The sequence below is a fragment of the Paenarthrobacter sp. NPDC089322 genome, assembly GCF_040684895.1.
Lineage (GTDB): Bacteria > Actinomycetota > Actinomycetes > Actinomycetales > Micrococcaceae > Arthrobacter.
This window is the reverse complement of record NZ_JBFBGW010000005.1, coordinates 56,788-113,740: the sequence shown is the minus strand read 5'-3', so window position 1 is coordinate 113,740 and position 56,953 is coordinate 56,788. Positions and strand designations below refer to the sequence as shown.

The following is a 56,953-nucleotide window of genomic DNA, read 5'->3' as shown; positions in this document are numbered from 1 at the left end:
GGCAGCACCTGGGAGTATCCGCCGCCGGTAGCTCCTCCCTTCATTCCGAGAATTGGTCCAAGGGACGGCTCCCGGAGCGCGATCATCACTTTGTGTCCGGCACGGGCAAGGGAGTCGGCGAGCCCCACTGTGGTGGTGGACTTCCCTTCGCCCGCCGGCGTGGGAGACATTGCTGAAACCAGGACCACCTTGCCTGCAGGCTTGCCCTGTTGCAGGACCAACTTGGCCGGATTGATCTTCGCCTTGTAAGGACCGTAGAGCTCCAGCGACTCCACCGCGATGCCGGCACGTTCTGCGATCTCCGTGATCGGCAGCATTGTTGCTCTGTGGGCAATCTCAAGATCGCTCAGGACCTTGTTCTCAGACATCCTCGTCCTTCGGCTCGGTGACGCTGTGCGCGACGTTACGCTGTGCGCGACAATCTACCAGCCGCGAAGCACGTTCCCTCGGAGGCTGCCGTGGTCCCAGGCAGGAGCCTCAGCGCCCGGGAACAAGCAGACCCCCGACGGCTTCCCTGTAGCTTTCCACGGTGATGGCGGCCGTCCGTTGCCAGCCGAAGGATTCGGCATGCGTGGCGGCCAGGCGGCCCATGTCCTCCCTTGTCCTGACGTCGTCGTACAGGTCTTCCAAAGCATCGGCCCAGTCGGAAGGATCGTGCCCTTCCACGAGCAGGCCTGTCCTGCCGTCGGAAATAGCACGCGTCAGTCCTCCGACCTTGGTGGCAACCACGGGGGTCCCGCACGCTTGTGCTTCCAAGGCCACAAGCCCAAACGATTCGCTGAAAGAGGGCATCACCACGACGTCCGCCGAACGGAACCAGCCCGCGAGTTCCGGGGCCACCACGGGAGGACGGTGCGTTACGACGTCGCTGAGTCCTGCGTCTTCGATGATGTGTTGGAGGTTGAAGTCCTTTGCCCCGCTGAGGGATCCGAGGATGGTCATCTCCAAATCGATGTCCGGACGCCGCTGCCGAAGGATCCCGGCGGCTTTCACGAACACCTGCGGACCCTTGAGCCGTTGAATACGGCCGGCAAACAAAATATGGAAACTGTCCGGACGCACATCGCGTTCCTTGCGGGACTTTCGCCGGAACGAGGGTGTGAAGACATTGAGGTCCACGCCCGGAGGTGCAACATCGATCCGGTCGATGTCCGCCCCGTAGTGCGAAACAAGTTCTTCCGCCTCGGCGGGTGTGTTGGCGATGAGGCGCGCGGCGCCATCAACGATCCTCTGCTCGCCTTCTTCGCGTCGCCGCGGTTCAGGGCGCTCGCCGGACTGGAGCACGAGGTTCTTGACCTTGGCCATGGTGTGCATGGTGTGTATGAGCGGCACACCCCAGAGGTCGGACAACTCCAGGCCGGCAACTCCGGAAACCCAATAATGCGAGTGGATGACGTCGTAGCGGCCGTGGGGCTGGCGTTGCCGGATGCGCTCGATCTCTTCCACCATGAGGTGCAGCAGCGCCGGCAGTTCTTCCTTGGGTACTTTCCGCCGCGGGCCGGCCATGACGTTGTGGACGCAAACGCCGGGGGCGGGATGTTCGACGGCGGCCTGGCTGGCTTTGGTGGACCGCGTGAAAATCTCCACTTCCACGCCTGATTCCGCCAACGCTACGGCCAACGCGCGAACGTAGACGTTCATGCCGCCGGCATCGCCGGCTCCGGGCTGCTCCATGGGAGAGGTATGCAAGGAGAAGAACGCAACCCGCCGGATCAGCGCCACGTACCGACCTCCCTCCCTGTGAACCCAAAAGCAATTTGCCCTGCAGAAAACACTACTCCTGCCACCGGCACAGTGAGGGGTCCCGCCGCCGGGGATAAGGCTGCTAGCGTGTCCGCTGTGAGCCAAGAAAACACCATCCACATCCGCCCCGCCACTGCCGAGGACTGGCCAGGTATCTGGTCCATCATGGAACCCGTTATCCGGGAAGGCGAAACTTTCACGTGGGACCGCGACACCAGCGAGGACGCGGCCAAGGCCAAATGGATGAAGGAAGCTCCCGGGCAGACATTCGTGGCCGTAGCCAACGACGGGGACAGGATTCTAGGCACCGGCGAATTCCATCCAAACCAGGCCGGCGGCGGCAGCCATGTGGCGAACGCCGGGTACATGGTGGGTGCCAAGCATTCGGGTCAGGGCATTGCCCGAGCGCTGTGTGCCTATTCCCTCAAAGAAGCGAAGGCGGCCGGCTTCCGGGCCATGCAGTTCAACGCCGTGGTGGAGAGTAACGTCCGCGCCGTGTGGCTGTGGCAGTCAATGGGCTTCCGGATCCTCGCGACGGTCCCCGAGGCATTCGAGCACCCGGAGATCGGCTACGTGGGCCTCCACGTGATGTACCAGGAGCTCTAAGGGAGCGCCCGACTACTTCCACAGCCCTTTCAACTCCGGGAAGGCGTGCTCGTATCCCTCCAGGAGTTGCCGACCCAATGCCGCGGACCCCACCAGCGGATGCATCGCGAATGCCTGCAGAGCCGCATCCCTGTCGCCGTCGCGTACCGCCCGGATCGTTAGCCGCTCCACCTCCTTGACGTGCTGCATCAGGGTGAGGAACTGCCCGCCGGGCCGTTCCTGCGCAAGCGGCATGGCGCCGTCGGGGGTCACCTCGCAGGGAACCTCGACGACGGCGTCAGCCGGCAGCCCGGGCACGGCGACTTTCGCTTCGCCCTCCAGAGTGACGGCCTCGGCCGGCCGGCCGGCGGAGACGACCGGAGCATTGGGCACGTTGAGGATCAACCGGGTGGGCGCGCTCCCAAGCTGCGTTCCGTCTCTCCCCTGCGAACTGCCACCGGCCAGCGCCCGCATGACGGCCAAGGCAACCCGCTCGTACCCGCCTCCCGCAAGGTCTTCCTCGTCCCGGCGTCCGCCCTGGGTACGGGCCTCGGCCATGTATCCTTCCTCCCGGGACAAACGGGCCGCTTCCCAGCGCTCGTAGGGGTTCGGGGAGCCGGGCAGTGCAGGGTAGAGCGAGTCCTGCTGCTGATGGATGGAGGTCCCGCGCGTCCGGCTTTGCTGAAGGATGGCGCGGGTGGCGTGTTCGGTCTCGTAGTAGTAGTAAAGGTACTCGTTGGGCAGGCAGCCGAGTTTTTCCAGAACGCGGGGATCGAAAAGCCGTCCCTCTTCGAACGAGGCCAGCGCGGCGTGGTCAGTCAACAGCCCTGGCAGCAGGTCCCTCCCAGCGGGAGCCAGCCGGTATAGCCAGCCGAGATGGTTCAACCCGAAGTAGCCCACGCCGTCGAGCGTTCCGTCCTGAAGCGGTGCCCCCGCAGCCGCCGCTGCCCGGTGCACCAACGCCCCGGCGGAATCGCAGATCCCGATGACGCGATGGCCCAGCGCAGGAACCAGGGCCTCGGTGACCATCCCCGCCGGATTGGTGAAGTTGATGAGCCAGGCGTCCGGACAGTGTTGCCGCATGGCCTCGGCAAGTTCCAGCATCCTTGGAATGGAACGGAGCGCATACGAAATACCTCCGGCGCCGGTCGTTTCCTGGCCCAACAGACCGAGATCCAGCGCAACGCGTTCGTCGATCACCCGTCCTGCTGTCCCGCCCGGACGGATGGCGGCGAACACCACCTGGGTGCCGGTCAGCGACTCCTGCAGCTCAGTGGAAACCCGGACCCGGGGCCGGACGCCCTCAGCCAGGGGCATGTTGCGGAGAACTGCCTCGATCCCGGCCAGGCGGGCAGCGTCGACGTCGTAGAGCACCAGTTCGCTGACCAAACCCGCGTAGGGGCCCGTGCACAAAGCACGGTAGACAAGGGGAACCCGGAATCCGCCGCCGCCGGCGATCATGAGCCGCATGCTCCGAGTCTATGCAGCCCAAAAGGTGCAGCGTAGTCTGCCGTGCATGGATGCAATGCCCGAGCGACGCTTCGATCCCTTGGCTGCCGTGCGCGACGGCGGCGATCAGCAGTGCGACCTTCTCCTCACGGGAACGGTCTTCCAGGACATCATCTTCACGGGGCTGCCGCACTCACCGGAACCGGGAACCGAGGTGTGGAGCGAAGGAATGGGAAGTTGCCCCGGGGGAGTCGCAAACCAGGCCATCGCAGCAGCCCGCCTTGGACTACGCACCAACCTGGCTGCAACTTTCGGGGACGACGGGTACGGCGACTACAACTGGCAGATCCTGGAAACCCAGGAACACGTGGATCTGTCGTTGTCCCGCCGGGTCCCGGGATGGCACTCGCCGGTAACTGTCTCTCTATGTGTGAACCAGGACCGCTCCATGGTCACGCACGGGCACCCTGCACCGATCAACGCTTCGGACTTGATCGGGGAGCCTCCCAAGGCGCTCGCAGCCGTCGCGGACCTCGGCGAAGAACTCGAGCCGTGGATGAAGGCTGCGAAGTCCGGAGGCACCAAGCTCTTTGGCGTGGTTGGTTGGGATCCCAGCGGCGAATGGTCCCAGCGCAGGCTCGAGCAACTCGAACACTTTTATGCGTTCATACCCAACGCCCCCGAGGCAATGGCCTTCACGGACAAAAGCGATCCGTGGGCCGCCCTGTATTCGTTGGCCGATCGCGTCCCGGTGGCTGTGGTGACACTCGGAGCGCAGGGCGCCATGGCAGTGGATTCGGAAACGGGGGAGGAGGAGTGGGTACCTTCCCTCCCGGTATCGGCCTACGATGCGACCGGTGCCGGGGACTGCTTCGATGCAGCCTTTATTGTGGGAAGCCTCGCGGGGTGGCGGCTGGGCGACCGGTTGAGGTTCGCGAACCTGTGTGCCTCCTTGGCCGTCCAACAGGTAGGCGGTTCCCTTGCCGCCCCTGGATGGGGCGACATCGCGGACTGGTGGCAGCGGGCCCACGCCCGCAAGGAGCGGCAGTCGAGCCAATGGCTGCGACGATTCGCTTTCCTTGAACCGATCGTGAAGGACATTCCGGCAGAGGCCCAACGCCGTGCCCGGGCTACGATCGCGCACTTGTCCGACGCCCAGTAGCGCCCCCGGCAGTTAACCGGACTTCACCCACGCCACTAGAATCTCTAGGGTGACTTACGAAGCAGCAGCAGATATCGGGATCGGGTCCAAGGCCTCCATAGCAAAATCAGCGGTGCTGGAGCGTTCCGCCGTGATCGACCTCGAAGCCGTGCGGCACAACGTTCGTCAGTTCGTCGCCATCGCGTCCCCGGCGTCCGTGATGGCCGTCGTTAAGGCTGATGCCTACGGCCACGGCGCCGTTCAAGTCGCCCGCGCTGCCCTTGAGGCCGGGGCATCATGGTTGGGCGTTGCCCACATTTCCGAGGCGCTCGCTTTGCGCGCCGCCGGCATCGACGCGCCCCTGTTGGCCTGGCTGCACACCCGCGAGAGCAACTTCCAAGCGGCAGTCGCCGCCGGCATCGACGTCGGAATTTCCGGTTGGGAACTGGACGCTGTGGTCGCGGCAGCCCGCGAGCAGGAACGCCCCGCCCGTGTTCATCTGAAAGTGGACACGGGGCTTGGCCGCAACGGCTGCACCATCGCCGACTGGGACCAACTGGTGGGCCAGGCCATGGAATACCAGGACGAGGGCCTGCTCCGCGTAGTGGGCATCTTCTCGCACCTCGCCGTGGCGGACGAGCCGCGTAGGCCGGAAACGGACCAGCAACTCGCCGTCTTCCGCGAGGCCCTCGCCATCGCCGAGGATGCCGGCGTCGACACGGAAGTGCGGCACATCGCCAACACTCCCGCCGCGCTGTCCCGCCCGGACTCGCACTTCGACCTCATTCGCGTAGGCCTCGGCATCTACGGTTTGTCGCCTTTCGACGGCGCCTCGTCAGCTGAGCTTGGCCTGCATCCCGCCATGACCGTCCGCACCCTCCTCTCCAACTGCAAGAAGGTCCCGGAGGGGCAGGGCGTCTCCTACGGCCTCAAGTACCACACCAGCACTGAGAGCACGCTGGGCCTTGTGCCTTTGGGTTACGCCGATGGCGTCCCGCGCATTGCCACGGGCGGTCCGGTTCGCGTGAACGGGGTCAACTATCCGGTGGTGGGCCAGATCGCCATGGACCAGATGGTGATCGACCTTGGACCCCTCACCCCCGAAGAGGGGAGCCACCTCAAGGGCAGCGAAGCCGTCCTGTTCGGTGATGGGACCGATGGCGGGCCCACAGCGGATGATTGGGCCGTCGCAGCGGGAACCATTAACTACGAAATCGTGACGCGTATCAGTCCGCGCGTGCCCCGGAGCTACGTCAATGAGGTACCTGCGCACGCCGATGTGCACGCCGCGCCGGAAACGGCGTCGCTGTGAACGGACCGCTGTGGGAACGCAGCCTGAGGGTCACGACGGCGGAACAGACCCACGCTCTCGCCTCGGCTCTCGGTGAGGTGCTTGAGGCCGGGGACCTGCTGGTGCTGACCGGTGAGTTGGGAGCGGGCAAAACGACTTTCACCCAGGGCCTCGGCGAGGGCCTGGGCGTACGCGCCGGCATTATTTCTCCGACGTTCGTGCTGGTCCGGATCCATCCCAACCTTCCGGACGGCCCGCGTCCCGGAGGCCCGGATCTGGTCCATGTGGACGCGTACAGGTTGGAATCGTCCGCTGAAATCGACGACATCGACCTTGAGAACACCATGGATTCCGCAGTGACCGTGGTGGAGTGGGGGCGGGGCCGCGTGGAGCATTTGTCGGAAAGCCGCTTGGAAGTGGAACTGCACAGGTCCGTGGGCGGGGATGCCGGATCGCAGCCTTCACATGATTCCGCTGACACGGTTGATACCGTGCTCGACTTCGATACCGATGACGATGATGAGCCCCGCACCATCGTCTTCCGGGGCTTCGGCCCAAGATGGGCAGAGGCCCCCGATCTTTTGGACACCGCCGGGAAAGGAGCCCGCTGATGTTGATCCTGGCAATCGACACGTCCGCAGTGGCCAGCGCTGCCTTGATCTCGGACGTCGCCATGGAGGGCGTAGTGGATTCCTTCGCCACCGAGGACACCCGGAGCCACGCCGAGGTTCTGGCACCAGGCATCGAGAAACTGCTGGCCGGGGCCGGCGTCACGGGCGCGGACATCGACGCCATCGTGACCGGGGTCGGCCCGGGCCCTTTCACCGGCCTCCGCTCGGGCATCGCGACTGCCCGCACGCTGGCCTTCGTGTGGAACAAGCCGCTGTATGGGCTGATGAGCCTTGACGCGATTGCCCTCGAGGTGGCCGAGTCAACCGCTGCCGCACCGGAGTTCCTGGTTGCCACGGATGCCCGCCGCAAAGAGGTCTACTGGGCCCGCTACACCTTGGCGGAAGGCCAGCTGCCCGAGCTCGTGGATGGGCCCCACGTGGGCTTCGCATCCGACTTGCCGGACCTCCCGGTGTTCGGCGCGGGCGCCGGACTCTACGCCGAAGTGCTGCGCGCGGACGAGGATTTCGCGGAAACCCAACCGGACGCAGCATCCTTGGGCCAGTTCGCCTTGGCCCGGCTCACGGCAGGGCAACAACTCCTCGACTCCACGCCCCTGTACCTCAGGGAGTCGGACGCGCAGGTGCCCGGCCCCAGGAAACGTGCCCTGTGATGAAGGTTGAACTGTGAAACTCCCGCCCAAGTTGGAACTCGCCGGCGTTTCCCTGCGCGACATGACCGAAGCCGACGTCCCCGCCGTCGAAGCGCTGGAGCGCAGATTGTTCCCCGTGGACGCCTGGCCCTTGCAGATGTTCTTCGATGAACTGTCCCAGCTCGAAACACGACGCTACGTGGTGGCCGAGGTTGCAGGGGAGATCGTTGCCTACGCCGGATTGATGTGCATTGAGCCCATTGCGGACGTCCAGACGATCGCCGTCGTTCCTGAATTCGAAGGCAAGGGCATTGGCTCTGCCGTCCTTACGGAACTGATCGACGAGGCGCGGCGCCGTCGCGCCGCGGACGTGCTGTTGGAGGTCCGCGCCGACAACCCCCGTGCCCAGCAGTTGTACTTGCGCTTCGGGTTCGAACAGATCCACGTCAGGCCGCGGTACTACCGGGACGGCACGGATGCCTTGATCATGAGGCTCCCCCTGAATGATCCGCACTCCCCGGAAGGAGCCACAGCGTGAACGGAGCTTTTCCTGTGCAGACACAGCAGCCTTTGGTGCTGGGCATCGAGTCATCCTGCGACGAAACCGGCGTGGGGATCGTACGGGGCACCACACTGCTGACCAATACGGTGTCCTCATCCATGGACGAGCACGTGCGTTTTGGGGGTGTCATCCCGGAGATAGCTTCCCGCGCCCACCTGGACGCGTTCGTGCCCACCCTGCAGGAGTCGTTGCATGAAGCGGGAGTAACCCTGGACGACATCGACGCCATTGCCGTCACCTCGGGTCCTGGCCTGGCCGGCGCCCTCATGGTGGGCGTGTGCGCTGCGAAGGCGCTGGCTGTCGCCACCGGAAAACCCCTGTATGCGATCAACCACTTGGTGGCCCATGTTGGCGTGGGGCTGCTGGATGGAACGCCCGACGCCGGTGCTGCCGCCGGCTTGGGTGCAGGAAAGTTGCCCGAGAACCTCGGTGCGCTCCTGGTATCCGGAGGGCACACGGAAATGCTCCGCATCCGGAGCATCACCGATGACGTAGAACTCCTGGGGTCAACCATTGACGACGCCGCGGGTGAAGCCTACGACAAGGTAGCCCGCATCCTGGGCCTCGGCTATCCGGGTGGCCCGGCCATCGACAAGCTGGCGCGCCAAGGCAACCCGAAGTCCATCCGGTTCCCGAGGGGTCTCACCCAGCCCAAGTACATGGGCACGGCCGAGGAACGCGGCCCGCACCGCTACGACTGGTCGTTCAGCGGCTTGAAAACCGCCGTTGCACGTTGCGTCGAGCAGTTCGAGGCCCGCGGCGAGGAAGTGCCGGTGGCGGACATCGCTGCTGCATTCCAGGAGGCGGTGGTGGACGTCATCAGTTCGAAGGCGGTCCTCGCGTGCAAGGAACACGGCATCACGGATGTATTGCTGGGTGGCGGGGTTGCCGCGAACTCGCGCCTCAGGGAGTTGACCGCCCAACGGTGTGCGTCAGCCGGCATCAAGCTGCATGTGCCGCCATTGAGCTTGTGCACGGACAACGGGGCGATGGTTGCTGCCCTTGGATCCCAGCTCATCATGGCAGGGGTAGGACCCAGCGGCGTGGGTTTCGCCCCGGACTCCTCCATGCCGGTAACCACGGTGTCAATGCCGGCGTAGCTTAAGCGTCCGGGCCTTTGCGCATTTGCTGCACGAGGTCCATGACCACTGCCTGCAGGTCGCCGTTGTGCTCGGCGGCCACGCGGCGCTGGCGCTGGTAGCTCGCTCCGCGTTCGATGATTTTGGTGACATCCGCGAGTTCCTCGGAGCAGCCCAGCTTGGCAGCTACGGGCTCCAACCGTGCGATGGTTTCCGCGAGGTGCTCGGTGACGAGCTTCTCATTGCCTTCCGCGTCGAGGATGATGATGGCTTCCATGCCGTAGCGCGCCGCACGCCACTTGTTCTCCTGCACGTGCCACGGCGGCATGGTGGGAATGGTGCCGCCGGCGTCCAGGATGGAGGAGAATTCGTCCACGAGGCATTGGGTCAGCGCAGCGATCGCACCCACCTCTTCGAGCGTTGCCAAGCCGTCGCAGATACGCATTTCGATGGTGCCCAAGGCAGCAACAGGACGGATGTCCCACCGGATTTCCGAGATCGCGTCGATCACTCCCGTGGTGAACATGTCCTGCACATAGGACTCGTAGGCCTCCCAGGTTTCGAACTGGAACGGCAAGCCTGCAGTGGGGAGCTGCTGGAACATGAGGGCGCGCTGGGATGCGTAGCCGGTTTCCTCTCCGGCCCAGAAGGGGCTGGAGGCAGACAAGGCCTGGAAGTGCGGGAAGTAGTTCACCAGTCCGTCGAGGATGGGAAGTACTTTGTCGCGGCGATCGATGCCGACGTGGACGTGGACGCCGTAGATCACCATTTGCCGACCCCACCATTGGGTACGTTCGATCAGCTTGGCGTAGCGTTCCTTGTCCGTGACGGGCTGGAGCAGGGGCGGGCTGAAGGGGTGGCTTCCGGCGCAGAATACTTCGACCCCCATGGAGTCGGTGACTCCGCGGACAGCGGCCAGGGACCGGTTGAGATCTTCCTTGGCTTCCTTGACGGTGTCACAGATTCCCGTCACGAGCTCCACCGTATTCAGGAGCAGTTCGCGCTTGATGTGGGGGTGTTCGTCGTCCTCGTTGAGGTCCGGGTGGTTTGCCGCCACGCCTTTGAGGACATCGTTCGCGACTGAGACGAGCTCTCCGGTGCGTGCATTGACGAGCGCCAACTCCCATTCCACACCCAGTGTTGATTGCCTGGATGGCGCAAACTCAATCTGCACGTCGTCCCCTCGGTATATATTTCCGGCCTGCTGTATGGCCGGGGCTTCCCCGCTGCGGGGCCGCCAGCGGTCTGCTCAAGTGTAGTGCAGCTTGGCGTGTCCATATGGAGGGGAAACAGGGACGTTACGCCCAAAAGTTGCTATTGAGAATGATTGTCAATTAGAGTCTTTGCCATGCACCTCACCGTCGTCAGTTCCCTCGACAGCCAATGCCGCGAAGCGGCAACCAGCAGGCTCGGCCGCACGCACAGCAACTCTGTGGTGGTTCTTCACGACCTGTTGGACGGTTCCCAGGTCCTGCGGCGCGTCTACAGGAACGGCCAGCTCTTCGAGCGGGAAACCACCATGCTGGAGCATGGTTGCCTGAGTTGCACCGTCAGGTTGGATGTTGTCCCGACGGCGGAACGGCTCGCCGCGTGCGGCTTCGACCACGTGGTACTTGGCCTGCCGCCGGGGGTCGCCGCAGGAATGGCGGTGGCCGAATTGCATCTCGGCCTTTCCCGGCCCGCTGTTATGGACAACGCAGTGCTTGCCCTGGACCCGGTTGACCTGGACGACCATATCTGGGACCGGCACACGCTGTTTGAATCCGGCTTCACCTCCATGCCCCAGGACGACCGCACCAGCGGGGAGTTCCTCATTGGTGAATTCGGGCAAGTGGACACGGTCATGCTCCACCCCGGCCTGGGGGCCGTTTTGTCGGGCAACCCGCGCGTAGGTTCGGAGGAGTGGGCTACGGGTGTGGAACTGCTGGGACAGTTGGCGCCGCACGCCGACGCCGTGGCGGCACAGGACGGCTTCCGCCCGGGATGCTTCGATGGTGCCGAAGCGGCCGCCCGGACCAAGCCGGGAACGGTCCGTGTCCCCGTGAGCGATTCACCGGGTTCCTTCCGCACTGTGCTGCACAAGGCCGGTCGTCCCCTGCACCCGGGACGCTTCCGTGAGGCGCTTCCCCGGCTGGCTGCGGGAAGCCACTGGCTACGCGGCCGCCTGTGGATCGCATCCGCTGCCAAAACCAGGATCGCTGTTCAGGGGATCGGGCCGCGCGTCTGGCTCGAGAGCACCGGTACCTGGATGGCCGATGCCGCGGCCGGTGCAACCTCATTGGGACAGTCCGGTACAACCTCGGTAAGCCGTGACGTCAAGGCGGGGACCGACGTCGACGCCGTCCTGGACTGGCACCCCAGCTACGGTGACCGCGGCACGGTTCTCGCGGTGACCGGGCGGGCCGATGACATCGACCCCCAGGAGATCCGCAGCCTGCTGGAAGGCTGCCAACTCAGCGAAGCCGAGATGGAACTGGACTTCGGAGTTTGGGACGATCCCTTGGAGTTAAGCGACGCCCTCTGAACCACTTCACACCACAATAAAAAGGAGCAACACCATGAAAGTCAGGAACTCAGTGCGGGCCCTCAAGAAGGTCCCCGGAGCACAAGTCGTCCGCCGACGTGGACGCACATTCGTCATCAACAAAAAGAACCCGCGAATGAAGGCGCGGCAGGGCTGACACCCTCCCAGGGGGCTGTTTAATGGGTGGATGCCCATCCTGAACAAAGACATGTCCCTGTGCATTTCGCTCGCGGCCCGCCCCAGCAACATCGGGACCCGGTTCCACAACTACCTCTACGATCTGCTCGGCTTGAACTTTGTCTACAAGGCCTTCGCGCCGGCCGACATCACCTTGGCGGTCGCGGGCATCCGCGGCCTCCCGATCCGTGGCGCTGCGGTCTCCATGCCATACAAAGAAGCAGTCATCCCGCTGGTCGATGTCATGGATCCCTCCGCGAAAGCCATTGACTCGGTCAACACGATCGTCAATAACGACGGTGTCCTGACCGCCTACAACACGGACTACATAGCCATCGCCAGGCTCCTGAAGGACCATCAGGTGCCAAACACCCACTCTGTGCTCTTGCGGGGAGCCGGCGGAATGGCCAAGGCTGTCGCTGCCGCCCTGCGCGACGCCGGGTTCACTGCCGTCACCATCGTGGCGCGCAATGAAACTGCCGGCCGGGCGCTGGCGGACCTCTACGGATTCGCCTGGCAGGACGACGTCAACGGCTCAACCGCCGATCTCATTATCAACGTCACCCCGCTGGGCATGGCCGGCGCCGATGAAAGGGCCCAGTCCTTCGAGGATGCAACCATTGCAGCTGCCCGGGTGGTGTTCGACGTCGTCGCGCTTCCCTCCGAGACTCCGTTGATCGAGGCCGCACGCGCCGCCGGCAAGCCCGTTATTACGGGCGCGGAGGTAATCGCCATCCAGGCCGAGGAACAGTTCGTCCTGTACACGGGCGTCCGGCCGTCTGCGGAGCAGGTACGCGAAGCTTCGGAGTTTTCACGCCGCCAGGCCGGGCACTAGGCGTCAGGACACAGGCTCCACAACAACGGCCACTCTTTCCTCGCCGATCCGGGTGAGGACCAGGGTGGCCGTTATGGCATCCTTCGATTTGCCGGCCGACTTGGCCGGCAGGAGCTGTTTCCTGAGCTCTTCCGGCGTAACGGCCGTGCCCCGCTTCTTGATGTCCAGCACGCTGATGCCGTTGGCCTTGACCCAGGCCTTGAGCGCTTTCACGTTGTAAGGCATGACCTCGAGCACCTTGTACGCGCGTGCGAACGGGGTGTCATGCAGTTCCGGCGCGCAGATATACGCGATGTGCTCGTCCACGAGGTGCCCGCCCAGCCGTTCAGCGATGTCGGCCACCAGCCCGGCTCGGATGACCGCACCGTCGGGTTCATACAGGTAGCCTTCAACGGGCCCGACGGCGGCTACCGGACCGCCGTCGAAATCCTCGCCGCTCGTGATTTCGGCAGCGCCCCGGGCGCCGATGACGAGTGCCGCGCGGCGCACGCCGGGGCGGGCAACGGCGTTGAACCACAAAGTGACTTCAGTGACGTCACCGCCCACGGACACCCACTGGGCTTCGCAATTGGCGGGCACCGAGTCGTGGGGCATGCCGGGGCCCATCTTGACGCCCACGGCCAGGCCGGTGGCGGCCAGCCCCTCAACGAACGACAAGGGCGGAGAGAAGGCTTCCGGGTCCCAGATCCTCGTGGTCCCCGACGTCGAGGTGGTGCGTCGTGCAGGATCCAGCCATACGCCGTCGATCCCGTCCAGGTCCACGGAGGTGGCGTCTGAGTGCACCACGGTGGCGTGCGGGAACGGCATGAGGTTGATCGTGGCGCAAGCGGCCGTGGTTTCATCCATCTCCACGGCCGTCACGGCGATGTCCATCGAGGCCATAGCCATGGAGTCCGCGCCCAGTCCGCAGCCCAGATCGGCTACATGGGCGATTCCGGCTTGGGCGAAGCGCTCAGCGTGCCGTGCCGCAACGTTCAGGCGGGTCGCCTGCTCCAGCCCTGTCTGGGTGAACAGCATCTGCCGCGCAAACTCGCCGAACTTGGCTTCGGCCCGGGTCCGGAGCCGGGACTGCGTGAGGACGGCGGCCACAACCTCGGGGGAGTGCCCTGCCTTGCGGAGGTCCGCATTTACGCTGAACGCGTCTGCTTCCCGGTAGGGGCCAAGCGAGGCAAGAAGTTCCCACCCTTCAGTGGTGAGCAAGGGTGCAATCTGTTCCTGTGGTGCTTGGGGCATGGGAACCAGCCTAACGTCGCCGGCGCACGTGATGGGACGGGTGAAGCAGGCCGATAGGGTTGTTCGTATGGAAGACAACGCAACTCCGCAGCCCTCCGAACCGAACAACCAGAACGGAAGAATTCCAGCCGCTGCAGGAGCTGCAGAGCACTCAGCTGGCCGTTCCCTTGCCACCTACGCCCGCCCGGCCCTGATCGCCGGTGTCGTCATCGCGGTGGTTTGCGTTGCGTTGCTGATCATTATTTTCGCGCTGGATTCCTTCAATGCGGCCGCCTATTCCGTGACGGGCAAGAGCATCGGTGACGCCACGGACGAGGCCCGCGACATCCGCGAGCTTTACACCGGTGCCCGGATCGGCGGGATGACCGCCCTGGTGATATCCGGCGTCGTGGCGGTTGCTGCCGGGATAGTGCTCTACCTCAACCGCGGGTCTGCTGCGCCGGAGGACGGCGAAGAATATGACCTTGATGACCTCACGGGTCGCTGAACCGATCAGCTCCGACCGTTCACCGATGACGAAATGCTGGCACTCACCTTGACCGAGTGCTAACCGCTTACATAGAGTCTTGTTAGCACTCTCCCTGTGAGGGTGCTAACCACCCCGCCAGGCAGCTACCGGCACCGCGACGACGGTTGCGCGCCTCGGCACCCTTGTTCTTAGTCCATGAATCAGCTCATGAAAAGGAGAGATCCGAGTGTCGGTCTCGATTAAGCCTCTTGAGGATCGTATTGTTGTTCGCCCGCTCGAAGCAGAGCAGACCACGGCTTCCGGCCTGGTTATTCCGGACTCCGCGCAGGAGAAGCCGCAGGAAGGCGAAGTTGTTGCAATCGGCCCCGGCCGCTTCGATGACAACGGCAACCGCGTACCGGTTGACGTAGCTGTTGGCGACGTCGTCATCTACTCCAAGTACGGTGGAACCGAAGTCAAGACCGGTGGCAGCGAGTACCTCGTTCTGTCCGCCCGCGACGTCCTCGCGATCGTCGTAAAGTAACTTCCTGGATCCCCGCACCGCAGCAGCCTTGGATATCGTTCCGAGCCGCAGCGGTGCGGGTTTTCCGTCTTGAAAGGACACAACCATGGCAAAGCAGCTTGCTTTTAACGATGCTGCCCGCCGGTCTCTCGAGGCCGGTATCGACAAGCTCGCCAACACTGTCAAGGTGACGCTTGGTCCGCGCGGCCGCAACGTCGTGCTGGACAAGAAGTGGGGAGCTCCCACCATCACCAACGACGGCGTGACCATCGCCCGTGAAGTCGAGTTGGACGACCCCTATGAGAACCTTGGCGCCCAGTTGGCCAAGGAAGTCGCCACGAAGACCAACGATGTTGCCGGTGACGGCACCACCACCGCCACCGTCCTCGCCCAGGCCCTCGTCAAGGAAGGCCTGCGCAACGTTGCCGCCGGCGCTGCTCCCGGGGAGATCAAGCGCGGCATCGAGGTTTCCGTCGAAGCCATCGCAGCCCGCCTCCTGGAGAACGCCCGCGAGGTCGAAGGTACCCAGGTTGCCAACGTGGCAGCCATCTCCGCACAGAGCGACGAAGTCGGTGAGCTGCTGGCCGAGGCCTTCGGCAAGGTCGGCAAGGATGGTGTCATCACCATCGAAGAGTCCTCCACCACCCAGACCGAGCTGGTCCTTACCGAGGGCATGCAGTTCGACAAGGGTTACCTGTCCCCGTACTTCGTCACCGATGCAGAGCGCCAGGAAGCCGTCCTTGAAGACGCACTGATCCTGATCAACCAGGGCAAGATTTCCTCGCTGCAGGAATTCCTGCCGCTGCTGGAGAAGGCCCTGCAGGCTTCCAAGCCGCTCTTCATCATTGCCGAAGACATTGAAGGCGAGGCACTGTCCACGCTGATCGTCAACCGCATCCGCGGCACGCTCAACGTTGTAGCCGTCAAGGCTCCGGGCTTCGGCGACCGCCGCAAGGCCATGCTCCAGGACATCGCCACCCTCACGGGCGCCCAGGTTGTCTCGCCGGACCTCGGTCTTTCGCTGGATACCGTTGGCCTCGAGGTACTGGGTACCGCCCGCCGCATCACGGTTACCAAGGACAACACCACCATCGTGGACGGTGCCGGCACAGAGCAGGACGTCGCAGACCGCGTTGCCCAGCTCCGCGCTGAGCTGTCCCGCACGGACTCCGACTGGGACCGCGAGAAGCTGCAGGAACGCCTGGCCAAGCTGGCAGGCGGCATCGGCGTGATCAAGGTTGGCGCTGCCACCGAGGTTGAGCTGAAGGAAAAGAAGCACCGCATCGAGGACGCTGTTTCCTCCACGCGTGCAGCCCTGGAGGAAGGCATCGTTTCCGGCGGCGGCTCCGCCCTCATCCACGCCCTCAAGGCACTGGACGAGGATCCGGCCGTCAAGGCTCTCGAAGGTGACGCAGCTGCCGCTGTTGGCATCGTTCGCCGCGCCCTGACCCAGCCGCTGCGTTGGATTGCCCAGAACGCCGGCTTCGATGGCTACGTGGTGGTTTCCAAGGTTTCCGAACTCGAAGCAAACCACGGCTTCAACGCCAAGTCCGGTGAGTACGAGGACCTGATCGCCGCCGGCGTGATCGACCCCGTCAAGGTCACCCGTTCGGCTCTCCGCAACGCCGCTTCCATCGCTGCCCTGGTTCTCACCACCGAGACCTTGGTTGCCGAGAAGCCGGCTGAGGAAGAAGACGCACACGCAGGCCACCAGCACTAAGCAGGTTGCTTGCAGGAACCCCGGTCACGCTTTGTGGCCGGGGTTCTTTGCTGTCTCCAGCAGGGTGCGGGGCTGCTATTGTCGGCGTACGACGGCGGCGGTACCCTGACGCTATTACGGCGGCATGGGTGCGCCAACCGGGCTGCTCCCGGCCGCGAGGTGAGTCATGACCATGCCGGCAACAGCCTTGGACCTCGGACGTTCAGCGTTCTCGGAGCATCGGTGGAGCGATGCTTTGGAGTCCCTTGCGCGGGCGGATGCCGAGGGGGGCCTGCCTCCGGAAGACCTTGAAGTGGTGGCCTCGGTCGCCATGCTTCTTGGCAAGGACTCGGAGGGTGTTGCCTACCTGACCCGGGCCCATGACGAATATGTGGTGCTGGGCGACATGGCGGGTGCTGCCCGGTGTGCTGCGTGGCTCGTGTTGTACATGATGGACATGGGCGAACCTGCCCGGAGCTCCGGATGGATGGCCCGTGCCAGGCACTTGGTGGAGGGGCTGGACCAGCCGGGCACAGCCGAGGGTTATCTCATGATCCCGGCCGCGCTTGGAGCTCTGTACGGAGGGCAGCCCGAGGCCAGCAAAGAGCTCTTCGGCCAGGCTTTGGCGGTGGGTAGGAAGTTCCGGGACCGGGACTTGACGGCCTTGGGCCAGTTGGGCTTGGGGACTGCAGGGATCACCTTGGGATTCACCGATGAGGGTTTGGAACTGCTCGACGAAGTGATGGTGTCCGTGACCGCCGGGGAGGTGTCGCCCATTCCGTCCGGGATCATCTACTGCGCAGTTATTGGGAGTTGCCGCCTGGCCCTGGACGTCCAGCGCGCCCATGAATGGACGGCCGCCCTCCAACGCTGGTGCGGCGACCGGCCGGACATGGTGATGTTCAGCGGCCAGTGCCAGTCGCACAGGGCGGAACTGTTCATCCTCCACGGGGCGTGGGACGATGCCATGGCAGCCGCCCGCATCGCCCAGGACCGTTCACGCCGCGGCGATCCGGAAGCCAGATGGGGCGCATGGTACCTCGAGGGCGAGATACTTCGCATGCGGGGCCAATTTGATGAGGCATGCGTTGCGTATGCCAAGGCTGCCGAGACGGGCTTCGAGGCCTTGCCCGGTTTGGCCCTGGCCATGGTTGCGCAGCATAAAGTGGCCCAGGCCCAAGCCATGCTCCGCCGTGCATTGTCAGGCTCGGACCCCGCCAACCGACGACGGCTGCTGCCCGCCGTCGTCGAGGTTGAACTGGCGGCAGGCGACACGCCGGCGGCCCGGGCGGCGGCCGATGAGTTCGCGGCTCCGGTCGGTGACGCCGGCAGGCCACTGGAACGTGCGATTGCAGCCCAGGCCGAAGCGCAGGTCCTGATCGCAGAAAGCAAGGCGGCCGACGGGCTGTTGGCCTCGAGGAAGGCCTGGCGTCTGTGGTACAGCCTCGAAGCGCCTTACGGTGCCGCAACCTGCAGGGTGCTCGCGGGGCGTGCCTGCTCCGTGTTGGGCGACCAGGCGTCGGCGGCCATGGAGTTCGAGGCCGCTCAAGGGGAGTTCGCTGATCTGGGGGCGGCGCCGGCCGTCGCCGATGTCCTCAGGCTCAGCGGGGAACGAGCGGGGGACGGGGCCTCAACGCTGACTGTCCGCGAGCTTCAGGTCTTGAGGTTGGTGGCCGAGGGGAAAGCCAACAAATCCATCGCCAGGGACTTGTACCTCAGCGAAAAGACCGTTGCCCGCCATGTCAGCAACATCCTGTGCAAGCTGGATGTCCCTTCCAGGGTTGCCGCCACCAAGTACGCGTTCGAACACCATATGGTGAGCTGACATTCTCCCCGTGTGCGCATAAATACCCATCTGTGTTCCGCCTGAATGGGTGATTCGGCCGACGCGGCACCGGATACCGGACCCATAGCTTGGCCTTATGAACATTCCACTGCTCGCCGGCACCGTATCTACCGTGCTCTTTGCAGCCAGCATGTTTCCCATGCTGATGAAGGCGGTCCGGACCAAGGATCTGGCCTCTTACAGCCTGGGCAACATTGCGCTGACCAACATCGCCAATGCCGTCCACTCCGTGTATGTCTTCGACCTCCCGGCAGGACCGGTGTGGCTGCTGCACAGCTTCTACGTGGTGGCGTCGGCCCTGATGCTGGTCTGGTGCGTGCGATACCGCAAGGCTCCTGCTGCCGGCCCCGTGGAAAAACTGGAGACTCCTCCGGCGCTTGTTCATTAAAAGGAAATTGTTGGCCTTTGATTCGAAGAAGGAGAACGGTCATGGGAAGAAACAACGAGGCATCAGCGGACACAATCATCGTGGGAGGTGGGCAGTCGGGATTGGCGCTGGGCTATTGGCTGTCCAAACAAAACCACGATTTCCTGATTCTCGACGAGAACGTCAGGCCAGGGGAGTCCTGGCGTCAGCGCTGGGATTCCCTCCGCCTGTTCACACCAGCCAAGTTTGACGGACTACCCGGGGCACCGTTCCCGGGAGACCGGTTGGCGTTCCCCACCAAGGACGAACTCGCGGACTACCTCGAAGGCTATGCCCGGCGATTCCAGTTGCCGCTTGTCCATGGAGTCCGCGTTGATGAGGTGACCCGGCGGGACCACCGATTCCTGGTGCGCTCCGGGACCAGGACCTGGGACGCCGGGAACGTCGTCGTAGCCACCGGAGGTTACCGGATGCCCAAGCGCCCGGCGTTCGCCACTGAGTTGGATTCCGGCACGTTCCAGCTGCACTCCCGGGACTACAGGAATCCCGGACAACTCCAAGCCGGCCCGGTCCTTGTGGTGGGCCTCGGGAACTCGGGAGCGGAAATTGCCTTGGAGGTCAGCAGGACTCACACCACGCTGCTTGCGGGCAAAGCCAGTGGTGAAATTCCTGTCCGGCACGGTCGGTTGGCAGCCAGGTTCGTCCTGCCCGTCATCCGATTCGCCGGCTTGCATGTCCTGACCCTCAATACCCCTGTCGGCCGGAAGGCAGCACAATCGTTCAAAACAATGGCGACCCCGTTGATCCGGACGAGGACCAAGGAACTGGGGGCCGCGGGAGTGGAACTGGTCCCTCGGGTAGCCGGTGTCAGTGATGGCCAGCCGATGTTGGACGATGGACGGACCCTCACGGTCGCCAACGTCATCTGGTGCACCGGCTACCGCGACGACTACTCGTGGCTGAAGCTGCCGTACGCCAACTCCGGTGGTGAATTGGAGCAACAACGGGGAGTGTCGGCATCGGTTCCCGGGCTGTACTTCATTGGCCAGGAATTCCTGTTCGCGGCAGCCTCGGCAACCCTTCCCGGGGTCGGTCGGGATGCCCGCTACGTGGCTCGCCACCTGACGGCTCAGCGCCCAACCGCCGAGCCAGTTGTTGCCCACGCTATCCACCTTTGAGAACGGAAAAGCGACGGAATCGGAGTCAGGTGGCGTGTTGGATGCGTCACAGTCCCTGTGCCGTCCGGGAGGTCTGCGCAACACAGCCCATGCACAGCTTCACCTGCGGAAATACATAGTGAATACTGCGCTAATTGACTGGGGGAACACGGTTTCACAGGGCTGCCGCACTCGGGTGGAGCTGTAAAACCCCGTATGATGGATGCTTTGTGTAACAGCCTTTGAGGAACCGCCTAACGTGACTACGCCAACGATCCAACCGCCCGCCCGTCCCAACAGGCGGGCTACCGGACCCGTTGCAAAGTCAAAGTTCCGCCCGGAAATCCAAGGGCTTCGTTCCTTGGCCGTCCTCATGGTGGTGGGTTACCACATCTGGATCGGGCGCGTGTCCGGCGGTGTGGACGTCTTCCTCCTGATCTCTGCCTTCCTGATGACACTGCAGTTCACGGGGCGTTTCAAGCAACGGCGCCCCATGGACTTGTTGCGGCATTGGCTGCACCTTTTCAGGCGCCTGCTTCCCGCCGTCGTGGTGGTCCTGCTGGGCACGCTGGCGGCCACCTTTGTCTTCCTGCCGCCCACTCGCTGGGTGGAAGTGGTCCACCAGGCATGGGCCTCCCTGTTCTATTACGAGAACTGGCTCCTGCAGAACCTTGCGGTCAACTACTACGCAACGGATCACAGCCTGGCCAGTCCGGTTCAGCATTTCTGGTCGCTGTCCATCCAGGGCCAGGTGTTTATCCTCTGGCCAGTGATCTTCGCGGTCATGGCAGCCATTTGCCGTAAGTACGACCTCCGGTATCGGGCGTCATTGGCCTACATTTTCGCGTTGATCTTCGTGGCTTCACTGACGTACTCCATCATCTTCACCGCCAACAACCAGGCCGTGGCATACTTCGACACGTTCGCCCGGCTGTGGGAATTCGCCTTGGGGACACTCGTGGCCCTGATCCTCCCCGCACTGGACTTTTCCAGGCCTGTCCGCGTGGTGATGGGGTGGGTGGGTGTGGCCGCCATGTTGAGTTGCGGCATCCTGCTGCAGGTACAAACAGCGTTTCCGGGCTTCGTGGCTTTGTGGCCTACGTTGGCCGCCGTTGCAGTCATTGCGGCGGGACAGACCGGCAGCCGCTTCGGTGTGGACCGGATCCTGAGTTCGAAGTTCCTGGTCCGGCTGGGTGACAACTCCTATGCCCTCTACCTCTGGCACTGGCCCGTCCTGGTGATTGCCCTTGCTTGGAGCGGCAAGGACCATGCAGGGTGGTTGTCCGGAACGGCGATCGTGGCGTTGTCGCTCGTCCTTGCCTTCTTGACCACAAAGTACGTGGAGAAGCCCTTCCGTGAATGGCGCTGGCCGGAGGTGAAGCGTCGGCGCGCCGCCATCTCCATCGCCGCCTGCCTCGCTGTGGCGTGCACGCCCCTCTTTGGCTTCCAGTACAAGCAGTATCTCGACCAGCAGGCTGCTGCCACGCAGGCCTTCAACGACAATCCGGGAGCCCACGCGTTGCTTCCCGGGTACGTGGACCTTGTCAGTGACGGTGCCAAGACACTGCCTACAGCCGAACAGCTCCCGGAAGACTGGGCACGCCTGTCCGGCCCTTGCGAAGGCGATGCGCAACCCGATGACCGGACCTTGCAGTCCAACTGCCAGCAGAACAGCGTGGCCGCTGAGGATGCCACCAAGACCATCGTGGTGCTGGGGGACTCACACTCGCAGCAGTGGCTGGCCGCCCTGGGCCCGCTCGCGGAGGCCCAGCACTGGAAGGTGACCGCTCTCCTGTTGGGCGGATGCCACTTCATGCCGGAGAACCCCGACGCGGATGAGGCTTGCAACGACTTCAACTCGGAGGCGTCCAAGTATGTGGAAGAGCAGTCGCCGGACGCCGTGTTCATGGTGGGAACCATGGCTTCGCCGTCGTCACCTGACGAGCAGTTGGTATACGGCTTTGAACAGACGGTCACCAACTTCAATGACCTGGGCATCCAGGTAGTTGCCATCCGCGACAACCCCCGGTATGACTACAACGTTACGGAATGTGCGCTGGCCAAAGGCGTGGAAAGTTCCGACTGCAAATCCGACCAGCCCGACGTCCTGGCGGCGCAGAGCCCGTTCGCAGCCGTCCAGGGAATGTTCGGTAATGCCGCCTTCCTTGATATGACGGACCTCTTGTGTGACGGCATCCATTGCCCAAGCGTCGTGGGAAACACTTTTGTCTACCTGGATGACAACCACCTGTCCAGGACGTACGTCAGCAGCATGGCGGACATGTTCACGGAGAGGTGGTTTGCCGCGACGGGGTGGGCCCGTTGAGCAAACAGCACAACGTTGCCGCACCTGGAGCGGCCGGCACACCCGCCGTTGCGGAACGCACGACGGCGGCACCCGGCTTCCGTCCGGAGGTTCAAGGCCTGCGCGCCTTGGCTGTGTTGATGGTGGCGACTTACCACATCTGGTTGGGCAAAGTATCGGGCGGCGTGGATGTCTTCCTGCTCATTTCCGCCTTCCTGCTGACCCTCTCCTTCACGCGCAAGCTCGAGAACCGCAAGCCACTGAAACTGTTGCGGCACTGGCTGCACGTGTTCAAGCGGCTGCTGCCCGCCGTCGTCGTTGTCCTGCTGGCGGTGCTGACCGCCACGTGGATTTTCGTCCCCCAAAGCCGGTGGCCGGATGTCCTGGCCGAGGCGTGGGCGTCCTTGCTGTACCGGCAGAACTGGCAGCTCGCGGACTCCGCCGTGGATTACTACGCCCAGGACCACTCCGGAGCAAGCCCGCTCCAGCACTTCTGGTCGCTCTCCGTCCAAGGCCAGGTCTTCATTCTCTGGCCGCTGATATTTGCTGCGGTGGCGCTGCTGCAGCCGCAGCTTGCCAAGCTGTTCCCGCAGCGCACGGCGGCAACCCCCAGGGCGTTGCTGTTCATGGCTTTTGGCGTGGTCTTCGCGGTGTCACTCCTGTACTCCATCGAGCAAACGGCGCATAACCAGGAGTACGCCTATTTTGATACCCGGACACGGCTCTGGGAGTTCGCGCTGGGATCGCTGCTGGCATTGGCCCTTCCTTATCTGAAGCCGGGCCGAGTGCTGCGGGTCATCCTCGGCTGGGCGGGGTTGGCCGCCATGCTCGCTTGCGGTTTGGTCCTGACCGTTGAACGTTCCTTCCCGGGCTTCGTTGCGCTTTGGCCCACCCTCGCCGCGGCAGCCGTGATCATCGCAGGCCAAAGCAACAGCCGCTTTGGAGCCGATCGTCTGTTGAGCTCCCGGCCGTTGGTTCTCGTCGGTGACAATTCCTATGCCCTCTACCTGTGGCATTGGCCCGCCTTGGTGTTTTTCCTGCTCGTCACGGACACCGGTACGCCAAGCCTTCTGCAGGGCCTGGGCATCATGGCGGTGTCGATGCTGCTGGCTGTTGCAACCACGCGCTACATCGAGCTGCCGCTGCGCCGCTGGGAGTGGCCGGACGTACGGTCCTGGCGCGCCGCCGTCGTGATTGCCTGCTGTGGTGCGTTGCTGGCGGTACCGGTCACTGCCTGGCAAGGCGCAATTGCTGCCGAAGGCGCAGCCATTGCTGACCAACCCAAGGAACTGACTCCCGGAGCAGCGGCCCTTTCGCCCGAGTTCGCCGGCCAACCAACCCCCGAAGCGATGATCATCCCGGCTCCCGCGGCCATGAAGGACGAGTGGGCGGACATCGATGGCCTGTGCACCGGTGACAACGTTCCTTCGGATCCGCTCCTGCAGGGGTGCCTCCAGAACGACGAGCCGGACGTGGTCACCAAGGAAATCGTGGTGCTCGGCGATTCGCATGCCCAGCAGTACATGGCCGCCCTCGGACCGATTGCCAAGCAGCACGGCTGGGAAGTCGTGACCCTGCTCAAGGGAAGCTGCCGGTTTGGTGCCGAATCACCGGAACGCACTGATGAGTGCAACGACTTCAACAAGGCAAGTGCCGCCTACGTCATGGAGCATCAGCCCGATGCTGTCTTCACAGTTGCGTCGCTGACCCATGCCACGGCTCCTTTTGAGACCGAAGTTCCCGGCTACCTCGAGGGTATTAAGCCGTTCACGGATGCTGGGATCGACGTCGTCGGCGTGCGCGACAATCCAAGGTTCAGCATCAACATGCCTGAATGCGTGCAGAAGAAGGGGCCGGATTCGCCCGACTGCAACGCGCCGCTTGAGGAGTCGCTTGCCGCTTCATCACCCCTTGACGATTACGTTGGCAAGGTGGAGCGGCTGTACCTGATGGACATGAGCGACTTCATCTGCGAGCAAGGCACCTGCCCGGCGGTGGTCGGGAACGTGTACGTCTACAAAGATGACAACCACCTCACCAAAACCTACGTGCAGAGCATGATCCCCATGTTCGAAGAGCGGCTCCTGGCGGCAACCGGTTGGGCGGAACGCTAGTTCCGCCGGACGCTACGGAACGCTGCAGCGGGTGTTGGAGAGGTGTTGGGACGTACGACGGCGGCCTGCCGCCAGTGCTGTTGCTCACACTCAGGGGTCGCGGAATATGGCGATCGCCGCTGAGGTTCTAGTATTTATCCAACACCTTATGCACAGGCCAGTCCCGTAATGACGGGCTGGTCATCAGTTGCAACCCCTACCAGTTAAGCCCCCAAGAACCCAGGTAAGAGGCGCACACTCATGACCCAGCCCGAACACGATCCCTTTGGCTTTGTAGGCCTGACCTACGACGACGTCCTGCTGCTTCCCGGCCACACCGATGTCATCCCGTCGGACGCCGACACGTCGTCCAGGATTTCCAAGCGCATCACAGTGCAGACCCCGCTGCTTTCGGCGGCCATGGACACCGTCACGGAGTCCCGCATGGCCATCGCCATGGCTCGCCAGGGTGGCCTGGGCGTGGTGCACCGCAACCTGTCCATCGATGACCAGGCCGAGCATGTGGACCGAGTCAAGCGCAGTGAATCCGGCATGATCACCAACCCGCTGACCATCAATCCGGAAGCCACGTTGCAGGAGCTCGACGAGCTGTGTTCCCGATACCGTGTCTCCGGCCTCCCCGTCGTGGACCCCGAAGGCCGCCTTCTGGGCATTGTCACCAATCGCGACACCCGTTTCATTCCGGAGTCCGAGTTCCCCACCCGCCGTGTCAGCGACGCCATGACCAAGATGCCGCTCGTCACCGGCCACGTGGGCATCAGCCGCGAAGAAGCCTCGCACAAGCTCGCCACCAACAAGATTGAAAAGCTGCCGCTGGTCGATGAGCAGGGCCGCCTGAAAGGCCTTATCACCACCAAGGACTTCACCAAGGCAGAGCAGTACCCGCTGGCCACCAAGGATGACGAAGGCCGCCTGCGCGTAGGCGCGGCCATCGGCTTCTTCGGTGACGGCTGGGAACGCGCCATGAAGCTTATCGACGCCGGCGTGGATGCCCTGTTCGTGGACACCGCCAACGGCCACTCCCAGGGTGTCCTGGACATGATCTCCCGCCTGAAGTCAGACCCCGTTGCCGCCCACGTGGACATCATCGGTGGCCAGGCTGCAACCCGCGAAGGTGCGCAGGCACTCATTGATGCCGGTGCGGACGGCATCAAGGTCGGTGTCGGCCCGGGTTCCATCTGCACCACCCGTGTTGTCGCCGGTGTTGGTGTTCCCCAGATCACCGCCATCTACGAGTCCGCAAAGGCCGCCATTCCGGCCGGGGTTCCGTTGATCGCCGATGGTGGCCTGCAGTACTCGGGCGACATCGGAAAGGCGCTCGTCGCCGGTGCCGATACCGTCATGCTCGGCTCTCTGTTGGCCGGTTGCGAAGAGTCTCCCGGTGAGCTCATCTTCGTCAACGGCAAGCAGTTCAAGAGCTACCGCGGCATGGGCTCACTCGGGGCCATGCAGTCCCGCGGCAAGAACACGTCCTACTCCAAGGACCGTTACTTCCAGGCCGACGTCTCCGGCGATGACAAGCTCATTCCCGAGGGCATCGAGGGTCGCGTAGCCTTCCGTGGTCCGCTCGCGTCCGTGGCATACCAGCTGGTCGGCGGCCTTCGCCAGACCATGTTCTACACGGGCGCGCCCACCATCGCGGAGCTTAAGGCACGCGGCAAGTTTGTCCGGATCACCCCGGCAGGCCTGAAGGAATCGCACCCGCACGATATCCAGATGACGGTCGAGGCACCGAACTACGGTTCCCGCTGATGATCCCTGATCCCCGTGGCCACGGCCGCGGGGATCAGCCATTTAAGGGTCGTGCTTTCAAGGCACGCGGCAGCAATGTCTGCCCGCAGGAATAGGCTGGGTGCATGTCTGAAAAGCCCGCACAACCGCGGCACCCGGAGTCGGTCCGGCTCAACCCGGTCCAACCCGGCAAAGCACCGCCCCGCAAGCTCGCGCTCCGCCCGTACGCACGCGCCGTCGGGCAGGTCCTGAAGGTGAGCTTCAAAGCGTCACCTGCGGCCGTCATCATGAAGGTGGCCGGTTCGTTGATTTCGGCCATGCTGCCGCTTGTGACAACCTACTTCGCAGCTCTGACCACCACCGCGCTGGCCGCCGGCTACGCAGGAGACCCCGACGCCGGTCCACAGGCGATCCTGTACGTCATCATCACCGCTGCCCTGGGGCTGTTTTGGGGTGCGTTCAGCAGTGTGGACCGCTACATCCAGCAGCTGATGAGCTTTAAAGTGGGCGCAATCGTGGGCGACATGATGTATGAGCGCTTTCTGGCCTTGGAGTTCTGGCGCTACGACGACAAGGAAACGGTAGACCTCTACGACCGCGCCAAACGGTTCTCCGATTCCTACGCGCGGGTTTTGGACCGCATCGCCGCCATCTTCACGCAGCTTGTCTCGGTGGTCCTGGCCGTGGGCGCGTTGCTGCTGGTCAGTTGGTGGATCGCGGTCATCGTCCTGGTCGCGATCGTCCCCAGCGTCTACCTGCAGTTCAAACTGTCGCGGGAACAAATAGCCCACTGGAACACGCAGGTTGACTCGCGGCGGCAACGCCGGATGATCGAGACCAACCTCCTGCGCCCGCAGCACATCGCGGAGATGCGGCTCTACGGGATTGTGGGCTACCTGATGGACCTGCGTTCCCGGCTCAGAGATGCCGATGAGCGGCGGCGCCTCGATTACCAGAAGCGCTACATCCCCAAGCAACTTGCCGCCGACGCCCTCCAGTACGGCGCCGAGGTCGTCTCCCTGATCTGGGTGGTGGGGCAGATCATCGCCAGGGCGCAGCCGGTAGGCCAATTCCTCTATGTGCAGCAGATCGTCAGCCGGGCGCTGTCCACGGCCAACAACCTGGTGTCGTCGCTGAGCTCCATCGACGAGGACCTTGCCAACCTCAAGGACTACGAGCTGTTCATGGCGCTTCCTGTCCCGAGCGGCAACGAACCGCCCCTCGTGAAGTCGCCCTCAACGGTGGAAATGCGCGACATTCGCTTCAGTTACACAGGCAGTGACATCGAGGTGATCAAGGGCATTTCCCTGACCATCAAGGCGGGCCAGCACATCGCGATTGTCGGTGAAAACGGTGCGGGAAAGTCCACGCTGATCCGGATCCTTGCCGGCTTGTACCGTCCCGATTCCGGGCAGGTACTGCTCGACGGTGTGGACCTGGCCGGGATCGATGTGACCAGTTGGCACCGTCACCTCGCCGTCCTGAGCCAGGAGTTCCTGAAGTACGAGTTCGCCACGGCAGCGGAGAACATCTATCTCGGCGACGTGAAGCAACCACGGGACGACCACCGCATCAAGCGCGCAGCATCCGATGCCGAAGCCATGGACTTCATCAGCAAACTCCCCAACGGCTTGGAAAACCACGTGAGCAACTGGATGGAGGATCCCCGCGGCAGGAAGGGGAGCGGGCTCTCCGGTGGGCAATGGCAGCGGCTCGCGATGGCCCGCAACTTCTACCGGGATGCCTCGTTCATGGTCATGGACGAACCCACCTCCGCCATTGACGCCCTGGCTGAGCACAGGATTTTCTCGAGGCTTTTCGCGGACAGAAGCAGCACCATCATCGCCATTAGCCATCGCCTGGCCACCATAGAGAAAGCGGACGTGGTCTACATGCTGGAAGACGGCCGGATCGCCGAGCAGGGAACACACAAGGAACTGGTTGCCCTCCGGGGACGCTACTTCCGGATGTTCGAATCCCAGCTCACTGTGGAGGAAACCACACGGCCCGCACCTTAGGCAGCAGCTTCCACCAATCCCGCGGAGCGACACGGCGCCCGGGTACCAGTGGGATAAACTCAAGCAGTGACTTATGAGATTGAGATTGGCCGTGGCAAGCGTGGGCGTCGTGCCTACTCCCTGGATGACATCGCGATCGTTCCGAATCGCCGGACGCGTGACCCGAAGGACGTCTCTGTCTCCTGGCAGATCGACGCCTACAAGTTCGACATGCCCGTAATCGCTGCTCCCATGGACTCCGTGATGTCGCCGGAAACAGCCATCGCCCTGGGCCGTTTGGGCGGCCTCGGTGTCCTGGACCTCGAAGGCCTGTGGACCCGGTATGAGAACCCGCAGAAGGTCCTCGACGAGATCGCCGACCTTGCCGACGAAACGGGCAGCCCGGCCGTCACGCGACGCATGCAGGACCTTTACCAGGCACCCGTCCAGCCTGAACTCATCAGCTCCCGGCTTGCCGAGATCCGCGCCGCAGGCGTCACGGTGGCAGGTTCCCTCACGCCGCAGCGTACCCAGGAACACTACAAGACCGTGGTGGCCGCCGGCGTCGACATCTTTGTCATCCGCGGCACCACCGTCTCAGCGGAGCACGTTTCCAAAAACCACGAACCCCTGAACCTCAAGCAGTTCATTTACGAACTCGATGTTCCCGTGATTGTCGGCGGTGCTGCCGGCTACACTCCCGCACTGCACCTCATGCGCACGGGTGCGGCAGGTGTCCTGGTCGGCTTCGGTGGCGGTGCAACCACTACCACCCGCCGGGCATTGGGCATCCACTCGCCCATGGCCTCAGCCATCTCGGACGTCGCAGCTGCACGGCGCGACTACATGGACGAGTCCGGTGGACGCTACGTCCACGTCATCGCCGATGGCGGCATGGGCAGCTCGGGCGACATCGTCAAGGCCATCGCCATGGGTGCCGACGCCGTCATGCTGGGCAGTGCCCTTGCCCGCGCCGAGGAAGCTCCCGGCCGCGGCTGGCATTGGGGTCCGGAAGCCCACCACCTGGAATCGCCCAGGGGAGACCGCGTCAACGTGGGCACCGTGGGTCCGCTCGAGGAGGTCCTGTACGGACCGGGCCACCACACCGATGGTACGTCCAACCTGATCGGAGCATTGCGCCGTTCCATGGCTACCACAGGTTACTCGGACCTGAAGGAATTCCAGCGCGTGGACGTCGTGGTTTCTCCCTACGCAGGGAACTAGTACTCCTGCCAATCGGGCCAGGCAACAAGTAGGGTAGGGAACTATCAGCTGTTGCGTTTGAGGAGGGGTCCGATGAGCAATGCCACAGGTAGTCCGCACGTCCAAGCTTCCGGGGCGCTGAGCCCGGAATCACGTGCCGCTTCCATCGAGGTCCTCAAAGCCACTGCCGAGGCCGGCAAGGAGCTTGACATCCTGATCGTCGGCGGCGGCGTTGTAGGGGCTGGAGCTGCCCTGGACGCCGTTACGCGCGGCCTGACCGTAGGCATCGTGGAAGCCAGGGACTGGGCGTCCGGTACCTCATCCAGGTCGTCCAAGCTGATCCATGGCGGGCTGCGCTACCTTGAGATGCTGGATTTCGGCCTCGTCCAGGAAGCACTCCAGGAGCGGGGCCTGCTGATCCAGCAGATCGCTCCGCACCTGGTGCGCCCTGTGCCGTTCCTGTACCCGCTGACGCGCAGGTTTTGGGAGCGGCCCTACGTGGGCGCAGGCATCATGCTCTACGACACTTTGGGCATCACGTCCGGCCACAGCCGCGGCGTTCCCATGCACAAACATCTCTTCAGGCGAGGAACTTTGCGGGCGGCTCCCAGCCTGAAGGACGACGCCTTCGTTGGGTCCATCCGTTACTACGACGCCCAGGTTGACGACGCCCGATTGGTGGTCAATGTGGTCCGGACCGCTGCGCACTACGGTGCGCACGCAGTGAACCGTGTCCGTGTGGTGGACTTCCTCCGTGAAGGTGAGCGCGTCGTCGGGGCCAAGCTGGAAAACCAGGAAGACGGCAGCGTGTTCGAAGTACGCGCCAAGCAAGTAGTAAACGCGACGGGCGTGTGGACCGACGAAACGCAGGCCATGGTCACTGATCGTGGCCAGCTCAAAGTCCGGGCGTCCAAGGGAATCCACTTGGTGGTGCCGCGCGACCGCTTCCAGTCCACGGTGGGGCTGATCCTGCGCACGGAAAAGTCGGTGCTCTTCGTCATCCCCTGGGGCCGCCACTGGATCATCGGCACGACCGACACCGACTGGAAGCTGGACAAGGCGCATCCAGCAGCGTCCAGCAAGGACATTGACTACGTTCTTGAGCACGTCAACCGCGTACTCAAGCGCCCCTTGACCCGCGAAGACGTAGAAGGCGTCTACGCCGGGCTCCGTCCGCTCCTGGCCGGCGATAACGACTCCACAGCCAAGCTGTCCCGCGAGCACGTGGTGGCGCACCCCGTTCCCGGGCTCGTCGTGGTTGCCGGCGGCAAATACACAACGTACCGGGTCATGGCCAAGGACGCAGTGGACGAAGCCACCCGAGCCATGGATGAACGCGTCCCGCCGAGCTGCACCGAGACGATTCCGTTGCTCGGTGCTGAGGGCTTCAAAGCCGCCTGGAACCGTCGCGCGCGGTCAGCGGAGGAAGCCGGCGTTCACGTGGCACGCGTGGAGCACCTCCTCAACCGCTTCGGATCGATGGCCTCGGAGGTGCTGGACCTCATCAAAGCCCAGCCCGAGCTTGCCCAACCGTTGCCGGGAGCAGACGACTACCTGGCCGCAGAAGTGGTCTACGCAACCACCCACGAAGGTGCCCGCCATGTCCATGACGTTCTGACGCGACGAACACGCATTTCGATCGAAGCATGGGACCGCGGTGTGTCAGCGGTGCCCGTTGTCGCTAAGCTGATGGGTGAAATCCTTGGCTGGAGCGAGGCCCAGCGGGAAAGCGAAGTACGGCATTATCTGGCGAGGGTGGAAGCCGAGCGTCTCAGCCAGCAGCAACCCGATGACGAATCGGCCGACGCCGCGCGTATGGGAGTCGATGACATCGTTCCCCTTCGCTGAGCATCACCTTCGCTGAGCATCACAGGACCTTGGGCCGGGAGGCCGCACTGGAGGGAACACGACGTGGCTGAACCACTTGACCGGTATGACGCGGAACTGACCACGCCGGAAACGGTCATCCTGGAGCTCGTTGCCGAAGACAAGATCGATGCTGCCGCACAGTTGGCCGAACGCCTGCACAAGGTTGGACGCATCTCCAACCTCGAAGGCTTCCTCGAGCAGGTCCATTCACGGGAACACCAACTGGCCACCGGGCTTCCAGGTGGCATCGGCCTTCCCCATGCCCGCAGCGAGTACGTGGACAGGATCTCCATCGCGGTAGGCGTCACAAAATTCGGGCACGCCCTGGACTTTGGCGCGAGTGATGGGCCCGCCACGCTGGTACTGCTCATAGCAACCCCGGCAAGTTCCTTCTCTGACCATTTGGAGGTCCTGGCGACCCTGGCCCGTTCGCTGTCCAAGGAATCCTTCCGCGAGTCGCTGCGGCGGGCGCACGACCCCGAGGTGATCTCAGAACTTATCAACTCCAGCCTGGTGTTCTTCGATCACTAAAACGTGAGGCCGCTTGCCAGGTTCGTTGTTCTACAGTCCGGTTCGTTGTTCTACAGCCGGACGAAGTACGGTTAATAGGTGTTGAAAACCGCGCTGAAACCCCGCTGGATCGCAGGACTTGTCTTTGCGCTTCTCCTGTCCGGGGTGTTTGTGCTGCTCAGCCAATGGCAGCTCAGCCGGTCCACGCAACAAGAGGCCCCGGCGCCGTCCAGCATTGAGGAAGTGAGGCCCCTGGTGGACGTCCTGCAGCCCGGGCAGTTCTTCCCCGGCTCGGTTTCAGATCAAATGGTCAGCGCCACGGGAAGCTACGACGCCGGCAAACAGGTCCTTGTGGAAGGCCGACTCCGGGACGGACAAAAGGGCTACTGGATCGTGTCCGCCTTCGCCGTGGACAACGCACCGAAGCTCAGCGGCGTAGCCGCGTCCCCGCAAACGTGGGTTCCGGTGGCGCGCGGATGGGTGGCCGATGCCTCCCAAGCCAGCGCCCCGCCGTCGGGCACCCTCACGGTGACCGGCCGCTTGCTGCCCTCTGAAGCGCCGCTGCCAAACGTCGACGCCGGTCCCGGCCGCGCGTCGGCAGTGGCCGTTGCGGAACTCATCAACAAATGGGAAATTTCCAGCTACTCCGGGTTCATTGCCGCTACTTCCGAAGTTGTCGGCGGCGTGCCCGTGGTTTCGGACGATGCCCTCAAGCCCCTCAACATCCCCGCCCAGCCTCCGGCCCAACAGGTCAACTGGCTGAATCTCTTCTACTCGGTGGAGTGGGTGGTCTTCGCAGGCTTCGCCCTCTATATCTGGTGGCGGATGGTGGCCGACGACTACCGCCGGGACCAAGAGGATGAGCTTGAGGATGACGACTTCGACGCCGAGCCGGAACACGCCCCACAGCCTCCAGAACACCCCGCCAGCCCTGAACCAGAACAAAAGGTGCAGCAATGATCGAACCCAAGCCGGCCATCCAGCCCGAGCAGTCAGGACCCAAGCCCAAGAAGCGGAGGTTCGGCGGAACGGAAGCCCAAATCCGTTCGGCACTGAAGTTCTACAAGATCATGGCGTACCTGACAGGCGCCATGCTCCTGCTGCTGTGCGCTGAACTGATCGCGCGATACGGCTTCGGCGTCTCCCTCTTCGCCGGTGGCACGAACGCGGTGACAGGGCAGCCTTTCGTGTTCGGCTTCGCCTCCTCGGAACCCAAGGGCGTGATCGGCGGCTTCAACATCTCAACCACGGTCCTGATCGTTCACGGCTGGATGTACGTGGTCTACCTGATCTCCAACTTCCGGCTTTGGTCGCTGTTGCGCTGGCCTTTCTCCAAGCTGGTCCTGTTGGCGCTGGGTGGCGTTGTGCCGCTCATGTCCTTCATCGTGGAGAAGAAATTCCACGCGCAGGTGGAAGCCGAGTTGGCCGCCCACCCGCAGGCTTCAAAGCGCTACTGAGTTACTGCTGGCCGGTGTTCGGCTCCTGCCGATGTGAGATGCCTTACGCGGGGCCCGGTTTTGGCCCCTGATGCCCGCTGTGGACGTGCACCGGGGTGGCCCGGCAAAGTAGTCTTGTTTGGTGACTACTCCCACCGCACCCCAAACTTCCCAGAAGCCGGTGCTGGTTGTTGACTACGGTGCCCAGTACGCGCAGCTGATTGCCCGCCGCGTCCGCGAAGCAAATGTGTATTCGGAAATTGTTCCGCACACCTTCACCACCGAGCAGCTTCTGGCCAAGAACCCGGCAGCCATTATCCTCTCCGGCGGACCTTCCAGCGTGTACGCCGAAGGTGCTCCGCGCGTAGGAGCAGACCTCTTCGAAGCCGGCGTGCCCGTTTTTGGCATCTGCTACGGCTTCCAGGCCATGGCCAACGCTCTGGGCGGAAAGGTGGCCCAGACCGGCCTCCGGGAATATGGTGCCACCGAAGCACTGGTGGTCGGCGATGCCCGCTCCATCCTTGACGGAGTGCCTTCGGCGCAGAACACCTGGATGAGCCACGGCGACTCAGTCCACGAGGCCCCGGAGGGCTTCGAGGTCCTGGCGACCACGGCGGGTGCCCCGGTTGCCGCTTTCGCCAACGACGAAAGGCGCCTCTACGGTGTGCAGTGGCACCCCGAGGTAAAGCACTCCGTGCACGGCCAGCACGTCCTGGAAAACTTCCTTTTCAAGGGCGCAGGCTTGAGCCCCAACTGGACAACCGGCAACATCCTCGAAGAGCAGGTGGAGCGGATCCGCCGGCAGATCGGCGATTCCAAGGTCATTTGCGGCCTTTCGGGCGGCGTTGACTCCGCCGTTGCCGCCGCCCTCGTCCAGCGGGCCGTGGGGGACCAGCTGACGTGCGTATTCGTCGACCACGGACTGCTCCGCGAAGGTGAGGCAGAGCAGGTCGAGCGGGATTTCGTCGCCGCAACGGGTGTCAACCTGTACGTAGCCAACGAGCAAGAGCGCTTCCTGTCGGCCTTGGCCGGTGTCAGCGACCCCGAGACCAAGCGCAAGATCATTGGCCGGGAATTCATCCGCGCCTTCGAGGAAGCAGAGCGGGCCATCATCGCCCAGGCCGCTGCCGAGGGCGAGAAGATCAAGTTCCTGGTCCAAGGCACGCTGTACCCTGACGTCGTCGAGTCCGGCGGCGGCGAGGGTGCTGCCAACATCAAGAGCCACCACAACGTGGGTGGCCTCCCCGAGGACCTGCAGTTCGAACTTGTGGAGCCGCTGCGCGCACTCTTCAAGGACGAGGTTCGTGCCGTGGGCGCCCAGCTCGGCCTGCCGCAGGAAATTGTCGGCCGCCAGCCCTTCCCCGGCCCGGGCCTTGGTATCCGCATCGTCGGTGAAGTCACCAAGGAACGCCTGGATCTGTTGCGCAAGGCCGACGCCATCGCCCGCGCCGAACTGACGGCCGCAGGTTTGGACAACGACGTCTGGCAGATGCCGGTTGTCCTCCTTGCTGACGTCCGGAGCGTCGGTGTCCAAGGCGACGGACGTACCTACGGCCACCCCATCGTCCTGCGCCCCGTGTCCTCCGAGGACGCCATGACGGCAGACTGGTCCAGGTTGCCGTACGACCTCCTGGCCCGTATCTCCAACCGCATCACCAATGAGGTGGACGGTGTGAACCGCGTAGTGCTGGACGTCACCAGCAAGCCACCGGGAACCATCGAGTGGGAATAACAGCATGAGTGGCCGGCCTCCTGAGGGAGGCCGGCCACTGTGCTTTCCAGCTTGTGAAATGACGGCGAATTTTGCGCGGAACAGTGTTGCGGAGCGGGCTGGAGGCGTATTCCGGCTACCCTCGAAAGTATGCCGGTATGGTCCAAGGCGTCTAAAGCTAGTACAGAAAAGAAGGCAGCAGTTGTGTCAGTAGGTCAAAGTCACGAAGAGGGCTCCGAAGAGCTTCGGAAATGGCTGTCCGGACTCAAGCCCGTCACCGGGGCGGACACGATGCTGCGTTTCGTCAAGACGCCCGAAGGCGCTATCGACCTGAGCAACGCCCACCCCTCGGGACTGGCACAGCTGCTCGCAGGCCGCAAAACACGGCTATCCACACTGATCCGCGATCGCCAGCAGTACCTTGTGGCTGCGCGGGCAGCGCGGAACATCCGCTCCAAGATCTTTGAGCTCAGCAACGACCGCGGTATCGAGGCCGGATATTTGTCTGCCGGCACGGTGGTGTGGACCTCCGCCGTTGGAGGCAAACCACAGCGCGTTTCCGCCCCCGTCATGCTGACGTCCATCGTCCTGACTGTTCGTCCGGGAGAGGACGACTTCGAGCTGCAGCTAACCGAGCAAGCACGCATCAACCCGGCTCTCGTGCGCCACCTGAAGACGGTGCATGGCATCGTGTTTGACGTCAATGCCGTTGCACGCATGGCCTACAACACTGCGCGGCTTGATCCCCAGCCCGTCCTTGACCGTTTGGCTACCTTGGTTCAACCGATCCATGGAGCAGAGGTGGAGTTCAACCTGCTGGTGACCACGCTGGCCGATCTTTCCGGGAACCTGGACGATCCGTGGATCAACATGAACAACCCGATCGTGGCGGCGTTGGCAACCGCAGCAAACGGCGGGGACGTCGAGCCTGAAACCATCAAGGCGGGGCGTTTCCCCAGCCTGGACGAACGTGATCCTGCGGACGAGCTCCTTCTGCTGGATGCCGACACGGACCAACAGTACGTGGTGGACGCCGTTCGGGCCGGTGATTCGCTCGTCGTCAGCACTCCACCCGGTAGCGGCCAGACGCAGACGGCGATCAATGCCATCGGCACGCTGGTGAACGAGGGCAAGTCCGTCCTGGTTGTGGGGGACCGGCAGTCCAGCCTCGCAGGGCTGTCGTCCCATCTGGAGTCGTTGGGCCTGGATTCCATGCTGTTCCGTCCGGGCAACGGCACAACTCCGCAGCAGCTCAAAGGCCAGTTGGTTCGTGCCATCATGCGCAACGAGAAGGCCCTGGAACCACAGCTCGGCAATCTGCACCAGACACTCACAGGCCACCGGCATGCGCTCATGGACCACGTGGCCTCGCTCCACAACGTCCGCGAGCGTTGGGGTTGCTCGCCGTATCAGGCGATGCAATCCTTGGCGGAGCTCACCTCCATCCATCCGGCTCCGTCCACTACGGTGCGCCTGAAGCGCAGTGTGCTGGACAACATCAAGGACCGGGAGGAGCTGGCCGGACGGTTGCGCCGCGCAGCCGAACTGGGCAGCTTCAGCCGTGCCTCGACGTCGAGCCCCTGGTATGGGGCCCGACTCGTGACCCGCAAGGAGACCGAAGAAGCACAGCAGCTTGCCCGCACGGCAGAGGAAAAGCTCCCCAAGCTGCGGGAACGCATGAAGCAGCTTTCCGACCATGCCGAGATCCGGCTGGGTGAGACCTTCACCGAATGGGGCGCCCAGCTTGAACTGCTGATCGCGGTGCGGGAGAGCCTGGACAAGTTTACTCCCGACATTTTCGACAGGCCGGTCCACGATCTCATTTCTGCTACTGCCAGCTCCGCGTGGAGGCGGGAACGCAACTTGGAGATGCCTTCCATGCAGCGCTCCCGATTGCGCCGCGTGGCCAAGGAATACGTACGGCCCGGTGTCCACATCGCCGACCTTCACAGCTCCCTTGTCCTTGTGCAGGAGCAGCGTGCCCTGTGGGCAGGCTACGCCACCACGCAGCGGCACCCGGCCGTACCTTCGGGACTTGCGGACCTTGGTGCCGCGTACCGTGAGCTGGACGGGGAGTTGAAGCGGCTGGGCGAAGCCCTGAAGCACACCCCCGCGGGCGGCTCGCTGCACGACACGCCGTACCTGGAGCTGATGGAACGGCTGGAACGACTCGTCGCGGACACAGCCACCCTGGAGACCCTTCCGGAGCGAACTCTCCTTATCGAGGAGATGCGGGAGCATGGCCTCGGGGAGCTCCTTGCCGACCTTGCTGCCCGTGAAGTTCCGGCCTCATCCGTTGCAGCTGAGCTGGACCTCGCTTGGTGGCAGTCCGCACTGGAAGCCATGATCAGCGGCGACGATTACCTTGCCATGTCCGATGGCGATTCCCTCCGCAGGCTGGAGGCTGAATACCGCTTGGCGGATCAGGCCCATATAGCCAGTGGTGCTGCCCGGTTGCGGTGGCAATTGGCGGGCAAATGGCGCCAAGGGATCGTGGAGCATCCGCGGCAGGCAGAGTTGCTCCGGGCCTTGCTTAAGGACGGGCGGGTCACGCTGCCGGCCTTAAGTGCGCAGGCCCCCGATCTCGTGCCGCTGCTGGTACCGGTGTGGTCGGTCAGCCCGTACCTGCTGACGGGTGTCCTGCCCGCGGAACAGAAGTTCGACGCCGTCGTCATCATCGACGCCGAATCGACGTCCCTCCAAGCCGTGCTTCCGGCCATTGCCCGGGCGAAGCAGGTTGTTGCCTTCGGCGATGCCAAGATCGCAAATGCCCGTACTTTTAGTGTTGCAGTTGAACCTCCTGTGGCGGGAGTGGCCAGCCACGAGACGGTGGACAGTGCGTTCAAAGCGCTTGCCCGTGTCCTGCCGACGTGGCAACTCAACTGGGTCTACCGGGCCGTTGACGAGGACCTTGTCCTGCAGTTGAGCAAGAACTATTACGACGGTGGGCTTCGCCGCCTGCCCGACGGCAGTTCCGTTACTGGGCTGGACCGGTCGATTCTGGTGGAGTACATCCCGGATGGCACAGGACTGCCGGGTGCGGACCACGAGGGCGTTGAGTCGGTGACCGCAGAGGTCAACCGCGTGGTGGATCTCGTGTTTGAACACGCCCGTTTGCGCCCGCGCACGTCGCTTGCCGTTGTCACTGCAAGCCTGCGTCACGCAGCCCGTATTGGTGAAGCGATCAGGCTTCAGTTGCCGAACCACCCGCTGTTGTCCGCTTTCTTCGGGGCCGGGCCGGAGTCCTTCCGGGTCGTGGACCTCGAACGGGCCCACGGCCTGGTACGGGACCATGTCATCTTTTCGCTCGGCTACGGCCGCACGCCCCATGGCCGGGCCTTGCATTCCTTTGGGCCGTTGTCGGCCGAGGGGGGACGCAACCGCTTTGCCTTGGCCATGACCCGGGCCCGCCGATCCCTGCACGTGCTGACCTGCTTCCGTCCTGAGGACCTGGACTTGGACCGGCTGGCCCATGGCGCGGTGGACTTCCATGAGTTGCTGGACAGGGAGCTCTCCGGGAACAGCAACCTCGGAACTCCGGCCTCCCGGGCTGTCGCGAGTGAACAGGCACTGGGCGAGGACCCCTTGGTGGCTGACCTTGGGGAGCGCCTGCGCGCAAGGGGTGCCCGGGTGTGGCACCTGTATGACGGCGTGTTGGATATCGCCGCCGCCGCCGACCCGGTCCACACCATCGGCAGGGAGGGTGCCGAGGTGCCCACCCCCGTAGCCATTGAGTCCGACGGGACTGAACGCTACCGGCGGATGAGCGTCCGCGAACGGAGCCGCCTGCGCCCGCAACTGCTGGAGCGCATGGGCTGGAGGTATATGTCGCTCTGGACCATTGAGGTCTTCACGGATCCTTCTTCGTGCGCTGACCGCATCGGCTCGTATTTGGGACTTGAGAACCATGTTTCCCAGGCCGTCCCCGTCACGGAGCATGGCTTCCTGGACATGGATCTTGAACAATTGAACCTGGACAACGCACAGTCCTCCTATGGCCGCTCCTCCGCCTCTGGAGTCAGTGGCAGGGTTCCCCAGAAGGAAGAAACCGGGAAAGAAGTACCAGTGAACGAGCAAGAAGCCGGTAAAGAGCCCGACGCCGAAGAAGTTGGTGCTGAAGCCAAGGAGAACGCTGACAAGGCCGCAGTAGCCAAGCCCGCAGCGTCGAGGCCGAACTCCGGAGGCATCCTGCCTACCAAGGCCGCTGAGGACGATCCGAAGCGATGGAACGACGAGGATGGCTACGACCATGAACAGTGGTTGAAGGAGCAGAAGCCCCCGCACTGGGGTTAAGCCGCACTGAGTCCTAGTGCCCGGCACTACGGATTCACCAGCACGAAGAAAAGCTTGCCCTGCGTTGACGCACCGGCAAGCTTTTCTGCTTGTTGAGGGTCTGCTGCCACGACCACGAGCCCTTCGGTATCGCTGGTGCCCAGCCACTGGCCGGCTTGACCTCCTCGGACTGAGGTCCACAGAACGGGGACGGGCCCGGCGAGGACCTCGCTGCCCCTGGCATCGTCGAACGCTTCGGTGGCAGTGAGGATCACGGTGACCAGCTGGCCAGGGGAGAGGAGCTGTATGGAGGAGGGGTCTGCCATGCGAAGGGGAACAGCAGCGGACCCGGCGGGCGCACCCGTGAGAAGGCCCGGGCCCAGGAGATTTGCCTCGGTGGGGACTTGTCCCTTGGCGAGCGGAGAGGCGAGTTGGCGGCCTGCCAGCAGCGCGGGATCCGTCAAAGCTCCGGAGACAGCGAAGTCCGTTGGCACGCCCACGCTGGTGAAGTCCGCCGGTGTAATGCTGGTTCCCGCTGCGAGGTCACGGGCGGCGACGAGGACGCTGGTGCGCTGTTCCGATGCGGGCGTCAATTGTTGTACTGCGATGCCGGTGGCCACGCAGAGGAGCAAGGCAACTGTCAGCCGACGATTCCGCGATAGCCAGGAACTGAGTCGTCGACGAGGGGAGTAAGACGAGCGGCGACTCTTTGGATAACCGCGCCCGGCCCGGGCGTCGGGAACTCCCGGTGCGCGAAGCGCGCCGTTGGTGCGGGAAGTAAAAGGCCCGCGGAGGGACAGTCTGGAACCGGATGGCGTTTGTGGCATGTCGCCACGCTAACCACCGGCCCCGGCCGCTCGACAGCGGCCGGTTGCCCTATGTGGATAACGGGGGGATTAGCTGGCTGCTGCTGCCGGGGCAGGCGTTGCTGCGGGCGCTGGCGTTGCTGCGGCGGGCGAGGCAGCGGCCGCCGGAGTCGCGGAAACGGTGCTGCCCTTCGAGTCACGCGAATCAGTGCGGTAGAAGCCCGAGCCCTTGAAAACCACGCCAACGCTGTTGAACTTCTTGCGCAGCGCTCCGTTGCATTCCGGGCACTCCGTCAGGGAGCTGTCAGAGAAGGACTGGACGATGTCAAAGGCATGGTCACAGTCTTTGCAGGCGTATGCGTATGTGGGCACTGATTTCCTCCTTTAGAACAAGGTTCAGGTCCTGTGCAGCGTGTCCGGAGCTTTCCCGGTTTAGCAGTCGCAGGGCCTGAGTGCTAATTCTATCATCCGTGCACTTAGGATCCGCCACCCAGTTGGACGATCCCCGAGGGCGTCAGCGCGGCCGGCACGGGACGATCGAAAGCCTCGGCGGGGATGGTTCCGGAAGGCAACACATCGTCGTCGTACACCACCGCAATGGTGGGCGGACGCCCGCCGGAAGAATCAAGGCCCGCGAGGAGGCGGTCGTAATATCCGCCGCCTTGTCCGATGCGGTTGCCATCACGGTCCACAGCCGTGGCGGGCATGAAGATCCCTGCTGCACCGGCTACCACCGCATCATCCAGGCGTTCCCCTTCAGGTTCGTCGATGGGGGCAAAGTCGGAACGGACAAAGGCCGTTTCCGGCGTCCAGTAGACCCAGCTGAGGCGGCGCCCCGCTTCACAGACAGGAAGCAGGATCCGGTGGCCCGCGTCATGCAGCGCGGCGATGAGCGGCCTGGTGGGCGGTTCGTGGGCCACTCCAACGTAGATGGCAAATGTCGCAGGGGATCCTCCGGATACTTTCGCAGCCCACTCCGTGCCGTGGCGGGCAATCAAGTTACCGGCCTCTTCCAGTTGTTCAGCGGCGAGACCCCGCCGGTAGAGGCGGCGACTGCTTCGGATGTCGTCCTTCGATGCCATTTTCGTCCGATCCTTATGGTTCGCTGTGTGCCGGGGAGTCGCGGAGAGCCACTCCTTGGAGGGTGCATTCCGCATCCTGGTCCGGCGGGGTTTTACCGGTTGGTGTGTTCCTTCCGTTACATTAGTCCGGTGACTCTCGATAACAATGCTGTCCGTAAGGCCGTCATCCCCGCAGCGGGTCTTGGTACCAGGTTCCTCCCCGCCACGAAGGCGATGCCGAAGGAAATGCTGCCCGTGGTTGACAAGCCAGCCATCCAGTACGTCGTCGAGGAAGCGGTCAAGGTTGGCCTTCACGACGTCCTGATGATCACCGGGCGAAGCAAGCGCGCCCTGGAAGACCACTTCGACCGTGTGCCGGCGCTGGAAGCGACCTTGGCTGAAAAGGGCGACACGTCCAAGCTCGAGGCCATTCAGTCCGCCACCAACCTGGGCGATATCCATTACGTTCGCCAGGGCGATCCCAACGGATTGGGGCACGCCGTGTTGCGTGCCAAGCAGCACGTTGGCCACGAACCCTTCGCCGTCCTGCTGGGTGATGACCTCATCGACCCGAAGGACGACCTGCTTAGCGAGATGATCGCCGTCCAACAGAAGACCGGCGGATCCGTCGTGGCGCTCATCGAGGTGGAGCCCTCCAAGATCAGCGCCTACGGTTGCGCCGACGTCGAGGAACACAACGAAGACGGCTACGTCCGAATCAAGCAGCTTGTCGAGAAGCCCTCCGTGGAGGAAGCTCCGTCCAACCTTGCCGTCATCGGCCGTTATGTGCTGCACCCGGCAGTGTTCGATGTCCTGGAGAAGACAGCTCCGGGCCGCGGCGGAGAAATCCAGTTGACGGACGCCCTTGAGGTCCTGGCCCGCGGTGAAGGCGAAGGTTACGGCGTTTACGGCGTGGTCTTCCGGGGCCGCCGTTACGACACCGGCGACAAGCTCAGCTACCTCAAGGCCTGCATCGAGCTGGCCTGCGAACGCGATGACCTTGGCCCGGAACTCCGCGAATGGCTGCCAAGCTTCACTGCTGATCTGCCCAAGTAACTCTCGCATGTACGGCTCTGCGATCTGGCCGGTAACGCTGGAAAGCGGAGACCTCGTGCTCCGGCCAATCCGTTACCGCGACAAGCGGGAATGGTCCGAGGTTCGTTCGCGGAACAGTGAATGGCTGGCACCTTGGGAAGCGTCCAACCCTGCCCCGGGCGGACGCCTGCCCAGTTACCGGCAAATGGTCGCATCTCTCAATGAACAAGCCCGGCAGTCCACGGCACTGCCGTTCCTCATCACAGAGTGGACGCCCGGGTTCCGCGAACCGCAGATCGTGGGCCAGTTGACGGTCTCATCCATCGTGTGGGGCTCAGCCATGATGGCCACGCTTGGCTACTGGGTGGACAAGGATCGCGCCGGCCGCGGCATCGCCCCCACAGCTGTAGCCATGGCAACGGATCACTGCTTCCGGACACTGGGGCTGCACAGAATGGAGATCAACATCCGCCCCGAGAACGCGCCGAGCCTGCGTGTGGTGGAAAAGCTTGGATTCCGTGACGAGGGCTACCGCCAACGGTACTTGCACATCAACGGGGAATGGGCCGATCACAGGTCATTCGCGATTACGTCCGAGGAAGTGCCGCAGGGCCTTCTGGAGGGTTGGCTCAGAGGACGAACGGGCAGGTCATAGGCCCTTTTGGGCTGTAACTCCAATCATTTGAGGACTCGCCGGCGACACACCGTGGACAATGCCGCAGCACCTGACGATTTGCTTCTACGGTTTTGAATGTGGACTTCCCTCTCAGCAGCTCAGTGGTACTCGTTGTCACTGTCGCGCTCTGGATGGTGTGGGTCGCTCCGTATGTCCTCAGGAACAGGCGGCAGCAAGTCCAAACGGCCACTGTGCCGGCGGAAGCAATCGAGGACGAACCAGACGAAACGCAGGCAGGGGTGGTATTGACTTTGGCACCTCAGCAGGAGAAACCGATGGAGACCATGCACAGCAAAGCACAGGCGTCGCCCCAGGAATCCCGCGTGGCTGAGTCGTCGTCCAACAACCCGCCCGTCACCCCTTTCACCATCCGTTATGCCCGCTTTACGTTGGCGTTGTCCGGCCTGGCCCTGCTGTTGACTGCACTCATTTCGGGCGTGCTGTGCCTTTTTGGCATTGGTTCCTTTTGGCTCCCGCTGGTCTCAACCGTGGGCGCGGTACTTGCCGTCGTGACCCTGCGCAGGCTTGCCCTTCGCGATCTTCGCGAACGTCGTGCGCGCCGTGCCGCCCAAGCGGCGCCCATCCCGACGCCCGCAAGGTACTTGCCGAAGGAAGTCCCCGCTGAGTCCAAGCAAACCAAGGTTTTCGACGCCGAAGCCGGCAACCGTGAGGCCGCCCGGCTTTCTGCCGTGGAACTCCGCCAAGCCGCTTTGGCGGTGGCACTTGCCGCTGGTGACAAGTCGGCGGAAGCTGCTGCGGATTGCCGGGGCGAAAGCTGGGAGCCGGTGGAAGTTCCCAAGCCCACCTATGTTGCTGCTCCCAAAGCGCCTCGACCGGCTCCGGAGCCCTTGGACCTCCCGGAGGCACCAAAGCCGGTAGGCAAGCCCGTCCTCAAGCAGAATGCCGAACAGGCCGAAGCCGCGGGAACTGCGCAGGTGCGCGCCGCTGCCAAGGTTCCCAGTGCCCTCAGCAACTTGGATGATGTCCTCCAGCGCCGCCGGGCTTAACCGCAAGTGACCAGACTCTGCGTAGCTGGCGGCACTGGCCAGGTTGGTCGCGAAGTTGTCCGGTTGGCGCTCGACGCCGGACATTCAGTTTCCGTCGTGAGTCGCCACGTGCCGCCTGCCGGTACTGACAAACACCACGACGGCGCCACGTACTTCGAGGGCGACGTCACCACAGGCTTCGGTGTGGCGTCCGCGGTGGCGGGCACCGACGTCGTGATTGATTGCTTTGAGGGGCAGTTCGGCAAGGCCCGCAAGAACTTTGCCGACGGCGGCGCGCGGCTGCTTGCCGCGGCTCACCAAGCCGAAGTACGCAAGGCTGTTGTCTTGTCGATCATCAATTGCGACCGGAGTACCTACTCCTTCTACGTTTCCAAGGCGGACAAGGAGCGCGTCTACGCGGCATCCGACCTGGAAACTGTGGTTGTTCGTGCAACACAGTTCCATTCCCTTCTGGACATGATGTTTTCCGCGGGAGCCAAGGTGGGGTTGGTCCCGGCGTTCAAGGACGCTGGATACCAGTCGATCTCACCCACGGACGTTGCCCGGGCAGTGCTTGACGTCGCGTTGGAAGAGCCTTCAATTGAGCGCCACCGGGTGCTGACGGTCGGTGGTCCTGAGATTCGGGGCATGAAGGACATGGCTGTGTCGTGGAAGGCGATAACAGGCGCACGCGGCAGGGTGGTGGAGTTCCCGTTGCCCGGAGCCATGGGTCGCTACCTCCGTGCCGGCCACAACCTGGTCCCGGAGCAAACGTACGGCACGGAGACGTTCGTGTCGTGGTTGGAAAAGCGCCGCGAAACTTTATAGCCTAGGGACACTGGCCGCGCGGGAACGCCTGGTCCAGGGGCTATAGCTCAGTTGGTAGAGCGCTTCGTTCGCATCGAAGAGGTCAGGAGTTCGAATCTCCTTAGCTCCACAGGCGGGGAGAAACGCCTCCACCAGGAACTGGAGAGAGTGCATGTCCCACGTTCGACGCTTCGACCATGTTGGCATCACGGTTGCCGATCTTGACCAAGCCATCGACTTCTTTGTGAGCCTGGGGCTCGAAATCGAGGGCCGGATGTCAATGGAGGGCGAGTTCGTCGACACCGTCATTGGCATCCCGGATTCACGCAGCGAGATCGCGACACTCCGGGCGCCCGACGGTGGTGCCGGTATTGAGTTGTCGAGCTTCAGCCGGCCCGGGCACCAGGCGGGGTCTCCTGCGGCCATGTCCACGGAATTGGGAATCCGCAACGTAGCCTTCGAGGTTCATGACCTGGATGCCGCGCTCGAACGGGTGGCGGCGGACGGCTACGGCCTGGTTGGCGGGGTTGGTCAATACGAAGACATCTGGCGGATGGCCTACGTACGCGGTCCGGAAGGAATCATCGTGGCACTCGCCCAGCGAACGGGTTAGTCCATCGTAGAATTTCCCTGTGACTGAGAGCCCCGCACACAGGCCCGGAAACCCGACACGGTTCACCGGCCCCCTCTTGGTCGGCGTCATGCCGGGCCAGAATCGCATCGTGGTTGAGCGGGCTGCGCAGTTAGCCCTCAGTGCAGGGCTGCCGCTGGTCTGTGCGTTTGTGGACGTGACGGTGTACCCCGTGGACGGAACTACCGGCGGGCCGGCCGCGCCCATCGATCCTGATGCCCTGGACGGGGAGGCCCAGGAGATTCCGCGGGACCTGATCGCCGCGATCACGTCCCAGCTGGCCGGCACAAACGTGGACTGGTCCATGGTGTCCCTGGCCGGGGAGCCCGCACGTGCGCTCGCCCACGAAGCCGGGCGGATCAACGCCTCGATGATCGTGGTAGGCACCCGGGGGCGCAGGCTGGGGTCGGCCATCAAGGAGTTGACGGCGGGTTCCGTGGCGAAGCATCTCTTTCATCGTCAGGATCGCCCGGTACTGGTGGTGCCCGTGGAACCGCGGATCCCGGATGACGATGACGAGGACTGACACAGGCCGTCCTGTTCATGTCCGGTGGTTTTTCATCGGGACCGTGGCTGCCGGGGGTGTCTTCGGAGCCTTCGCGCGTTATGGCTTGGGGCTTGTGATCCCCGCACCTAATGCCTGGCCGCTGCCCACCCTGGTGGTCAACCTTTCCGGCGCGTTTGCGCTTGGCGCCTTACTGGAGGCCCTTTCCCGCAGGGGACCCGACGCCGGTCGTCGTCAAATCCTGCGGCTTGCGTTGGGTACGGGCTTCCTGGGCGCGTACACCACATACAGCACACTGGCCCTTGACGCGGTCCACCTCTTCATGGCGGGTGCGTCGATGGAAGCGGCCGGATATTTGGCCGCCAGCCTCTTCGGTGGTGCCGCGGCCACTACGGCGGGGATCTGGCTGGGAGCCTGGCTCCACAGGCGAGGGTCATGACGGTCCTCTTGTTGTCCTTGGCCGGGGGAGCAGGGGCCGCTGCCAGGTTCATCGTGGATGGATTGGTCCGGACCCGCCTGCGCACTGCGTTGCCGTGGGGGACGATCCTTATCAACGTTTCGGGGTCCTTGATTCTGGGCTTCCTGGCCGGTTTGGTGATGAACGGCCAGGCCCCTGGATCCCTCCAGCTGATCCTGGGGACCGGCTTCCTGGGCGGCTACACGACGTTCAGCACAGCAAGCCTGGAGACCATCAGGCTTGTGCAAAGCCGCAGGACGTGGCTGGCGCTGGTCAACGGCTTCGGGTCCTTGGCGGCAAGCGTGGGGGCAGCAGCGGCGGGCCTTTGCATGGCTTTGCTGTTGGCTTAAAGGGAGGCCGAGCGAGTGGCGTTGCCCAGCGGTAGGATCAGTGCCATGGCTAAGAAGACTTTCAATGAGCTGTTGTCCGCCCAGGTCGCCAACGAGTTTGCGGCCTCCCAGCAATACATCGCAGTCGCCGTGTATTTTGACGGCCAGGACCTGCCACAGTTGGCCCGCCATTTTTATCGCCAGTCCCTGGAAGAGCGTAACCACGCCATGATGATGGTCCAGTACATGCTGGACCGGAACGTGCACGTGGAGATCCCGGGCATCGGGCCGGTCCGCAACAACTTCACGAACGCCAAGGAGCCCATAGCCTTGGCGTTGGAGCAGGAGAAGGAAGTCACCAGGAACATTGAGGACATGTTCCGTGCTGCCCGCGCAGAGGGCGACGCCCTGGGTGAGCAGTTCATGTTGTGGTTCCTGAAGGAACAGGTGGAGGAAGTTGCCTCCATGACCACGCTCCTCAACATCACCGAACGTGCCGAGAACCTGTTCGACGTCGAAAACTACGTTGCCCGTGAGACTGTGGGCGACAGCGGACACGACTCGAGTGCTCCTTCGGCAGCCGGTGGCGCCATCTAGGGAACCCTCACAGCAGGTGCAAGGGGCCGTTGGAAGGTCAGCTTCCAGCGGCCCCTTCGCTCGCCAGGGGCTCGTCGTAGGCTGACCGCTGCAACAAGGACAACCGGCTGGCGATGCGGGCAAGATCGACGGGCAGGACGCTCCCGGTATCGACATCCCAGTCGAGGGGGCCTTCACCGATCAGGAACAGGGTGGTGTCTTGGTCGTAGAGCACGTCCACGGCGTTGCTGAAGCGCTGCCAGGCGGGCGCCAGTGCCGGGTCCTGGATGGAAGGCGATGGAACGTCGTCTATGACCCAAGTTGTGAAATTGTCCGCCAGGGCAAGGAAGTCGGCAGTGGATGTCAGTCCGCCGCAGAGCTCGGCGAAACCGACCCACAACACCTCGGGGTCCGCGTTCTTGACCACGATCGGCTGTGTCGTCGGCGTGAGCACCCGGCTTTGGGAGGCCGCAGGGCGGAACAGTCCCAGGCGGCCCAATTGATGCGGGGTCCCGGGCGTGATGATGCGCCCCGAACTGAACGCTGCGGACTGTCCGCGGGGACCGGTTCCGTTCGCCGGAAACCTCCTGAAGTCCGCCGGGCCGTTGATCTCCACAATGTCCATCATCTCTTTGATCGCCTCGATGGTGGGGACAAAGTGGTCATGCCAGAGTGGATTGGGCAGGAGCTCATCCGGGGCGTAGTTGGATGTCACCACCAGCGGGATGCGCCGTTGTGCGGCCGACCTCAGCAACCGGGCGATCAACATGCCGTCGCCGACGTCGTGGACATGGAATTCGTCGAAGAACAGGACATCGATGTCCGCCAAGAGGGCATCCACCGACTTCTGTATGGCTGTCCCGTCCGCCGTGGCTGCGGCATGTGTGCCGCCGTGAAGCTTGCGGAAGAAATCGTGGAAGTGAACCCGCCTTTTGCGGGCATGCAACCGGGCATAAAAGCTGTCCATAAGCCAGGTCTTGCCTCGTCCTACCGGACCGTGGAGGTAGATGCTTCGCGGCGCCTTGCGGGGCAACGCACGACGACGGTTCGTGACTTCCGCGCCGAACGAGGCCAAGCGCAGGGCTGCGTCGTGCTGGCTGGGCGCAAGCTCGAAACCCGACTGTCCGGCGTCGTGGGTGATGCCTTCGGTGAGCGAGAGGACGGTGCTGCGCCCGTTCCTGGCACGCGGCTTCAAGGCAGGCGTCACAACCAGCCCTTGCGCTTGAAGATCAGGTACATGACCAAGGCGACACCGAACATCAGGCCTACTGCCAGCGGATAGCCCAACTCCCAATGCAGCTCAGGCATATGGTCGAAGTTCATGCCGTAGATCCCTGCCACGAAGGAGGGAGCGAACAATATGGCGGCCCAGGAGGAAATCTTCTTGACCTGTTCGTTCTGGGCTGCGCTGGCCTCGTTTTGGCGGTTCGCGGTCAGCGTTCCGTCAAGGGTAAGGGCGTTCTGCAGGAGGTCACGGAAGGAGTTTGCCCGTGAGATGACGCGTTGGACGTGGTCCTCCACATCCCTTAGGGAACGTTGGAGTTCGATGTCGACGCCATATTTTTCAAAGCCCCTTTCCAGCAGGGCCATGATGTCCGGAAGCGGATGGATGGCCCGCTGGAACTGGATGACCTCGCGTGCCAGTTCATAGATGCGGCGGGATACTGTGGTGTCGCCGCTGAAGAGCTGGTCCTCGATTTCGTCGATGTCATTTTCCAGCCCGGCAATCACGGGTGCGTAGTCGTCCACCACTTGGTCCAGGAGGGCATACAGCACGGCTTCGGGCCCGTGCCGCAAGAGGTCCGGGCGTTCTTCAAGGCGTCGGCGCACGCGCGCCACCCCGCCGGTTTCCGCGTGCCGGATGGTCACCACGAAGTTGGGTCCGGTGAAAATATGCAGCTCGCCGAACTCCACGGTTTCGGTCTCGTCCACATACCTCGCCGGCCGAAGGACGGTGAAGAGGTTGTTGTCGTAGCGTTCGATCTTGGGCCGCTGATGGGCCGACACCGCGTCCTCTACTGCCAGTTCGTGGAGCTCGAACTCATGGGCAACGGCGGCCATCTCGTCCCGCGTGGGCCTGTATAGCCCGATCCAGGCCATGCCGCCGTGCTCCGCCAGGGTTTCGAAGGTCTGCTCGAGGCTGTGCGGGGTTGCAGTGCGGACACCGTCAACGTAGACGGCGTTATCGATGATGGTCACGAATGAACGCTACTGCATGGCTCCGATGATCGCGCCCGCGATCGTCATGGCTACGATGTCGTGGCCGGAGTCGATAACGGTGACGGCCGAGGGACGTCCGGCGAATCCATTGTGGATGACATGGCCTCCTGCCCGGAAGACAAGGGCCACGATGAGGGCGAAGAAGGCACCACCGAAGAACGTGTTGATGTCCAAAGCACTAAGAAGGACTGCCAGGAGGATGCTGGTCAACGCTGATGCCAGCATCATGGGAAGCCAGATGCCCGCGCCGCCCTCGATGTTCTTGAGGTCGTCCTCGGTTTTGCCGATGGCCTGCATCCACCTGCGTCCCAGGACGGCGGGCATGTACCAGACGAAACCGACCACCATGCTGGACACGAAAGCCAGGAGTACGGCGAGCCAGTTGATCTGTGCGAAGTGTGAGAGCCAGTCCATGGTCAAAATCCTAGCCGCGTTATGGTGCGCAACCCCTTGTTCAGGCCTTCACGGCTGCCGCGTGTTGGCTGCTCCGGCCAGTCTTTCCATCAACGGCTCCGTCCGGTAGGGGATATGCGTGTGAAGTGCCAGTACGGTCTCCGTCCGGATCACGCCTTTTGTTCGTAGCACCGACCTCAGCGCAGACTGCAGGTTGTGGGTGTCGGTAGCCACTACGCGGCACCACAAATCGCCGCGTCCGGAGATTTCGTGGACCTCGAGCACTTGGGGGATGAGGCGCAGGGCGCCGATGACGCCGTCGAGTTCACGGTGGGTGACCTCAATGGTGACGAAGGCGACGACGTCGTACCCCACCTTTTCAAGATCAACTTCACGCCCGGCTGCTTGGAGCACACCTGAGCGGAGGAGCCTTTTGAGCCGGCTTTGAGCTGTGTTGCGGGCGATGCCCAGGACGTCGCTCAGTTCGGCGATCTGGATCCTTGGTTCCTTGATGAGTTCCAGCAGGATCTTCAGGTCCATCGGGTCCAGCGAATTCAAATGGTCACTCCAGATCAGGATCAGGTAATTACTTTGACTATTTTGCTCAAGTCTCCCACGTTGCGACTTCTTTCAGCGCAGCCTTGGTGCATTCTGTTGCCACCGAATACACGGCCGTAAAGCGCATCCCACAAGGACAAAGCCACAGGCCACTGAAGCAAGGGCAAGCATATGACTGTCATCAGCGAACTCCGCATGCGTCCGGCGACAGCCGGGCGCCGGGGTTGGGACGCCTCCACTACGGCCCGGCTGGTCCTTGCCGGCGCCGTCATCTTCACCTTGCTGGTCGGGGCCAATCTTGCGACCCCGCTCTACCCCTTGCTGCAGGCCAGGCTGGGAATGTCTTCGCTGGGTGTGTCCGTCGTTTTCTCGAGCTACGTCCTTGCCCTCGTTGCCGTGCTCATGGTGGCGGGTCACTGGTCGGACCACATTGGCCGGCGGGCGGCGCTGGTGCTCGCCGTCCTCGTCGGCTTGCTGGGTGGTGTGATATTCGCGAATGCGGACAGCCTTGCTGTTCTGTCCTTTGGCCGTGCCCTTCAAGGCGTAGCTGTTGGACTTGCCACCGGAGCAAGTGCCGCTGCGCTGCGTGAGCTGCTGCCGCAGAGGCCTGATTGGGCGTCCCGGTTCACGCTGCTTTCCTCGGCCGGAGGCGTGGCTGCCGGTCCCGCGATCGGCGGCCTCCTTTCACTGTTGCCGGATCCGACGCGTATGCCCTACTACGTGCATTCCGGGGTGTTGCTGGCTGCACTTGTTCCACTGTGGCTGCTCAAGGCCAGGCCGGCTATCGCGCCTTCAGAAGGCAGGCCGGCCCTGAAGGTCCTGGCCCCGAGGAAGCCTGCGATTTCACGTGACGCCCGCGGTTCTTTCTGGATGGCGTCGTCTGTCGGTTTCCTCAGTTTCGCGGTCTTCGGGTTCTGCCTGTCCTTGGCCCCGGGCTTCTTTGCCACGGTGGTCCCTGTGGATTCGCGGCCCTTCATCGGTGTACTGGCCGGGCTGACGCTGGGCAGCTCAGCCTTGAGCCAACTGGTGGCTGTCCGCGGCCGGCACGTTGTTGCGGTGGCCCTGACGGTCCTGGGCATCTCGGTGGCGCTGGTGGGAGCGGCCGCGGCGTGGTCCAACCCCTGGCTCCTGGCGGTAGCAAGCATCACGGCCGGTGCCGGGCAGGGCATCGCCTTCCGCCATGTGTTCAATGACGTGGCTGGAAGGGTGGAGCCTGCGCGTCACGCCCAAGTGATCAGCACTGTCTACGTCATCACCTACCTGGGGAGCGCGGTTCCAGTGGTGGGGCTGGGACTGGCAGTCTCGGCACTGGGCCAGCAGGCCGCCGTCGTGGGTTTTACCGCCCTGTGCGCCTTGGCGGCACTGGGGCTTGCGGCAGTGTCCCTTCGAGGTTTCAGCCGCTGATGGACGGGTTGCTCCTGAAACCAGGTGCGGCTTACTCGGGGAGAGGGCCGCGGTTGCCGGGGATGTGCTGGAAGACCATGGTGGTCTCGGTGTGGCCAACCACTGGGTCCGTGGCCAGGTTGTCGAGCAGCCAGTTGCGGAGGTCGTCGGTGTTGGCCACTGCGATGTGGAGCAGGTAGTCCACCGAACCTGTGGTGTGGAAGGTGGAAATCACAGCCGGCAGCTTGGGCACGCGTGCTGTGAAGCGGTCTATCTGGTCGCGGTCGTGGGCGCGGAGGCGGACGGCGATGAGCGCTTGCACGGAACGGCCGATCGCGGGGAGGCTCAAGACGGCTTCGAAGCCCTCGATGATTCCCCGTTCGGAGAGGGCACGCGTCCGCATGAGAGCGGTGGAAGGCGCGATGCCCACCAGTTCAGCCAATTGCTTGTTGGAGATGCGGGCATCTTCCACCAGCGCGGCGAGGATCCGCTCATCGATTGCGTCCAGTGGCTCGGCATTGCCGGAGTTCTGCCGAATATTCTTCGCTGGGGTGCTCACGGATCCTCCTGAAATTGCCGTCGGTTCATTATCGCTGAATTTCAGTCAGTGCGGCGACTTTGCGGATCCGACGGTCGACGAGCCGCTGCAACGGTTCGCTGGCCACCATCAGCAGAAGGGGCAGGTTGCCGAGGCCGGGCATCACGAGGGCAAGGATCAATGCAGCAAGGAACAACCCGGCAACGATGACCCCGGCCATGATCCCGGACCTTTCCGCGATCGGATCGAGGTCATGGAGATCCGGGTGTGTCCGAAGGTAGATGCGGGCCAGCAGGAGCAGGAGGCTCGTGGCGAAAAGGGTTCCGATATAGACCAGGGGTTGAACCCGGTCCGGATGCATTTGCGTGGACAACGCAGTTGCCACCGGCATCCAGACGATGGTGAACATCCACGCGATCGTCAGCCACAAGAGACCGCCGTCGACGTGCCGGACAGTGCGGAACAAGCGGTGATGGTGCACCCAGAACACCGCAATGAGGACAAAACTGAGGGCGAACCCGAGCAACGAGTACTGCTCGTGGGCAAGCCATTCAGCGGTGGTACCTTCCTCGTCCGCGAGATCGCCGACGCTTTCCATCAGGGGAAGGATCAACAACGTCAACGCGATCGCCACCACTGCATCGGTAAACGCCTGCAAACGCTCCGGTGACGACAGCTCCCGGCTTTTGGCGACCTGTGTCATGCCTCCGATTGTAGGTGTTGCGTTCCTGGTTTCAGCCGGGTTGCTGCCGCGGGCGGTGAACGACGGCGGTGACCACCGCCGTCGTGACGGCCAGGACGATGACGGTCACCGCGAGGGCCGGCCACCCAAGCGCTTGGAAGGCCAGGCCGCCGGCCCACCCAATAACGCTGGATCCTAGATAGTAGGAAAGGTTGTAGAGCGAGGCAGCTTGGGCACGGCCGGTCGTGGCGATGGCGCCTGTCCAGCCGGACCCGACGCTATGGGCCGCGAAGAACCCGCCGGTAAAGACGACGAGCCCTGCCAAGGTGGCCGCCAGGTTGTCCACCAAGGTGCATGCCAGTCCGGCAGTCATCACGGCAATCCCGCTGAGCAGCACCTTGCGGCGCCCGAAGCGGGTGGTGAGCCCGGCAGCCCACCGTGAGCTCACAGTGCCGGAGAGATAGGCCAGGAAGATGAGGCTCACCACTGTGGCGGGAAGCCCGAAAGGCTCGGCGTGAAGGCGGAACCCCAAGTAGTTGTATACCGCCACAAACCCGCCCATGAGCAGGAAGGCCTGCAGGTACAGAGCCAGCAGTTTGGGGTTTGAGGCATGGCCGCCCAAGGTCCGCAGTGCTCCGCGGAGACCCACGGCAGGAGCCGGCTTGAAGCGGCGCTGCTTGGGCACCAACACCAGGAACAGTATCGCGGAGACGGTGGCGAGCAGGGAGACGGCCAGTGCGGCAGCCCGCCAACCCCAGAGTTCACCGACCGGCCCCGCCACCAGGCGCCCTGCCAAGCCACCCAATGTGGTGCCGGCGACGTAGCTTCCCGCGGCCAGCGCAGTGTGGATCCTGGTGACTTCTTCGTTGAGGTAGGCAATGGCAATCGCCGGGATTCCGCCGAGGGCCATGCCCTCCAAGGTGCGCAAACCCAGCAGCAGGGGCACGGTAGCGGCGAGAGGAACAAGCAGTCCCAGCAACGTGGCCGCGGCAATCCCGATGGCCATGGCACGCACGCGGCCGATCCTGTCTGCGACAAAAGACCACGGCAGAACGGTCACTGCGAGTCCGACAGTGGCAAGGGAAATACTGAGGGCGGCATCCGCTGCCGAAATCTGCAGGTCGCTGGCCATCAAAGGCAGGACCGCCTGGGTCGAGTACAACTGCGCGAAAGTCGCTACGCCTGCCAATGCCAAGGCGGCCAATACGCGTCGGTATCCGGCAGAGCCCTTGACGTGGCCATCCCAGGCGGCGGATTCGCTCACCGCTGCTTGTGCATTACTCACCAACCCAGAGTAGGCAGGACGTGACTACCCGTTCCAATGCATGATTTGCTGGTAATTCATGCACTGATGCATCACTCCTGCCTACTTCAACCGGCACTCACCCGAAGGAGAACAGATGGAACCCGACCACCACCAGCTGGTGCAACTCCTGCCGCTGTTGCCGGTGCTGGCAGAGCTGGGACGCACCGAGCACATGACCGGGACGGCAGAAATTCTTGGGGTCCCGCAGTCGACAGTGAGCAGGGCAGTAGCGCGGGCAAGCGCCATTGTGGGCATGGACCTCCTGGTCCGCGACGGCCGGGGGATCCGCTTGACGCCTGCCGCCAGGACACTCCTGCCCTACATCGAAGCCGCCTTGGAGGACTTTCAGGCGGGGTTGGACAGGGTCAGGCACGAGTCGGACGTGGTACGGGGCCGTATCGGAGTTTCCTTCCAGCACACGTTCGGCGAAGCCACCCTTCCCCTTCTGATCAGTGCCTTCCGCGCACGCCACCCACATACCGTTTTCGAGCTCCGCCAAGGGCCGCGGGACGATTGCCTGGCGGAGCTTGCCAAGGGCGACGCCGATTTCGCGCTGACCGCGCCGATCGCGCCGGAAGGCAAGGGGATCCGATCGCTGCCCCTGTACAGGGAGCCCCTGCGCGTCGTCCTGCACTACCGTCACCCACTCGCCGGCCGTGCCAGCGTTCACCTGTCCGAACTCCGCAATGATCCGTACGTAACCTTGCCCGAGGGCGTCGGGCTGCGGGCTTTGGGTGAAGCTCTCCTGCGGGAGGCCGGTTTTCGCCCACGGACCGCCTTCGAGGTTCAGGAATCAACCACCGTGCGCGGTCTGGTATCCGCGGGCCTCGGGTACAGCATCCTGCCACCCGCCGGGCCCGGTTCCGGCACCGGCCAGTTCCTTCCGGAGGCGGAGTTGGGGCTGGTGGAAGTACCCATTGAGTCTGACCTTGCGTTCCGCCAGATTGGCATCGCCTGGCGTGAACGCACCTACGAGCCCGACGCCGTGCGGCTGTTCCGGGAGCTCGTGGCTAGGGAAGGCGAAGAGCTGCTGGCCGAGCTTGTCAGAGCCCGCTCAGGAAATCCCTGACAACGTTCTCGGCAGATCCGTTCCGCGCAGCCTTCCACCCGGTTCCGGCCCACAAATTAAGCCGCTCGGGATCCCCTGCCGCGGAGGCTGCAGCGCGAATGGGTGCGGTCAGGTGGTGAATTGCCGGGTACCCTTCCGGTGCGTCCCGGTGGTCGCGGACGAACTCGTTCACCAAGGACCGTGCCGAGCGGCCCGTAAAGGCCCTCGTCATGGCCGTCTCCGTGAAACGAGGATCGCCCAAGGCATCCTTGTGCGCTTGCCTCGCGCCGCTTTCCTCTGTCCGCACCAACGCGGTGCCCACCTGCCCGGCCGCCGCTCCGGCAACCAGGACCTCCTTCAGGGTCGAACTGTCCATGATTGCCCCCGCCGCGATCAGTGGAAGGTCGACGGCGCCACGCACTTGGGCGACCAGTCCCGCCGTCGTGCCGGCTGCTTGGGCACCCGTTGCACCGGTGCCGGCGGGCAGGAAAGCTGCCGTGTGTCCGCCTGCCGAGGTGTGCTGGACTGCGATGGCGTCCGGCCCTTCTTCCGCCGCCGCCAAGGCTTCGGCAACACTGGTCACGCTGGAGATCACCGCAGTACCAGCCTTCTGGAGGGCCTGAACTACGGACTTTCCCGGCAAGCCAAAGGCGAAGCTCACGAACTCCACGGGATCGGCCAGCAGGGCATCGATCTTGTCCCGCCATGCGTCGTCGTCATCGAAGCGAACGGCAGGCACGGAGGCACCGTATCGTGCGGCCTCCGATTCCAGCTCTGTCCGGTACGACTCCAGCCTTGCCCGCGCATCGGGGCCGGGGGACAGCTGGACGGGGTCCGGGACAAAGACGTTCATGCCGAAGCGGATGCCGGCTGCCCGTGCAGCAACGATTTCGGCTGTCATGGACTCGGGACTCTTGTAACCGGCAGCGAGAAAACCAAGGCCACCACCGGCCTGGACGGCCTGAACGAGGGCGGGAGTCGACGTGCCGCCTGCCATGGGGGCTGCAATAAACGGGGTATCAAACAGGGACATGCGGTTTCTCCTCCGGACGCTCCAAGCTAGTCTTTCACGGTGAACAATCGTGACTCTGCCCAGCATTCCCCGGCGACCCAGGATCTTGGCGGCACCGTGATCGGGCTCGACATCGGCGGAACCAAAACGCGCGGCGTCCGGTTCGAGGACGGTGTGGCCGTGCGCGACGAGAGCTCCGGCAGCTCCAACGTCCAAAACGTCAGCCGCGCCCAAGCGGTGGCGAATCTCGCCGAACTCTTCGGCAAGATTGGCGGAGGAGACATTGACGAGGTCTATGCGGGTGCGGGCGGAATCGACACGGACGAGGATGCGCAGGCGCTCGCCGACCTCATTGCTCCGCACGCGCCTGGAGCACGCATTACCGTAGTCCACGATTCCCGGCTGCTTTTGGCCGCGGGAGGGGCCAGCACGGGCGTGGCGGTGATCGCGGGAACGGGCTCAGCCGCTTGGGGAAGGAATGCTGCCGGTGAAGAAGCCCGGGCCGGCGGCTGGGGATATCTGCTGGGTGACGAGGGAAGCGGCTACTGGCTGGGACGCGAAGCAGTGCGCCACAGCCTCCGGCGGATGAACCAAGGCCTTGAACCGGACACGCTGAGCCGGTCGCTGCTTGCAGCGTGCAGCATCGATGAGCCCGGCAAACTGATTGCCCTGTTTCATTCACCGGAAACCGGACGGCGCTTTTGGGCGCAGCAGGCGCGGCTCGTGGTGGAGGCTGCGGACGCGGGCGACGAGACAAGTGCACGGCTGGTGGACCAGGCCGGCAAGGACCTGGCCGACTTGGCTGAACAGGCCGTTCGCCAACTCGGACTCGAGGGCCCCGTGATTCTTGGCAGCGGACTCGGCATGAATGTCCGC

Annotated in this window: 55 protein-coding genes and 1 tRNA gene (2 of these 56 running past the window's edge); 40 read left to right on the top strand and 16 right to left on the bottom strand. The window is 63.7% G+C overall.

Annotated elements, in window-relative coordinates:
• Together AB0N65_RS07745 and mshA are read right to left on the bottom strand one after the other, a co-directional pair.
• On the bottom strand, positions 1-368 hold the start of the coding sequence (locus tag AB0N65_RS07745) for a formate--tetrahydrofolate ligase (RefSeq protein ID WP_364159815.1). Its footprint begins 1,321 nt before the window's first position; 368 of the gene's 1,689 nt are visible here — the first part of the coding sequence; the start codon lies at positions 366-368; its stop codon lies beyond the left edge, outside the window.
• 109 nt (positions 369-477) lie between these two features.
• On the bottom strand, positions 478-1,722 hold the full coding sequence (gene mshA, locus AB0N65_RS07740) for a D-inositol-3-phosphate glycosyltransferase (RefSeq protein ID WP_364159813.1): 1,245 nt from the start codon (positions 1,720-1,722) through the stop codon (positions 478-480).
• A gap of 108 nt (positions 1,723-1,830) precedes the next feature.
• Here mshA and AB0N65_RS07735 point away from each other — a divergent pair, with 108 nt between their 5' ends.
• Positions 1,831-2,349: a GNAT family N-acetyltransferase gene (locus AB0N65_RS07735; protein WP_364159811.1), complete on the top strand. Its 519-nt coding sequence runs from the start codon at positions 1,831-1,833 to the stop codon at positions 2,347-2,349.
• A gap of 12 nt (positions 2,350-2,361) precedes the next feature.
• On the opposite strand, the gene AB0N65_RS07730 is transcribed toward AB0N65_RS07735, so the two are convergent.
• Positions 2,362-3,798 (bottom strand): 6-phospho-beta-glucosidase, encoded by a 1,437-nt coding sequence (locus AB0N65_RS07730; RefSeq protein ID WP_364159809.1) that lies wholly within the window; start codon positions 3,796-3,798, stop codon positions 2,362-2,364.
• A gap of 46 nt (positions 3,799-3,844) precedes the next feature.
• On the opposite strand from AB0N65_RS07730, the gene AB0N65_RS07725 reads away from it, so the two are divergent.
• The 6 genes from AB0N65_RS07725 to tsaD are packed head-to-tail and all read left to right on the top strand — an operon-like array spanning position 3,845 to position 9,132.
• Positions 3,845-4,939: a carbohydrate kinase family protein gene (locus tag AB0N65_RS07725; protein WP_364159807.1), complete on the top strand. Its 1,095-nt coding sequence runs from the start codon at positions 3,845-3,847 to the stop codon at positions 4,937-4,939.
• A gap of 49 nt (positions 4,940-4,988) precedes the next feature.
• Positions 4,989-6,230, top strand: coding sequence for an alanine racemase (gene alr / locus AB0N65_RS07720; RefSeq protein ID WP_364159805.1), 1,242 nt, complete (start codon positions 4,989-4,991; stop codon positions 6,228-6,230).
• Positions 6,227-6,820, top strand: coding sequence for a tRNA (adenosine(37)-N6)-threonylcarbamoyltransferase complex ATPase subunit type 1 TsaE (gene tsaE, locus AB0N65_RS07715; RefSeq protein ID WP_364159803.1), 594 nt, complete (start codon positions 6,227-6,229; stop codon positions 6,818-6,820). The genes alr and tsaE overlap by 4 nt, the downstream gene beginning before the upstream one ends.
• Positions 6,820-7,491, top strand: a complete 672-nt coding sequence (tsaB, locus tag AB0N65_RS07710) for a tRNA (adenosine(37)-N6)-threonylcarbamoyltransferase complex dimerization subunit type 1 TsaB (RefSeq protein ID WP_364159801.1) — start codon at positions 6,820-6,822, stop codon at positions 7,489-7,491. The genes tsaE and tsaB overlap by 1 nt, the downstream gene beginning before the upstream one ends.
• A 13-nt stretch (positions 7,492-7,504) precedes the next feature.
• Positions 7,505-8,008, top strand: a complete 504-nt coding sequence (gene rimI / locus AB0N65_RS07705; RefSeq protein WP_364159799.1) for a ribosomal protein S18-alanine N-acetyltransferase — start codon at positions 7,505-7,507, stop codon at positions 8,006-8,008.
• Between the two features lie 14 nt (positions 8,009-8,022).
• Positions 8,023-9,132 carry a tRNA (adenosine(37)-N6)-threonylcarbamoyltransferase complex transferase subunit TsaD gene (tsaD, locus tag AB0N65_RS07700; protein WP_364160003.1) on the top strand — a complete coding sequence of 370 codons (1,110 nt, stop codon included), beginning with the start codon at positions 8,023-8,025 and terminating at the stop codon, positions 9,130-9,132.
• A gap of 1 nt (position 9,133) precedes the next feature.
• On the opposite strand, the gene AB0N65_RS07695 is transcribed toward tsaD, so the two are convergent.
• Complete coding sequence (locus AB0N65_RS07695; protein ID WP_364159797.1) at positions 9,134-10,285, bottom strand: glutamate--cysteine ligase; 1,152 nt, start codon at positions 10,283-10,285, stop codon at positions 9,134-9,136.
• A 174-nt stretch (positions 10,286-10,459) separates the two neighbouring features.
• On the opposite strand from AB0N65_RS07695, the gene AB0N65_RS07690 reads away from it, so the two are divergent.
• Genes AB0N65_RS07690 through AB0N65_RS07680 form a run of 3 tightly spaced genes read left to right on the top strand, consistent with a single transcriptional unit; the run spans position 10,460 to position 12,647 of the window.
• The gene (locus AB0N65_RS07690; RefSeq protein WP_364159795.1) at positions 10,460-11,635 is read left to right on the top strand and encodes a GTP-binding protein; all 1,176 of its coding nucleotides are present in this window, start codon (positions 10,460-10,462) and stop codon (positions 11,633-11,635) included.
• A gap of 34 nt (positions 11,636-11,669) precedes the next feature.
• The gene (gene ykgO, locus AB0N65_RS07685; RefSeq protein ID WP_115930656.1) at positions 11,670-11,792 is read left to right on the top strand and encodes a type B 50S ribosomal protein L36; all 123 of its coding nucleotides are present in this window, start codon (positions 11,670-11,672) and stop codon (positions 11,790-11,792) included.
• Between the two features lie 30 nt (positions 11,793-11,822).
• Positions 11,823-12,647 (top strand): shikimate 5-dehydrogenase, encoded by an 825-nt coding sequence (locus tag AB0N65_RS07680; RefSeq protein ID WP_364159792.1) that lies wholly within the window; start codon positions 11,823-11,825, stop codon positions 12,645-12,647.
• A 3-nt stretch (positions 12,648-12,650) separates the two neighbouring features.
• Here AB0N65_RS07680 and AB0N65_RS07675 read toward each other — a convergent pair whose 3' ends face one another.
• Positions 12,651-13,880 (bottom strand): class I SAM-dependent methyltransferase, encoded by a 1,230-nt coding sequence (locus AB0N65_RS07675; protein WP_364159790.1) that lies wholly within the window; start codon positions 13,878-13,880, stop codon positions 12,651-12,653.
• A gap of 67 nt (positions 13,881-13,947) precedes the next feature.
• Here AB0N65_RS07675 and AB0N65_RS07670 point away from each other — a divergent pair, with 67 nt between their 5' ends.
• From AB0N65_RS07670 to AB0N65_RS07590, 17 genes are all read left to right on the top strand, one after another.
• Positions 13,948-14,367 carry a hypothetical protein gene (locus tag AB0N65_RS07670; protein ID WP_364159788.1) on the top strand — a complete coding sequence of 140 codons (420 nt, stop codon included), beginning with the start codon at positions 13,948-13,950 and terminating at the stop codon, positions 14,365-14,367.
• A gap of 208 nt (positions 14,368-14,575) precedes the next feature.
• The gene (gene groES, locus AB0N65_RS07665) at positions 14,576-14,872 is read left to right on the top strand and encodes a co-chaperone GroES (RefSeq protein WP_018776625.1); all 297 of its coding nucleotides are present in this window, start codon (positions 14,576-14,578) and stop codon (positions 14,870-14,872) included.
• 85 nt (positions 14,873-14,957) lie between these two features.
• Positions 14,958-16,571: a chaperonin GroEL gene (gene groL / locus AB0N65_RS07660; RefSeq protein WP_364159786.1), complete on the top strand. Its 1,614-nt coding sequence runs from the start codon at positions 14,958-14,960 to the stop codon at positions 16,569-16,571.
• A 166-nt stretch (positions 16,572-16,737) separates the two neighbouring features.
• A complete protein-coding gene (locus AB0N65_RS07655; protein ID WP_364159784.1) occupies positions 16,738-18,375 on the top strand; it encodes a response regulator transcription factor in 1,638 nt (545 codons plus the stop codon).
• 97 nt (positions 18,376-18,472) lie between these two features.
• Entirely contained in the window at positions 18,473-18,784 is a 312-nt protein-coding gene (locus AB0N65_RS07650; protein ID WP_364159782.1) for a hypothetical protein, read from the top strand.
• 41 nt (positions 18,785-18,825) lie between these two features.
• Positions 18,826-19,941, top strand: a complete 1,116-nt coding sequence (locus AB0N65_RS07645; protein WP_364159780.1) for an NAD(P)-binding domain-containing protein — start codon at positions 18,826-18,828, stop codon at positions 19,939-19,941.
• Positions 19,942-20,143: 202 nt separating this feature from the next.
• The gene (locus tag AB0N65_RS07640; RefSeq protein ID WP_364159778.1) at positions 20,144-22,246 is read left to right on the top strand and encodes an acyltransferase family protein; all 2,103 of its coding nucleotides are present in this window, start codon (positions 20,144-20,146) and stop codon (positions 22,244-22,246) included.
• Between the two features lie 98 nt (positions 22,247-22,344).
• Positions 22,345-24,339, top strand: a complete 1,995-nt coding sequence (locus AB0N65_RS07635; RefSeq protein WP_364160001.1) for an acyltransferase family protein — start codon at positions 22,345-22,347, stop codon at positions 24,337-24,339.
• Between the two features lie 240 nt (positions 24,340-24,579).
• Positions 24,580-26,091 (top strand): IMP dehydrogenase, encoded by a 1,512-nt coding sequence (gene guaB / locus AB0N65_RS07630; protein WP_364159776.1) that lies wholly within the window; start codon positions 24,580-24,582, stop codon positions 26,089-26,091.
• A gap of 104 nt (positions 26,092-26,195) precedes the next feature.
• Positions 26,196-28,088, top strand: a complete 1,893-nt coding sequence (locus AB0N65_RS07625) for an ABC transporter ATP-binding protein (RefSeq protein ID WP_364159774.1) — start codon at positions 26,196-26,198, stop codon at positions 28,086-28,088.
• 66 nt (positions 28,089-28,154) lie between these two features.
• Positions 28,155-29,291, top strand: a complete 1,137-nt coding sequence (locus AB0N65_RS07620) for a GuaB3 family IMP dehydrogenase-related protein (RefSeq protein ID WP_364159772.1) — start codon at positions 28,155-28,157, stop codon at positions 29,289-29,291.
• Positions 29,292-29,363: 72 nt separating this feature from the next.
• Positions 29,364-31,118, top strand: coding sequence for a glycerol-3-phosphate dehydrogenase/oxidase (locus AB0N65_RS07615; RefSeq protein WP_364159770.1), 1,755 nt, complete (start codon positions 29,364-29,366; stop codon positions 31,116-31,118).
• A 63-nt stretch (positions 31,119-31,181) separates the two neighbouring features.
• A complete protein-coding gene (locus tag AB0N65_RS07610) occupies positions 31,182-31,670 on the top strand; it encodes a PTS sugar transporter subunit IIA (RefSeq protein ID WP_364159768.1) in 489 nt (162 codons plus the stop codon).
• Positions 31,671-31,748: 78 nt separating this feature from the next.
• On the top strand, positions 31,749-32,609 hold the full coding sequence (locus tag AB0N65_RS07605; protein WP_364159766.1) for an SURF1 family protein: 861 nt from the start codon (positions 31,749-31,751) through the stop codon (positions 32,607-32,609).
• Positions 32,606-33,106: a DUF3817 domain-containing protein gene (locus AB0N65_RS07600; protein WP_364159764.1), complete on the top strand. Its 501-nt coding sequence runs from the start codon at positions 32,606-32,608 to the stop codon at positions 33,104-33,106. The genes AB0N65_RS07605 and AB0N65_RS07600 overlap by 4 nt, the downstream gene beginning before the upstream one ends.
• 121 nt (positions 33,107-33,227) lie before the next feature.
• Positions 33,228-34,817: a glutamine-hydrolyzing GMP synthase gene (gene guaA / locus AB0N65_RS07595; RefSeq protein WP_364159762.1), complete on the top strand. Its 1,590-nt coding sequence runs from the start codon at positions 33,228-33,230 to the stop codon at positions 34,815-34,817.
• Positions 34,818-34,946: 129 nt separating this feature from the next.
• Complete coding sequence (locus tag AB0N65_RS07590; RefSeq protein ID WP_364159760.1) at positions 34,947-39,089, top strand: DUF4011 domain-containing protein; 4,143 nt, start codon at positions 34,947-34,949, stop codon at positions 39,087-39,089.
• Between the two features lie 26 nt (positions 39,090-39,115).
• On the opposite strand, the gene cpaB is transcribed toward AB0N65_RS07590, so the two are convergent.
• The 3 genes from cpaB to AB0N65_RS07575 form a co-directional block, all read right to left on the bottom strand.
• Positions 39,116-39,895, bottom strand: a complete 780-nt coding sequence (gene cpaB / locus AB0N65_RS07585) for a Flp pilus assembly protein CpaB (RefSeq protein ID WP_364159758.1) — start codon at positions 39,893-39,895, stop codon at positions 39,116-39,118.
• 69 nt (positions 39,896-39,964) lie between these two features.
• On the bottom strand, positions 39,965-40,246 hold the full coding sequence (locus AB0N65_RS07580) for an FmdB family zinc ribbon protein (protein WP_364159756.1): 282 nt from the start codon (positions 40,244-40,246) through the stop codon (positions 39,965-39,967).
• Positions 40,247-40,350: 104 nt separating this feature from the next.
• Positions 40,351-41,031 (bottom strand): 5-formyltetrahydrofolate cyclo-ligase, encoded by a 681-nt coding sequence (locus AB0N65_RS07575; RefSeq protein ID WP_364159754.1) that lies wholly within the window; start codon positions 41,029-41,031, stop codon positions 40,351-40,353.
• Positions 41,032-41,085: 54 nt separating this feature from the next.
• On the opposite strand from AB0N65_RS07575, the gene galU reads away from it, so the two are divergent.
• The 10 genes from galU (at position 41,086) to AB0N65_RS07525 (ending at position 46,958) form a co-directional block, all read left to right on the top strand.
• Complete coding sequence (gene galU, locus AB0N65_RS07570) at positions 41,086-41,991, top strand: UTP--glucose-1-phosphate uridylyltransferase GalU (protein ID WP_364159752.1); 906 nt, start codon at positions 41,086-41,088, stop codon at positions 41,989-41,991.
• Positions 41,992-41,998: 7 nt separating this feature from the next.
• Entirely contained in the window at positions 41,999-42,625 is a 627-nt protein-coding gene (locus AB0N65_RS07565; protein ID WP_364159750.1) for a GNAT family protein, read from the top strand.
• Positions 42,626-42,777: 152 nt separating this feature from the next.
• Positions 42,778-43,653 carry a hypothetical protein gene (locus AB0N65_RS07560; protein WP_364159999.1) on the top strand — a complete coding sequence of 292 codons (876 nt, stop codon included), beginning with the start codon at positions 42,778-42,780 and terminating at the stop codon, positions 43,651-43,653.
• A 6-nt stretch (positions 43,654-43,659) separates the two neighbouring features.
• Positions 43,660-44,460 (top strand): NAD(P)H-binding protein, encoded by an 801-nt coding sequence (locus AB0N65_RS07555; protein WP_364159748.1) that lies wholly within the window; start codon positions 43,660-43,662, stop codon positions 44,458-44,460.
• A gap of 36 nt (positions 44,461-44,496) precedes the next feature.
• A tRNA-Ala gene (locus AB0N65_RS07550) sits at positions 44,497-44,569 on the top strand.
• Between the two features lie 42 nt (positions 44,570-44,611).
• On the top strand, positions 44,612-45,052 hold the full coding sequence (locus AB0N65_RS07545; protein WP_364159746.1) for a VOC family protein: 441 nt from the start codon (positions 44,612-44,614) through the stop codon (positions 45,050-45,052).
• Positions 45,053-45,071: 19 nt separating this feature from the next.
• On the top strand, positions 45,072-45,596 hold the full coding sequence (locus AB0N65_RS07540; RefSeq protein WP_364159744.1) for a universal stress protein: 525 nt from the start codon (positions 45,072-45,074) through the stop codon (positions 45,594-45,596).
• Entirely contained in the window at positions 45,583-46,014 is a 432-nt protein-coding gene (locus AB0N65_RS07535; protein ID WP_364159742.1) for a CrcB family protein, read from the top strand. Before AB0N65_RS07540 ends, AB0N65_RS07535 begins: the two co-directional genes overlap by 14 nt.
• Positions 46,011-46,382: a fluoride efflux transporter CrcB gene (gene crcB / locus AB0N65_RS07530; RefSeq protein ID WP_364159740.1), complete on the top strand. Its 372-nt coding sequence runs from the start codon at positions 46,011-46,013 to the stop codon at positions 46,380-46,382. Before AB0N65_RS07535 ends, crcB begins: the two co-directional genes overlap by 4 nt.
• A 45-nt stretch (positions 46,383-46,427) precedes the next feature.
• A complete protein-coding gene (locus tag AB0N65_RS07525; protein WP_364159738.1) occupies positions 46,428-46,958 on the top strand; it encodes a ferritin in 531 nt (176 codons plus the stop codon).
• Positions 46,959-46,995: 37 nt separating this feature from the next.
• Here the strand turns inward: AB0N65_RS07525 and zapE are convergent, their stop codons facing one another.
• The 4 genes from zapE to AB0N65_RS07505 are packed head-to-tail and all read right to left on the bottom strand — an operon-like array spanning position 46,996 to position 50,108.
• Entirely contained in the window at positions 46,996-48,144 is a 1,149-nt protein-coding gene (gene zapE / locus AB0N65_RS07520) for a cell division protein ZapE (RefSeq protein ID WP_364159736.1), read from the bottom strand.
• The gene (gene corA / locus AB0N65_RS07515) at positions 48,141-49,136 is read right to left on the bottom strand and encodes a magnesium/cobalt transporter CorA (protein ID WP_364159734.1); all 996 of its coding nucleotides are present in this window, start codon (positions 49,134-49,136) and stop codon (positions 48,141-48,143) included. Before corA ends, zapE begins: the two co-directional genes overlap by 4 nt.
• Positions 49,137-49,145: 9 nt before the next feature.
• Positions 49,146-49,571 (bottom strand): DUF1761 domain-containing protein, encoded by a 426-nt coding sequence (locus AB0N65_RS07510; protein WP_364159732.1) that lies wholly within the window; start codon positions 49,569-49,571, stop codon positions 49,146-49,148.
• Between the two features lie 48 nt (positions 49,572-49,619).
• Positions 49,620-50,108 (bottom strand): Lrp/AsnC family transcriptional regulator, encoded by a 489-nt coding sequence (locus AB0N65_RS07505; protein WP_364159730.1) that lies wholly within the window; start codon positions 50,106-50,108, stop codon positions 49,620-49,622.
• Positions 50,109-50,279: 171 nt separating this feature from the next.
• On the opposite strand from AB0N65_RS07505, the gene AB0N65_RS07500 reads away from it, so the two are divergent.
• Positions 50,280-51,512, top strand: coding sequence for an MFS transporter (locus AB0N65_RS07500; protein ID WP_364159728.1), 1,233 nt, complete (start codon positions 50,280-50,282; stop codon positions 51,510-51,512).
• Positions 51,513-51,543: 31 nt separating this feature from the next.
• On the opposite strand, the gene AB0N65_RS07495 is transcribed toward AB0N65_RS07500, so the two are convergent.
• From AB0N65_RS07495 to AB0N65_RS07485, 3 genes are read right to left on the bottom strand one after another with little or no spacing between them, the layout of a single operon-like run.
• The gene (locus tag AB0N65_RS07495; protein WP_364159726.1) at positions 51,544-52,050 is read right to left on the bottom strand and encodes an Lrp/AsnC family transcriptional regulator; all 507 of its coding nucleotides are present in this window, start codon (positions 52,048-52,050) and stop codon (positions 51,544-51,546) included.
• A 28-nt stretch (positions 52,051-52,078) separates the two neighbouring features.
• The gene (locus tag AB0N65_RS07490) at positions 52,079-52,732 is read right to left on the bottom strand and encodes a TMEM175 family protein (RefSeq protein ID WP_364159724.1); all 654 of its coding nucleotides are present in this window, start codon (positions 52,730-52,732) and stop codon (positions 52,079-52,081) included.
• Positions 52,733-52,763: 31 nt separating this feature from the next.
• Entirely contained in the window at positions 52,764-53,975 is a 1,212-nt protein-coding gene (locus AB0N65_RS07485; RefSeq protein ID WP_364159722.1) for an MFS transporter, read from the bottom strand.
• 136 nt (positions 53,976-54,111) lie between these two features.
• Between AB0N65_RS07485 and AB0N65_RS07480 the strand changes: the two genes are divergently transcribed.
• Positions 54,112-55,086: a LysR substrate-binding domain-containing protein gene (locus AB0N65_RS07480; RefSeq protein ID WP_364159720.1), complete on the top strand. Its 975-nt coding sequence runs from the start codon at positions 54,112-54,114 to the stop codon at positions 55,084-55,086.
• On the opposite strand, the gene AB0N65_RS07475 is transcribed toward AB0N65_RS07480, so the two are convergent.
• Entirely contained in the window at positions 55,061-56,098 is a 1,038-nt protein-coding gene (locus tag AB0N65_RS07475) for a nitronate monooxygenase (RefSeq protein ID WP_364159718.1), read from the bottom strand. The two genes, AB0N65_RS07480 and AB0N65_RS07475, sit on opposite strands and share 26 nt — an antisense overlap.
• A gap of 39 nt (positions 56,099-56,137) precedes the next feature.
• Between AB0N65_RS07475 and AB0N65_RS07470 the strand changes: the two genes are divergently transcribed.
• On the top strand, positions 56,138-56,953 hold the 5' portion of the coding sequence (locus AB0N65_RS07470; RefSeq protein ID WP_364159716.1) for a BadF/BadG/BcrA/BcrD ATPase family protein. 117 nt of this gene lie beyond the right edge of the window; the window shows 816 of its 933 coding nt (coding positions 1-816); the start codon lies at positions 56,138-56,140; the stop codon falls past the right edge of the window.

What these genes read in the sequence shown, in the direction of transcription:
- AB0N65_RS07730 (WP_364159809.1), bottom strand. Translation starts at nt 3,798, where the DNA reads ATGCGGCTCATGATCGCCGGCGGCGGCGGATTCCGGGTTCCCCTTGTC.
- AB0N65_RS07725 (WP_364159807.1), top strand. Translation starts at nt 3,845, where the DNA reads ATGGATGCAATGCCCGAGCGACGCTTCGATCCCTTGGCTGCCGTGCGC.
- tsaB (WP_364159801.1), top strand. Translation starts at nt 6,820, where the DNA reads ATGTTGATCCTGGCAATCGACACGTCCGCAGTGGCCAGCGCTGCCTTG.
- AB0N65_RS07690 (WP_364159795.1), top strand. Translation starts at nt 10,460, where the DNA reads ATGCACCTCACCGTCGTCAGTTCCCTCGACAGCCAATGCCGCGAAGCG.
- ykgO (WP_115930656.1), top strand. Translation starts at nt 11,670, where the DNA reads ATGAAAGTCAGGAACTCAGTGCGGGCCCTCAAGAAGGTCCCCGGAGCA.
- AB0N65_RS07680 (WP_364159792.1), top strand. Translation starts at nt 11,823, where the DNA reads ATGCCCATCCTGAACAAAGACATGTCCCTGTGCATTTCGCTCGCGGCC.
- AB0N65_RS07675 (WP_364159790.1), bottom strand. Translation starts at nt 13,880, where the DNA reads ATGCCCCAAGCACCACAGGAACAGATTGCACCCTTGCTCACCACTGAA.
- AB0N65_RS07670 (WP_364159788.1), top strand. Translation starts at nt 13,948, where the DNA reads ATGGAAGACAACGCAACTCCGCAGCCCTCCGAACCGAACAACCAGAAC.
- groL (WP_364159786.1), top strand. Translation starts at nt 14,958, where the DNA reads ATGGCAAAGCAGCTTGCTTTTAACGATGCTGCCCGCCGGTCTCTCGAG.
- AB0N65_RS07655 (WP_364159784.1), top strand. Translation starts at nt 16,738, where the DNA reads ATGACCATGCCGGCAACAGCCTTGGACCTCGGACGTTCAGCGTTCTCG.
- AB0N65_RS07650 (WP_364159782.1), top strand. Translation starts at nt 18,473, where the DNA reads ATGAACATTCCACTGCTCGCCGGCACCGTATCTACCGTGCTCTTTGCA.
- AB0N65_RS07645 (WP_364159780.1), top strand. Translation starts at nt 18,826, where the DNA reads ATGGGAAGAAACAACGAGGCATCAGCGGACACAATCATCGTGGGAGGT.
- AB0N65_RS07640 (WP_364159778.1), top strand. Translation starts at nt 20,144, where the DNA reads ATGCTTTGTGTAACAGCCTTTGAGGAACCGCCTAACGTGACTACGCCA.
- guaB (WP_364159776.1), top strand. Translation starts at nt 24,580, where the DNA reads ATGACCCAGCCCGAACACGATCCCTTTGGCTTTGTAGGCCTGACCTAC.
- AB0N65_RS07625 (WP_364159774.1), top strand. Translation starts at nt 26,196, where the DNA reads ATGTCTGAAAAGCCCGCACAACCGCGGCACCCGGAGTCGGTCCGGCTC.
- AB0N65_RS07615 (WP_364159770.1), top strand. Translation starts at nt 29,364, where the DNA reads ATGAGCAATGCCACAGGTAGTCCGCACGTCCAAGCTTCCGGGGCGCTG.
- AB0N65_RS07600 (WP_364159764.1), top strand. Translation starts at nt 32,606, where the DNA reads ATGATCGAACCCAAGCCGGCCATCCAGCCCGAGCAGTCAGGACCCAAG.
- AB0N65_RS07590 (WP_364159760.1), top strand. Translation starts at nt 34,947, where the DNA reads ATGCCGGTATGGTCCAAGGCGTCTAAAGCTAGTACAGAAAAGAAGGCA.
- cpaB (WP_364159758.1), bottom strand. Translation starts at nt 39,895, where the DNA reads ATGCCACAAACGCCATCCGGTTCCAGACTGTCCCTCCGCGGGCCTTTT.
- AB0N65_RS07575 (WP_364159754.1), bottom strand. Translation starts at nt 41,031, where the DNA reads ATGCGGAATGCACCCTCCAAGGAGTGGCTCTCCGCGACTCCCCGGCAC.
- AB0N65_RS07565 (WP_364159750.1), top strand. Translation starts at nt 41,999, where the DNA reads ATGTACGGCTCTGCGATCTGGCCGGTAACGCTGGAAAGCGGAGACCTC.
- AB0N65_RS07560 (WP_364159999.1), top strand. Translation starts at nt 42,778, where the DNA reads ATGGTGTGGGTCGCTCCGTATGTCCTCAGGAACAGGCGGCAGCAAGTC.
- AB0N65_RS07545 (WP_364159746.1), top strand. Translation starts at nt 44,612, where the DNA reads ATGTCCCACGTTCGACGCTTCGACCATGTTGGCATCACGGTTGCCGAT.
- AB0N65_RS07535 (WP_364159742.1), top strand. Translation starts at nt 45,583, where the DNA reads ATGACGAGGACTGACACAGGCCGTCCTGTTCATGTCCGGTGGTTTTTC.
- crcB (WP_364159740.1), top strand. Translation starts at nt 46,011, where the DNA reads ATGACGGTCCTCTTGTTGTCCTTGGCCGGGGGAGCAGGGGCCGCTGCC.
- AB0N65_RS07525 (WP_364159738.1), top strand. Translation starts at nt 46,428, where the DNA reads ATGGCTAAGAAGACTTTCAATGAGCTGTTGTCCGCCCAGGTCGCCAAC.
- AB0N65_RS07510 (WP_364159732.1), bottom strand. Translation starts at nt 49,571, where the DNA reads ATGGACTGGCTCTCACACTTCGCACAGATCAACTGGCTCGCCGTACTC.
- AB0N65_RS07500 (WP_364159728.1), top strand. Translation starts at nt 50,280, where the DNA reads ATGACTGTCATCAGCGAACTCCGCATGCGTCCGGCGACAGCCGGGCGC.
- AB0N65_RS07490 (WP_364159724.1), bottom strand. Translation starts at nt 52,732, where the DNA reads ATGACACAGGTCGCCAAAAGCCGGGAGCTGTCGTCACCGGAGCGTTTG.
- AB0N65_RS07480 (WP_364159720.1), top strand. Translation starts at nt 54,112, where the DNA reads ATGGAACCCGACCACCACCAGCTGGTGCAACTCCTGCCGCTGTTGCCG.
- AB0N65_RS07475 (WP_364159718.1), bottom strand. Translation starts at nt 56,098, where the DNA reads ATGTCCCTGTTTGATACCCCGTTTATTGCAGCCCCCATGGCAGGCGGC.